Origin of the sequence: Myroides odoratimimus (genome assembly GCF_038039805.1) — a bacterium.
GTDB classification, from domain to species: domain Bacteria; phylum Bacteroidota; class Bacteroidia; order Flavobacteriales; family Flavobacteriaceae; genus Flavobacterium; species Flavobacterium odoratimimum_B.
Window position 1 is genome coordinate 1 of record NZ_JBBPHK010000014.1, and the last position, 57671, is coordinate 57671.

Below are 57671 nucleotides of genomic sequence, written 5' to 3' on the forward strand. Positions count from 1 at the left end.
TAGACTGTTCACTTTCACACCGGAATAGGCTGTTCACTTTCAGTGGAATATTCAGGAATCACACAACGATCACTTACACGAGCTAAAGGACAAATACATAAGAATCCATTATAGGACAAATGTCTACATCAAGCTTAAGAGTAGTAATGTAGTTTTGAATAAAAAAAATATGTTACATCAAATAGCCCCGGAAGTATTTCAGATTCCTTTAATGCCAAGAAATAGTATCAACTGTTATATTATTGAAGGAGTTTTGGTCGATTCAGGAATACGAAGCTCCTATAGAATTATAAAAAAAGCTCTGCAACAAATTCCAATCCACAAGCATGTACTTACCCATGCACATGCGGACCATCAAGGTTGTAGTGATCAGATATGTACGGATTTTTCTATCCCTTTGTTTTGTCACTCTAACGAAGTCTTTAGAACAGAAACAGGTATGGTGACTAAAGATTATCCAAATCCTCAAAATTTGGTAGCAAAACTTCAACAGAGGTACTGGGCAGGTCAAGGACATATAGTTACAACTACAATAGTTGAAAATGATATGATTGGAAATTTTAGAGTAATAGAGACACCAGGACATTCTGATGGTCATATATCTTTATTTAGAGAAAAAGATGGAATATTGATAATAGGCGATGCTGCTACTAATATGAATCTGCTTACTACAATTAGTGGTTTACATCTTCCACGAAACATGTTTACCTCAGATCAACAGAAAAACATTCAATCTCTTCAAAAGTTAGCGAATTTACATCCTCGTATCATTTGTTTCGGTCATGGACCAATTATGAAAAACATAAATCAGGAGTTTGAGAAATTTGTTGCTAAGAGTAGTATCAAGAAAAACTAACTCAGTTAATAGATATTATAACTAAGTTAGTTTAATAGTAATTACTCCCTCGTACAATCATAGGCTTTTATGCAATAATTCAACTGTACTACGTATGTCAGGGTGATACGAGGGAGTATATTTTATATAGCCCAATTCTTGGAGTTCTTTTAAGTATTTATGATAAGTAGGAAGTGTATTAATATGAGCATATTTCATCAGTTTACGCCTACTTACTATAATTAGTTTACCTTGTTTTTGTAAAAACGCAAACTGAATAATTCCAAGTAGTAGAGCAAAATGCCAGACATTTAGTCTAGCATCATTTTTAAGCTCTACAATATAACGAAGTAGTTTATTTGATATACTCATATACTACTCATTAAAAAGGTTTTCAATATCAGTTCTACTGTAATAATAGGAGCCAAGTATTTTTCTATATCGAAGCTTTCCACTAATGCGAAGTGTTTGTAGTGAAGCTGCTGAAATACTAAGAAGTTGCCTTGCGACTTTTGCTTTTACCCATTCAAGAGAACTCTCCTTTGGAGTTTGACTAAAAAACTCTTTTAATTCTGTAACGATTGTTTGACTAAACAGTCTTAGATCTTCTTTTGTGATTTGATTGTCCATAATAGTTGTTTTTAAGGTTAAACAACTAATTTATGTGGAGAATAGGAGTGCTTAGTATTACTGGAATAATAAAGAAGAGGTTGGCGTTAAAATGAGATGCAAACCAACATTAATTTTTAGTTGTGGCAGGATTCGAACCAACCCTTGTAAATATCTTTAAATCAACTAATTGTCTTGTTTGTAAAAAACCAACTCACCTAATAGCTCACCTTAGTAAATTAGGTTAAAATCAAATATAATGATTTTAAATGTATTAAAAAAGTACTAAAAATTTAAATAATCATCTGTTTTTTTGATTGATGGAAGCGAATATTTTAGTGAAAATATCAGTTTTAGTCTTTGTGTGTTTTTGTTTTGTTTTTCAGTGTTTTGTTGTGTTTATTTTATATTATTAGTTAACTAATTTAATTTGATGTATTTTGTTGTGAAATGATATACTTGTTATGCTATTATTGTGTTGTCGGGGTGTATATTTAGCTTTACTCTAAAGAATTTCTCGAGGCTTACCAAGGGGGCAGATGAAAAAGTTTGAAAAGGCGTAAATTAATTCTATGGATGATTAGCATATTTATAAGAGTCATTATAAGACGTTGCTATTGTATCATATAGTTTTTTCTATGAAATATAGGCGTTAAAGTTCTTAAAGGTGAAGCCGGTCTTAGTTTAGTGAAAGTTTGTGAGGAAATAATAAGATAGGATATGAATCGGATCATGTTCATTTTGTGATACAGCGTGTGCTAAGTTTGTCATTAAGTCAAGATGGTCTCATTAGAAATATTTATTTTAACACTTCTTATAATAACTTTTTTCTCTTTTGTTTCTGTACAACCCAATTATAAAGAAATAATAAACTGTTTTTTTCATTTTTTATCTCATATATTTTAATAAATCGCTTTATTTCTGTTTTACTAGAAGATTTATATTTACTAGATTCTTTAGATACTCCTGAATTGGTCGTTGGTGAAATTGATTATTTATTATAACACCTTTTTTCTTGCTTGATAAAGAGGTGTCTCCTGATACTTTAGGATACATTAGATATTTTAATTCTGAATGCTTTAGTGGTTATTATAAATTTCTTTAGGTTTTCATATTTCATTTTTATTGGTTAGTTAGTATCTCATTATAGGTTAGATACAGGAAGTCTATACAAGGAGGTTTTTACAATAAATACTAACGAATCTCGAGAAGTGTAGCTTTTTAGCACCTTTTTCAAAAATATTTTTCTGAATGGAAAAATATGTGTTCCAAAATGACACACTGGTCAGTAGAATTTGAAAACTGTAGGGTTTTCACTTGGAACACGGAGGTATCGATTGAAGGAGGTACATAATTTTACAGTATGGGAGGTAACTTGGTACTAAAAATCTAGGGATTTAGTCTTGAAATAGCCGTTACGGGGAAGGAGGATACTCTGAGTGCCATTTTTCAAATTCATTTAAATTCCCTAGCAAATACAGGATAACTTGGATTCTATTTTAACAGTTTGATACATTTTAAAACGCTATAAAAGCAAAAGCCACTCCGTTAGGAATGACTTTTTTAATTCTCTTTGTGGGCACAGATTGCAAATCTGCAATATCGAGTACATTACCCTTATTTTTCCTTTTTAAATTTTAAAATCTGTTTTTTTTCAAGTACAACTAATGAATCATTTGTCAGCTTTAAAATTTCCCACTGAAAATAAGACGCATCCTCATCATTAAAAAAATCAATTACTTGACCTTTTATTTCATACTCAAAAACCAATTGCTTATTATTAGGATAAAAGTTCATTCTCATTATCTCATCATTAATATCCAATTTAAGAATTAAATCATTTTCCTTTGCAATCCAGTTACCACAAACAGAATTTATATTAGTTTTACTAACTGGATCATCCGTTATTGAATTGTTTTTTTTTGAGTAAGCAAAAACTGCAATAAAAATAACATAAATCAGAAGAACAATTATCTTTTGAAAGAGGTTTCTATTTTTTAATAACCATGTAAGACCAAAAGTTAAAAGTACACTTATAATACTAGAAAAAAGACTTCCTAAAATTGAAGAAGATTGGAGAACATATTCTTTAAGAAAGAAAAATGTCAATACAAATATAGACACTGAAAATCCAATCGTTTTATAAAATTCTTTATTTAATTTTTGTTTCATTATTTATTAATTTCTGTTTGTTCTTTTATTTCATCTACAACCCCTGCCTGAACTGATGATAGTGTCACTTCTAGTGTTTTGCCTGTTGCTTTTACTCCAATTTGTGTAGCTTTAAACCCTTCTTCTACTGCTGTTTGATACTTATTGATTGCTTGATTAGCAGCTTTATTTGCTTGTCTTCTTCCTAGACCTTGAGCTCTTAAATCTTTTGTAATCTCTTTTTTCATTCCTTTTAAAGTACTTTCGGATGTTTCTTCTGCAAGTTTAGAACCAAAATAATTAGACAAGCCATTTTCCATCCCCTTACTCACTTTTCCTACAGCACCTCCAAGAATTGCATCTGGTATAGCGTAAACTCCATTAACTAAAACTTCATTTTTATCTATTTTACCACCATTTTTAATTGCTTGTTCTGTGGCATTTCCTAACATTCCGCCAACAATGGCAGAAGCCCCTGTTGCATAAATTGTGCCTGCTGTACCTAAAGTCGCTGCACCGCCCACAGCACCTACCGCAACTGTTCCTAAACCCATTGTTGCTCCAGCAACAAATCCTCCACCAGCCAATGCTAATGTTTCTTTCCAACTTTTATTTGTAGCAACACCATAAACTGCGCCTACGGCGGCTCCAATAGCTCCAGTAATTAGAGGTAGAGGGAATCTACCATCAGGGTCAATAAAATATACTGGATTATCCATTGCATAATTATAAGGTGACCATCTACGTCCCTGTTCCGCTAATGGATCCACATTCATCCATCTACCTATAGCAGCATCATAATTACGAGCTCCATAATCATAGAAGTTTAATCCTAATTCCTCTTGCTTTTCCTTACCATTGTACTGATACTTATAATCTTTTATCAGAGCATCATTCTTTTGGTTATACCCCTTATGAGCGAGACCAAAAGGATAATAGTTGGTCTCTTCTATAATCTCAGTAGAAGACTGTATTGTATTATCTCCGCTTTTATCGCTATAAGATAATCTTACATTGCCTAAGTGATCTTTGTACTGATACACATAAGCATTTGTCTCTGCATTAAAGAAACCTTCTGCTGTAGGTAAGAAACTAAGTTTACCTTTTACATACTGAAATCCCCCTAGATAATCTGTTAGCGTAACTACGCCTTTTTCGGTTACTTTCTTCTGTGTTTTCTCCCCTGAAGCTGTATAAAGATACTCTATTTTATCTGTTCCAAAATTAATCTCAACAGGTAAATTTAAGTGATTGTACTTAATCTTGGTTATTTTCTTGTGTTTATCACTTGTTAAATTACCAAAATCATCATAAGCGTAATCAGCACCAGTGGTATTAACTTGTTTAAAACCTTCTTGATTTCCTGAAGCGTCTCTGACTGTTGATAGTTTATTACTACCTGATTCATACCCATAGGTTAGTTTATCTATAACTGTTGTTACTCCTGCTAAAGAAGCTCCATTTCTGTCTAGTTTTAAAATATTTCCATTCTTGTCATATTCTAATTTTTCATCAAAAAGACTAGCAGTAGAGGCTGAATTTAAATCAGGAGCTTTAAAAGAGCCTAAGACTAATCTATTTGCTCCGTCATACACATAACCATAACCTCGCTTTTTATTGTCTATTGCACTTGTCCAGATTTGCTCTGAGATATTACCATTATAAAGCGGTTTTACCCCTGTTAGACCTTGTTCTGATTTATTATAATTAAGCTTTAGAGCAAACAAAGAGCTTTTGCCATTGTTTACTTGATTTATATTACTAACATTATTTATCTCTGTAAGCCATCCTCTTATGTTGTATTTATACTGTGCCTCTTGTAAAAATGTACTAGCTGTTGGAGTGGTACTAGAGCGTTTTCCTCCAATACGTTTTTTCTCTAAAACTCCTAATTCATCATATACATTTTCAAAAACAACTACTTCAGCTAAACTATTAACCTTATGAGTTTGATGTAAGAGTCTTTCAGCGTGATCATACACATATTCTTCTAATACAGTCATTAAAGGAGTTGAAGTATCTTTTTGATGCTTAGTAGTAACCTTTAAAGGTAATCCTGTAAAAGAGTATTTAGTATCTACCTGTGTATATCCACCTAAATAATTTTTTGTATAACTTCTAAGAACACGACTGTTATAGTCATATAACATAAAAGTTATATTAGCTTTCTTTTCACTATTTGTAGTAATCACTCTATTCCATGTTCCGGTTAATAACCCTTTTACATTTTGTATAACCTCTTGTCCTTCTATGGCTGTAAAGTTCGTGGCTGCTCCTGGATAAGCGTAATCATCATAATAATTTACAGATAAAAGCGTTAATCCATCTTTTGGAAATACTGTATTTGTGTAAGCTATTGAAACTCCATCAACAGAAATAGCTCCAGCTCTTTTCTCAAATGAAACAGTACTTGTATTTACATTGTCCTGAAATGTCTTTCGTCCTGCTTCAGTTGGTGCTGTAGCAGAGTAAAAACCGCTGTAAACTACTCTAGAAAACGCATCATATTTAGTTACCATCCAGCCTTGTCTCTCTGTTCCAAATGGATCATATACAGGTCCTATAGCTACAAGTCTATCTCCTTTATCATAGACCATATACTCCCAAGATTTTCCTGGTAGCTTTTTAGCTACTAAGCGATTTTTTGTATCATATTTATACTGATAACCTAGTTTGTCTAGATTAGCTAAAGTGACATCACCGTTTAATAGGGGAGAAGTGACTACTGATAAATTTCCATATTGATCATAGATGTAGTAAGTATCAAGTGTTTCTCCAATGCCTGTGGTAGACCCAGAAGCTCTTAAAGTGTTATTAGGTAAATCTTCAACCGTAGTGGTTGTCTTGTTAATTTCCTTGTCAGCATTCTTCTCTAGATTATCTACTATCTTATCAAAGTTATCTATTACATCTTGTACAGATTTTCCTTTAAGTTCATCACCAATTATATTACTTACACTAGGCATTGGACTTGACATAGGTGCATTAGAGGCTACACTAAAGAGTTTTGGAAGTTCTTGAGTATTGTTATATACTCTTTTTAACACTACTTTTCCTTCTTGATCTTTAAACTCTTCTGTTACATTACCATTTTCATCAGATACTGTTGTAACATAAAGAGAGTTTGCGGGATAAAAACCATTACCAACATTACTAGCTGTAGCATAATCATAAAATCCTTTACTTGCGTTTAATACAGCATTTACACGTCTGTATTTTACTTCATTTGCGGTATTAAATCGATAGGAAAAATCAACTGTATGATCTCCACTAATTTTCCAATCTTCTCCAGGAGCACCTGTTTTTAATACTCTTTTCAGAGGTGATTTCTCATATAGAGTTTCACTATAAGGATTTACAGTGTTTTCATACTTAGGAGTTTTATAATAGTTCAGTGTCCCTGTCTTAGCACTAGCTCCATACTCAGCACTACCATTAGCCGTAGGATAGGCTAAGAAATCTTTTGTCTGACCAATATTTAAATCATACTCTGTATACTTAACGATACTTTTCCTACTTGGACTAGCTCCTACTGCTACTTCCTGTATAGGACGGCCTAGACCATCATAGTAGATCACTTGTGTTTTCTGAGACGCAGTAGTACTACTTTGTTGAGTTCCTTGTGTATACTGAGTAGTCTTTATATAATTTTGAGTTTTTGTCTGAGCCAATAGAGTATTTAAACAACAAATACTTAATAGACCTATATATTTATATATCTTCATATCATTATAGCTTTAGTTGTTTTTATAATTGTACTCGTACTCTTGAAGGATATTACCTTTATCATCCTTAATTAATTTAAGACGATTGAATTTATCATAATCGTAATATTGTGATGTATTATTTGAATTAACTTTTTCAATTAAATTTATTTCATATTTATCATATATATATCCTTCAACATTAACACCATCCTTTTTATTCCAATTTGCTATTTTTTCTTTAAATTCCTTATACATTTGTGCTTCCAAGTCTAACCATGCGAAGATAGTTACAGGTTTATATTCACTACCATGCATTTTAAGGATAACATTTCCATATCTATATTGAAATGCTGTTGGAATATTATTTTTATCTATCACTTCCTTAACTGCTCCGAGACAATCAGATTTACCATCTTCTGCATTAAAGTATTTAATACTTTTGAACATTTCTTCAGGGGTACCGTCTTTTTTTTGAACAATTATGTTCTCTAACCTAAATATATTTCCGCCAATGTCCTTATATAAATTCTCAGTTGTAAATAATGTTTCTCCATTTCTTTTAGATATTTTTTTCATTACATTAGAAAGAACATTATCCTGAATCATTTGTTTGTAATCTGCTTTAGAAGAGTTTAAATCTTGTACGTACTGGTAATTTTCCTCAATCTTATCTAATCCAAAAAATTGAGTTGTTTTTTGAGTTAAGAAATTGTGATATCCGCTATTATAATTATAGTTCTCAATAGTTTTTCTACTTACTCCATTTTCATATTCAGTAATATTTTTTTGAATCACATTCATGGTTCCTCCAACAAAGAAAGATTTTCTATACACATCAGGATTAGTTCTACCATAACTAAGTTGATCTATTTCTGTATTACCATAATATCTCAAAAACTTATATAAAGGAACTACATTTTTAAAATTACTACTTTGGTAGGTGGGTACTGTGTTACTATAAGTAATACCACTACTAGCTAAATATGGAAAATCAAACTCTTTATCATAATTAGCATCTACCATATCTTTTATAGTATACCCATCTGTCCAAATAAAAGGATGGCTGTTTTGTTTATAAAAATTATAAACAAACTCTTCTTCTCTTTGTAATGTCCAACTGTTATTATTGTATTTATATGATTTATCTTTTATTAGTTTACCTCTTGTCCATCCTAAGTCAATTGGAACATGAAATGGGAATACATAAAAATGCCCTCTGTTACCGTAACTAGTATAATATCTTTCATTTTTTACTAGATTAGGAGTTTCTTCAGTGACCATATAATATCCTATTTCACCAGTATTATAATCCTCTATTAAACCACCTGTAATATATTTCCCATATAGATAGAATACTTTATTACCTACTTGACGCTGAATCATACTATAAGCCGGTATAGAATATATTCTACCCGTAGATATTCCATTTAATTCATAAGAGAAATTACTTGTGTTTACAAGTGAATTATCAGTATAATAGTTGATACTTTTTACTCTATTGGCCGGACCATATACTTCATTTCCTAAACTAGTAGTCCTTATAGGTTTTAACCAACGAAGATATAAATACTTAAAATAAGAAGGTGTTATTACCTTATTAGCTTCATAATCTATTTTTATAGTTCCTTTTGTAGCATTTATAACTTCAGTTAAAAGTCCTATTGAACTATAATAAGGATCTACCTCTCTGTTAAGGTTGTATGTATTTTCAATAAAACTATTGTTTTTCTTACCATTATAATATCCCCATAAATCTACTGATTTTGAAAAGATATTAGGCATTGGCATAGCATCATTATACTTAAATTGATACTCCGAAATAAACTCTTTTTTTTCAGTGTCATAAGACTTTATTTCTTTTAAGAACATCCTTTTTTGAGTATCTTTTTCATTTCTTAAATGACCTATCATATTACTTATGGATGTATTATTTGTATAGGAATAATCTAACTTCTTAACTAGATAAGGTGTATTAGAAACGTTACCATAAACAATTATTTCACTTAATGCTTTTGCTCCAGGTAAATCTTGCCTTCCATGATCGTATCTAAAAATATAGGCTCCCTTATCAGAAAAATTCACACTTGACAGCATCATTTCTTTTCCGTAAGTATCAGTGTAATAAATCATCTCTTGTATTGAATATTTAATATTACCAAAATCATCTTCAGTCTGTACATTATCATAAGCTATTGAAGATACTGATTTATATTGAGTATCATTAATTATATAATCAAAGGTAATTTCTTTCTTGTTTTCAGTGATGATTTTCACTAATTTCCAAGTAAGAATTGTATTTGCGTTACCTGAATTTCCCATATCATGAACTCTATCTTGATTGTCTATCATATAAGTATAAGACGTTCCTCTATATTCGATTGCAGAATTATTACCTTTTTCATCTTTTCCAAAATAATATTGATTACCTCTAGCATCTGTTATTACAAATCTATCAATCACTTTAGAATTAGATTTAAAAAATATTTTCACTTTTAGATCTTCATAAGTTTGTAAGACAGGTTCAAAAGTTGTATTATCAATAATAAAAGATCCAGAAACACCATTAAAATCAAAATAATACATATCTGGTTCCATATCTGGCTTTTCTGGAGCACCTGCTATAAACTTATCTGCGATTCTTGTTCTTAAGGTTTTATCTGCTTCAAAGTTTTTGCTAGACCCTTCCCCAAATGTTAAATAACCTAAATTACTTTCATCTTCGCTATCTCGAACTACTCTACTGATTTGACCTCCAACTACTAAGTTCCATCCTAAACCTACTGAAGAGGCTCTATTAGCTACTTTGTTAGCTTTACTATCATAACTCAATGTAATTGGCACTTCGAATCCGTAATAATTCATTGAATAAATAGGAATATTAAAGTCTAATTTACCTTGACTATTTTTAGAGTCTAGATTACTTTTACCTATTAAACTTGCACTCTCAGGAAGTGGAGGGGTTATATTACTTACCATATCTTTACTTGGAGTAATATTTTGAGCTTGACAGATAAAACTGTATAGAATTAAAAAGTATAGTATTGTTTGTTTCATTTGTTATTTCTTTAAAATATTTATACTTCCTTCCATAGTATCAGTTTTGATTGATATTATGTAAGCACCTTTTGGAAAACCACCAAGATTTATTGCTTCTGTTTGATGTTTAATCACTTGTTGATGTAATAAACGCCCACTTAAATCATATAGTTTTAATACCCCTATGTTATATTCAGTAGGAATTATAATATTAGTATAGGTAACAACTGGATTAGGTACAGCTTCGAGTTTTGGTTTTTCTAAATCGTTTACATCCTCAGATTTTTCATCTTTAGTGTTATCTTCTGATGATTTTGCTTTTAATTTTACAAACCAAAAGTCATTCATTCCCCTATGTGAACTTTTTTCTCTACTTTTCCCACTATCTGAGGTTCCAGCAAAAACATAAGCCCCGTCTCTGGTTTCTATAAATTTAGATAATACATTTTCTCCTCTTCCTGAAATGCTTTTTTCCCAGATAACATAACCTTCTTTGTCAAGTAAAGTACCTAGATAACTTACTTTGGTATCTTGGCTTGTTTTTTCTTGTGTTGTACCACCTAAAAACATATCTCCTTTTTCATTTATATAGGCATTGCTTAGATAATTTTTTACTCCATAGCCATAACTGATTTCTTGGACAACTTCTCCTTGAGTGTCAAGTTCCAAAATCCAATAATCTATTTCAGATTCTAGTGAGCTATTTTTAGCAATTCCAGCATTAGAATCAGATATTCCATAAACTCTATAGCTGTCTTTATTTACTTCTTGGATTTGTTTTAGCTGATCATTGCCCTCTGCTCCATAGGACTTTTGCCAAAGTTCTTTTCCATCAGAACTAATCTTAATTACCCAATAATCGTTATTACCAAATGCTTCACTTGTCTTATTACCACTAATACCAGAGTTGCTATATCCACCAATTAAGAACCCCTTATCACTAGTTGAAATAATATCAGAAGCGATATCATCGTATTCACCACCAAAACTTCTTTGCCACTTTATAGTTCCTTGTGAGTTAATTCTTACTACCCAAATATCTTGTCCTCCAAAATAAGGTTCGGTTTTATTGCCTCCTTCTATCGAATTACTATTAATAAGAGCTATATAATCACCACCTGCTAGAGGCAACAATTTTACTAGATCTTCACTTTCCGACCCTCCAAGCGTAGTTTGCCATAATACATTACGAGCAGCATCAAGTTTTATTATCCAAGCATCTGCTTTTCCAATTAAGTCTTTCTCTTTAAAGATATCCTTTGTACTACTAGAGGTAAGACCAAGAATATATCCACCGTCTTCTTTGGTAAAATCAATGCTCTTAAGATAGTTATCTCCATCACCTCCAATACGCATCTCCCATTCTTTTTTTCCACTAGCTTTCATTTTCCAAAGCCAAGCATCATAGTTACCAATCCTTTGTTTTGAGATGTCTCCGCTTTTATTTGATTGGGTTGTGCCTGCAAGTAAAAAACCATTGTCTAGAGTCGGCTTTAAATCAAACAAAAACTCTGAATTGTTACCTCCTATTGTTTTTTCCCAAAGTACTTTTTGCGAAAAACAATTAATGGAACTACAGAGTAATGTGATTATAAAAACCGACTTTTTTTTAAAAGTAATTTTAGAATTCATTAAATATTTTTTATGTTAATAAGATTGCGAATTTATAAAAAATACAATTGTTAGAAAATAATATTATTTCTGTTTAGCTCTTTTTGTATATTATAATGTGCATTATTGATAAAAAAAAGACAGATATGGGTTTAGTAGATTATTTATAATATTTAAAGTTTGTAGTTTGGTCATCATTTTAACGTTATTAATTGAAATTAAATTTATTTATACTTGATAAAAATAAAAACCATACTTTGGGTTAACCTTCTAGTATACTGAGATTAGACTTTTTTAAAGTAAAGTATATTTAGCTATCTTTTTTCATATACTCCTCTAAGACTTCTTTTAATTTATCCAAATAACACGTTTTGGATTTAGCTCTTGTTTTCATGCGGTGAAAGGCATGATGTATATCTAAGAGTTTTATACCAAATAACTCTTGAAATAACATTGCTATTTTGCGTATTTCTCCTTTACCATTATTAATAGACCCTGATAGATAAAGTGCGTAGATAAGTTCTATGAGCGCATTTTGAGATTCTGACCACACTAAATTAGATGATATTATCTGATTAGTACTAATATCATATTCTTGTATTTTCTCATGAAGATAATTCTGAAGTAAGTCATGAGCTATTATACGAGCAATCTTATAATCATAATAAGTGGAGAAAAGAGCATCTATTTCAAAGATGAAACTGTTTATACCGATGAGTAAATCCGTTTTACCAAGAGTAAAGTACTCGATGTCTTTATCGTTACGGTTAGCGTTGTAGTATTTATAAAATTCATTGTGAGCAAAATACTTCTTATACTCCAGGTTTAATTCTTCCAGATGCTTATGATAGTATTTATTCTTAACAATGATATCTATTGGACAGCTTGTTTCTATAGAATAGATCTTATTATAGAAGATTAGTTTGCCTAAGATTTGAGGTTTAATTACTTTAAAAAAATCAATCTCGTCTTTTTGATTTTTGAACCCTACCCGAAGTATTTCTTCTTTTAGCTTTATAAGTAGAAGTCTTAAGAATTGAATCATTTCGTAAGCTTTTGAAATAGAAGCTGAATCAATTAAGTTTAGTTCAATTTCCTTTGATTCGATTTGTTTTAATACGCTTTTGTGCTGTGTGTTTAGTGTCATAATTAATGAGTATTGGTTAATTATGCACCGAGTTAAAAACCTATAGTATTAGCCCTTTTAAAATAAAATAAATCAAAACTAGAAGTCAATACGTGAAAACACTGTAAAATATGCGGAAAACACGTATTGCAAATTGTTTGAAAATTATAAATATTTATGTTTTAATTTTTAAATTACTAATTTTATGGAAGTTACTAAAAATAGTGCAGATCAAATTAGCCTAGAAAAGGCTGTAGAACTTACACACTCTTATCAGGAAAACAACCCTGATTTACCTAAGAGTTACTTTATTGGAACAAATAAATTAAACGAACTACTGTCTCAAGACGGGGGTATAGGAGTTCGTATTTATCCAGGTTTAGATAAGGCAACTAACAAAGTAAATTTAGTCTTAGTAGGAGTGGACCAAACAGGAGAGGATTTAACAAATGGTGTTATTGTTGATCACCTTGTTATTTGTCCTCCTTTATGTCCTAAAGACAGTAAACTTATTAAGTAATGACTATATGTTGTACAGCATACTCTTATATGCAACACTTCTTATGGGCTGCATGCCTATTGTGTTGTTTATATCTGGTAGAAAATATAAAAGTATACCTAGTAGATCTGTTGTGCCTTTAATTAGTCTTATGGCATTTTCATCTTTATATGAATTTGTTGTTAGTTTACAATTAAAGGTAAGTGTTCTTTGGTGGTATCAGATATATTCTCTTTTAGAGTTTAGTGCTGTATATTATTTATTTAGTCATTGTATAAGACAAAGACCTAAAGCTTTTTTTAAAGTTTCTCTAGGTCTTTTTCTTTTGTTCTATGTTTTGTCAATCTTTTATTTTAATACTAAATCAGCGTTTTTATCCACAAGTATTAACAAGACCTATATTACTTTATTTGTTTTGGTAGGTAGCTTTTTGTGGATTAGACAGATATCTAATGAAAAACAGATTTTAAAGTTATACAAAGAAGGGCTTTTCTATGTTATTATGGGATTGTTTTTCTATTACAGCACTACTATTTCTTTGTTTATGCTTATTAGCTGTATTAACAAAGATGATTTATATATGGGTGATATTTGGCTAGTTAATGTACTAGCAAATTTGATATTAAGAATAACATTATCAGTGGGAGTATGGAAAATAAACTAGAATTGTTTTTTTGGCTTGGCACTTTTATTATGATCTCACTAGCTATCATGGTTATTATCATTGTTGTGATTTACCAAAAAAGAATCAATCAATATCAAAATGACATATTAAAAGAGCAATTAAGAACCAACTTAATTGTAGAACACAAAGAAAGAGAAAGGATCGCCAAGGAACTACACGATGGTATTTGTAGTGATCTTGGAAATTTAAAAAACCTTATGATTCTTTTAAATCTTAGTGAAGATCAAGAAGAAATAGCTAAAGTAAAGGCTGATTTATACGATGGAATAATTTTTTGTTATGAGGAAGCTGTTAGAATCAGTTATAATTTATCCCCACCTCTTATCAAAGACAATACAATAACAGAGCTTTTAAATAACTATGTAACTAGAGTATCTAAAGTAACTAGTATTCAATTTTATTTTAATTCTACAAAAGCCAGTTTTGTTTTAAGTGATATTCAAAAGTTAGAGCTATATAGAATTGTACAGGAACTCACCCAGAACATTCTTAAACACAGTGGGGCAAGCTTTGTTGAGATATACCTTGTATGGAGTAGATACGATCTAGTTTTATATCTGCTTGATGATGGGGTTGAGTATGATTTTAATGCAAAATCAAAAAGTGTGGGACTTGGACTTTATAATATAAAGACAAGAATAGATCAGATTAAGGCTAAGTTTAGCCATGAATCTACCAGTAAAGGTAATCAGATTAGTATAACCGTTAATAAACAAAGTAATGATTAGAATAGCTATAGTTGACGATCATAGATTGTTTAGACAGAATTTTTCAAATGTATTTTCAAAAATAGAAGATATTGAAGTTTTATTTGATTGTTCTAATGGTATTGAACTATTAGAAAAACTAAAAAGAATTAGTGTTGATATTGTCTTTTTAGATATTTCGATGCCAATTATGGACGGATATCAAGTGGCTAGTTTACTTGAGAAAAATCATCCAAATGTCAAGGTACTTATACTTACAAGTTTTTGTGACGATCGTAGTATAAAAAGAATGCTTAAATATAATATATCAGGATATTTAACTAAAAATATTTCCTTTTCTAAACTTAAAGAAGCTATTTACTGTGTGTATACAGACGGAGTATATTATGATATAGAAATACAAGATACAGTCAGTAAAGTCAAAGAGCAAAAAGATAATGAGGAAGTTGTTTTTACAAGTAAAGAAATTGAGTTAATCAAACTCTATGCAATGCAATATACCCTTAGCGAGATTGCAGATAAACTTAATTTAAGTCCGCGTACTATTGAAAAGATGAAAGAAAATTTGATGGATAGAACAGGCTCTAGTAATTTTATAGGAGTCATTATCTATGCACTTCGTTGGCACTATATTGAGGATATTGATGAGAAAGAGAATAAAGAGAGGAAAACACGGTAAAAATACCGTGAAATCACGTATTGATTTGAATTACTGATGATTGTAGATTTGGGGTATCCCAAAATGCAACCACCATGAAAGCCAAGTATGTCCTTATTGTACGTTATTTTGTTGTACTACTTTTTGTCTATGCAGCAATAAGTAAACTAATTACATTTGAAGAGTTTAAAGTACAACTTACTCAGTCCCCACTACTAAGCATGTATGCTGGTATTATCGCTTATCTAGTTGTAATATCAGAGCTTGTTATTGCTTTTTTACTTACTCTAAGATCTAAAAGGCTTTTAGGACTATACTTAAGTTATGGTCTAATGGTTGCATTTACCATTTATATCTACTTAATATTAAACTACAGTGATTTTATTCCTTGTTCTTGTGGAGGAGTCCTGGAAAAACTTGGCTGGAATGAACATCTATGGTTTAATATAATAACTAGTGTTTTAATTCTGCTTAGTATATTTTATACAGAAGATAAACCAAAACGATTCTGCCTCTTATCAGTTGCTACCACTCTTGTTAGTATTCTTACAGTTATACTTCTTTTTGTGTCATCTGAACACATTATAAAAAAAGAGAACCCTTTTATAAGAAGATACTTGCCTCATGGAGTAGCAGAAGAGGATACCTTGGATTTAAAGGTAAACACTTTTTACTTCTCTGGATACCATAAAGACAAAGTGTATCTAGGTAATAGTAAATCTCCACTTATATTTATTAGTGTAGATTCTCTAATGCAAAGAGAGGATTATACTATAAAAATAGATTCAACTCAGTTTAAATACACCTATCTAAAACTAAGGACAGTCTATCCTTATTTCTATTTAGCAGACGGATCTATCCCTATAGTTTATAAAGGACAATTAAACACAACTGAAAAAACAAAACAAACAGAAATATTTAGCTTTAAAGAAGCTTATTTTTCAGACTACACCCCAATAGATTCTACCTTAATTGTTATAAAGAGTCAAAGCAGTAAAGATTATAAACACATACTAGGGCTTATCAATATAAACAATAAGCCAAGAGTTTCTATTAACTCTAAACTATTAGAGAGTAACTCCGATGGAGTATTTGACACAGATGGTAGTTTTAGTTATAGCAAAGAAAACAAGACTTTAATCTATACCTATTATTATAAGAATCAGTACGTTTTAACTAGCTCTAGTCTAGAACTCTTAAACAGACAAAATACTATTGACACAACCCAAACCGCCCTTATTACAGCCGCTAAATTAGCATCAGGAGAGCATAAAATGACAACTCCAATGAGCGCTATAAATCAAAAGGTAGTAGTTAAAAACAATCTCTTGTTTATTGTATCAAACTCTCTTGGACAGAAGGAGTCCAAGGCAATCTGGAAGCAAGCTAGTATTGTGGATATCTACGACTTTAAAAAAGACAGTTATATCGCAAGCTTTTACATCAACCACCTAGGGGAAGATAAGCTTATAGATTTAATTGTCACAGACCATTACATCTATGGTCTATTTGACCAAAAACTTGTTCGTTATAGACTGGCCAAATCACTAACAGACAAGTTTGAGTAAAGTTTAGCTTAACTTTTAAAACAAGCTATTAACCAATAATACTTTATTAATTATGAAAAGATTTCTAAAATCAGCAGGATTGCCAATCGGTGTATTTGCTCTTGCTATCGGTAGTGCATTTGCAACAAATGCAATGAAAAACACATTATCAGTGGAACCTGGGTATCAAAGAATAGATTCTCAAGGGCTTGAGTGTGATGATCCTGAGGTAATGTGTGATTCACAAGGAACAGTAACTTGTACATGGAAAGACGCTTCAAATATAACTCATAATTTATATGGAAAGCGCTTTAATGAAGCATTAAATAAAACAGTGTGTACTTTACCACTGTATAAAATACAAACTCCTTAGCATTAAGTTAAACGCCCTCTTAAAAGAGGGCGTCTTTTGTTTAATTACTGATTAATCTCTCTTTTTCAATTTTAGTATTGTATTTAACCCAATAAGTTTCTGGAGAGTTAATATCTTTTAAATAATAATCAAACCAGTTCTTGATTCTATTTGTTATATCAATCTGATTTTCTTTTAGATTTAATCCATGTCCTTCATTTTTGTAGAATAATGCGACATGTGGAATATTATAACGAAGCATCGCCATAAAAAAACCTTGTTGCTGTTCCCAGTTAATATTTTGGTCTTGTTTTCCTGTAAAGGAGAGTAGTGGAGTTTTAATTTGATTTGCAAATAAGATAGGAGAGTTTAGAAGGTATAATTCTTTATCTTCATTGAAAGGTTTAGGCATCTTGTATTGCCCATTTTCAAATTGAAAAAAGAAGGGCGACATAAAGTTTTCATTATATGAAAAATAAGATCTTATAATATCTGAGTTACCTGCTCCACTTACAGCCGCTTTAAACAGATTAGTTTGAGTTACAATAAAATTAGTTTCATATCCACCATGAGAAAACCCAAATAAACCTAGTCTGTTTTTGTCGATGGCTTTCTCTTGTTTTAGTACAGTATTTATACTTTGTTCAACACAATCAAGTGCTGATAGGCCTGTACCTTTTTGAGTGTCTAGAATATCAGGTAAAAAGACAAAGTAGTTATTCTCTAAGTAGATTTCTTTATTAAAACCATCACTATTTAAGTAACTAGGATATGTAAATCTATTAAAGAGGTCGTGTTGTATCTCATAGATACTAGTAATCATTGGATAGCTTTGGTTTTTATCAAAATCTTTAGGATAAAATAGAATACCTTTTAAATCATTTTTATATTCATCTTTGTATAGAACAAGCTTTTGCTGCTTCCAAGTATAAAGCTCTTTTGTCATTGTATTTTCTAAAAGTAGTTTTGTTTGCCCATTTTGATAGATATATACTGTCTTTGGCTTATTATAGTTTTCAACACAGTAGGTAATTGTTTTAAAGTCTTCACTGTATTGTACTTCTGAAATATGATCTTTTGTATTTGAAACGACTTCAGTTTGTTTATTGTTTTCAATTACCCAAAGAGAAGAAGTATCATCTTTTATGTTGTATTTTTCTATTAGCAGTTTGCTATTATCTAAGATAGTGTTTGAATGAGTCTGACTATCTATATTGTATTTTTTAGGGGCTAAAGAGTTATGTAATTTATAATGTGAATTACTATTTCCACTATTAATAATTGTTTTAAAGGTTTTGCCCTCTGTATTATATTGCATAAGATTAGAGTCTGACACAAAGTAAAAGAACTTTTCATCTTTAGACCAATAGCGAAATCTGCCTATATAAGACCTTAATTTTAACTCATCTTCTTTTAAATTAAATGTACTTTCAACTGTTTTGTATTTTGTATTGTAAAAGTAAATCACTCCCATTTTAATATAGACAAAGTAGTTTGCAAGAGGTGAGAGGCTAGTTGTATTAAATGTATTTCGTTGAGCTTTGGTAATTAATGAAAGTTTATTCTCCTTTATATCATATAAACTTATATCTCTAGGCCTTGCAGAATATTGACTTGTATAATCTAGATATTGGTTTGAATCATAGACAAGTAATAAGTTTTCATTTAAAGCTATGGATTCCTGTTTGTTTAATATTTCAGGTTGATAGATTTGATTAGCCTTAAAATCAAAAATTATATGATCATTAGTTGTTGTATTTTGAAGTGTAGCAGATTCCTTATTAATTGGAAAAGCTCTATCATTTGTACTCCATAATTCGAGTTTATTAACATCATAAGGTTTGTTTCCAAGATTATAATATTGAATTATTTTAAAACTATGCTCACTAATTGCTTCAGGAGTACTATAAGATATGGTTGGATTGAGCTCTTGTTTTTTAAAAAAGTTAGTATTGTAGTTTAAAAAGATCAGATAGGGATATTTATTATCACTATATAAATTTGGACTTAAAAATACAATAGGAAGCCTTTTATCCCATATAACTTGTTTAATAGGATCTGTAATATGCTTATTTACAGTTTTTTTTAAGGTTTTTAAGTTAATTATTTCAATCCCTTTAGCTGCATCCTTATACTGAATCAGTAATAGCTGCCTATTCTGATTTATACTTGTAATGTTTACAAGATCTTGTGGACTATTCCATATTTCCTCAAACTTATTGAATTGCACTTTTACTAGTCTATATATATTAGAACTCGTATCTAAATAGAAAATAAGCTCGTAATCCTCTATTATAGTTGGTTTTGCTACATTGAAAATAGTTTGTTTTTTTAAACTATGAATGTCTATTATTTGTAGTGTTTGTTTGTTTAGATCATAGTAAGAGACTTTATTCTCTTTGAAATTTTTGTAAGGAATACTTGTCTGTGTATTCAGAGATAGTTTCGATTTATTAAAGATAAAAACACTATCTCTTTTGGAATCAAATTTATTATATTTATGTATTATAGCTATGTTATTATTCTTACTTACTGATCTATTGTTTAGTTCACTATACTGTAATGAGTCTCTAATAGTTTGAGCAGAACTAGTTACTATACTTAATATAAAAAGTAATAAACTAGAGATAATATTAATTGTTTTAGTATTCATTTTGAGGATGTAAATTAGGGTTAATGAGTATCTCTTTTTCAGGGTAAGGAAACAGAGCATATTTGTCTTGCCAGTTTGGTTTAGTACTTTTTAAAATATCGAGTTTATTATTCCTTTTTAGATCAAAGAATCGTCTTCCATGTTCAAGAAAAAACTCTTTTTGACTCTCTTTAAGCATGGCTTGAAGAATTTGTTCTTTATTTAAAGTGTTAGATAGAGGAAACAGACCAGCTTTTGATCTAATTTTATTTAAATAAGGAATTGCTTGTTTCTCTTGATTTTGATATATAAGAGCTTCAGATAATATAAAGTAAGCTTCTTCAATTCTAAAAAGGATGGAGCATTCATCTGAATTATTAAGTTTGTTTTTATACTTGTAAGGATAAATACGACCAGTATGTTGAAAATCATTAGTCCATAGTTCTTTTCTGAGATCGTTATCATCAAAGGAATTAAGTAACGTTTTGCTTATTTTATAACCTGTGCTATTAGAACGTGGAATGTAAGTATTTGCCTCATACGTACCAGCTGTAGGATCGCTATTTGGCATTTGCCAAAGTGTACCTCTTGAATCATTTTTGAAGGTTTTAGTTAAATCTATCTCTAGATTATATAAAGGATTATCAATAACTTGTTTAGCATATATTTCAGCATTTTCATATTTCTTTTGAAGTAAATAATTCTTAGCTAGCAATAATTCTACAACAGCTTTGTTTGGGTAATATTTATTAATAGTGCCATCGTTATAAGAAATAGTTTTTAAAGCTTTTAATAAATCTTGTTCGATTAGTTTAAAAACTTCAAGGACTGGTGTTTTTACAATTTTAGTATTAGCCTTGTAGTCTGTTGAGATTGTATAGGGAATATCTCCATATATTTGAGCTAAAGCCTGATAGTACATCGCCCTTAATAGAAGCGCTTGTCTTATAAAAATATCTCTATCCTCAGTAGTGATACCACTAGAGTTTGTAACTCCGCTTATAAAAGAATTAATAGCATAAATATGAGAATAGGATGTGTTCCACAAGTTAGAGATTACATATTTTGTGGGATCTAATGAGTTATTATATAGTAAGAAATTATCTGTAGATGTAGAAGTTGATAGTAATTCTAGTTCATCTGTATATAGGCCAAGGCTTGTTCCTATTGCTTGACTAGTTCCACTAAAAATAGAATTTTCTCTTAGATTAATATAAAGATTAGCTAAAGCTGATGTAGCTCCACGTTTATCTTTAAAAACACTTTCAGTGTTTGTTTGATCGGTAGGAAGATCTATTTCAATTGTATTTTCACATGATTGAAACACTTGTATAGTTACTATTAGTAAGCCTAAAAAAAGTACATTTTTCATAATAAATAGATTTAGAGAGTTAATTGAACACCAAAGGCATATGTTTTTAACGGAGGTAGATAACCTAATGCTGTAAATTCAGGATCTAGTCCAAAGTAGTTTGTAATTGTCCAGAGATTCTGTCCTTGAAAGTAAAAACGCATTGAATTAATTTTTGCTTTAGGTAAATTAAGCAAGTAGGATATAGATACATTTTTTAATCTAATATATGAGGCATCCCCAATACTCATATTACTACCTAGAAATAGACTAAGATCATTAATCATTGTAGGGTTGGTTCCACTAGTAAAGTATCCATACTGACTATTAGAATTTTCTGGAGACCAACTATTGAGCACTTCTATAGGTTGATTAAAAATTGAACCAGGAGTATTTAAATTAGAATTATGATTATAATTGGTTTGTTTGACAAATTGAAATAGAAAATCAAGACTAAGATTTTTATATGTAAAGGTATTTTGAAGCCCACCGTGATAAGTTGTTTTAATCTCCTGTATATTTTGCCTATCAAAAGCAGAACTTATTTTTCCATCATTATTATAATCTGTAAAGATGTATTGACCAGTTAAAGGATCGATACCTTCAAAATTGTATAAACGACTAACACCTGTACTTTTTCCTACTATAAATCGATTGGCATAAGTAGAACTCTCTAGATTAGGAAAAGCAAGTAGTGTGTTTTTAGGAAATGAGATATTAAAACTAGTATTCCAATTGAAATTTGTTGTTTTAATATTTTGAGAGTTAAGGTTAATTTCCCACCCTTTATTCTCAACAGTAGCTGAAAGGTTATCTTGTATAGATGAAAAACCTGTAGTACCAGGTAAAGGGATTCCGACAAGTTGATTAGAAGATCTATTTTGATAATAGGCAAGATCAATCTGTAATCTATCATTTAATAAAGCTACTTCTAAAGCTACTTCAAATTTTTTAGTTTTTTCCCAGCTAAAATTCGGATTGTAAAGCCTAGAGGGAGCAAGTCCTGTTATTCCATTATAGTTGTTTGGATTAAGTGTATAGGTGTCTAAATATAAGTAATCACCAATATTATCATTACCTGATGTTCCATAACTTGTTCTAAGTTTTCCAAAACTAAGCCATGAAGAGTCTTTAAGGAAGTTTTCTTTTGAAAATACCCAAGCAGCTCCAACGGCGGCGAAGTTTCCAAACTTATTATTATCCCCAAAACGTGAGGATCCATCACGTCTAGCAGTAAGATTAAGTAAATATTTACTGTTGTAATTTAAGTTTAATCTTCCAAAAAGGGCTATGTATTTGTATTGTAAATTACTAGAACTACTTATACTTTTTGTTTTAGCTGAAGCTATATTAGAGATAAAATCATTGGTTTGAAAACCATATCCTGCTAAGTTTAATGCATTTGTATTATTCTCTTGGTAAGTTACACCAACTAATGTATTAATAGTAAATTTATTAAAATCTAATAAGTAGTTCAGTTGGGGCTCTATAATATAAGATTTGTTGTCTCTTAAGTTTTTTTCAGAGGTTGACTGATCTGAGGTATAGTTTTTATCAGGGTTGTAAATAGTATGAGGTGTAAGTCTTCTTTCTTCTGTATTAGATTTATTATATCCTGTATTTAATTTTAGATAAAAGTTTTTTAAAAGCTCATATTTAAGATCAAGATTTAAAACAAGATTATTGTTATCATTGTGATATGTCTCATGCATTGATGAAACAGGATTAGTGTTTCCTACAAACTCCCAATTTAAACTTCCATCTGGTTTATAAAGACTTGGTGCATTTGGAGATAGAGTCAAAGCATTTGTTGTTAAGTCTGTAGCAATTAAGTTGTTTTTTTGAATAGAATAATTAGTCGATGAGTTTAACTGAAATCTTCCATCTTTACTGTTGTGATTTACGTTTATTAAAAACGTATTTCTTTTATATCCCTTATCTGTCGGAAATACTGTTGTTTGAGTACCTTGACTCGCTGAAGTTGTAAAGTGAGTTGTTTCACTTCCCCCACTAACTCCTAGTTGTATGTTATGACTCAAAGCAGTTCCTCCTATAAGCTCTTTTTGCCAATCTGTATATCTGTTTCTATCCCAAGTACCATTCATATCTAGTTCATAGTCAGGATAGGTAGTAATACCATCATTTAAAAAAGCCTCATCACGCATTTTATTAAATTGCTCTGTGTTTAACAGTTTCATTTTACTAGCTACCTTGCTAAATGAAGTAGAAGAGGAAAGAGTAAAAGAGAGTTTATCTGACTTGTTTTTCTTAGTTGTTATCAGTACTACACCGTTAGCGCCACGAGAACCATAGATAGCTGTTGCATCAGCATCTTTTAATATCTCTATGCTCTCTATATCCGAAGGATTAATAGAATTTAAAATATTGGTGTCACTCATAGGAAGTATAGAGGTAGATAATGTAGAGTTTACCAAATTGCTATTTGGAATAACAACACCATCAATTACATATAAAGGAGCATTTCCATTAATGGCATTATTCATATAACCACGCAGACTATTTCTACCACGTATTTGTATGTCAAAACCTCCACCTGGTACACCAGTGTTTTGAGTAATGTTCACACCAGCCATTCTTCCTTGAATAGCTTGAAGTGGATTAATAACAGGTTGTAGTTCTATATCTTTTGCAGTTACGCGAGCAATACTTCCTGTTTTTTCACGGTCTTTTACTGAATAATAACCTGCGTTAATTACTACTTCTGATAGCACGTCTTCATCTTGCAAAAGATTAATGTTATAAATTAAGTTAGCTGTAATAACAATCTCTTTAGTTTTATATCCTATATATGAGATAACTAAGATAGCTCCATTAGAAGCGTTTAAAGAGTATTTTCCACTGTGATCTGTAGTTGTAGCTACATCAGTTCCTTTTATTTGAACAATTGCTCCAATAAGCACACCTGAGTTATCACTCACAGTGCCTGAGATTGTTCTTTTTTGGTAATCTAAATGAAATAGACTATCTTTAGATACGGCATAAGTAGGGTATATAGTAAGGCTACTTAAAAGCAAAACTACCCCATAACCAGTATTGGTTAAAAATTGAGTTTTCATAATTGTTATAGTTAATATGATACAAGAAGACTTTAAATCTTTAAGATTCTTATTGCCGTAGTACTTAAATAGACCAATTGTATCAATGGTTAGTTAATTGATAATAGATAATATTCTTTTTAAATAATAATAAAAACTATCTCCAAGCTCTACAGCATGTCTCCCAAAATGCAAACTAGAGCAAGGAGATAGTCATGGACTTTTAGTACAGTTTAAAACTCCCTTTAAACTATACTGTTTTTTGTTTGTTTAAAATGCCTACTAAGGGCTAAGCCTATAATTAACCACCTAGGCTAAAGCCCTATAGCAAGCGGTTTTTCTCCATAATTAAATAGTTTTACAAGTGATTAATAAATAAACAGTAGGAGAGACTTGTTTCATAGCGTTTTTCCTTACTAACTAATCTTTATTGCCTTTTAGCCGAATGGATGAACGAGCTATATTTATGTGTGATAAAGGCAATAGTTATCCTGTACGCATCTAAAAACTGTTTTTAGACCTAGCGTAAAATGTGTTATAACTCTAACTAAATAGGTAATAGGGTAGCCATCTAACATTAAAGAGTTAATGTCAAATCAATCTACATCGATAAGATTTAGTTAAACTAAAGTTTAATCATAGGCTAAATGTGAGTTTAGTTACTACTTGTTTGTTGTTTAATAAAATGTAATAATTGAAAAAATCTCGAATAGAACATTCGATAAGTCCATTAAGGATAGATAAGGTATTGCAAGCATTCATAAAACACGAACACTAAACAAATCCACCTTTGTTTTAAACCTCTATATACCTAATTGGGAGACGGTATGAATAAGAGGTATGTAGTATGTTTAATATAAAGCGAAACTTAAATATTTCAATAAAGTGAGAAGTAAATGACAAACCTATATAAAACAAGTTGGCATGGGTACTCACATTATCCAAACAGAGGTACTGGCATACCAAAACCATAGATAAGTGAGCCCATGCCTAGGTCATGGGCTAAGTTACTTATTTTCTCATGGTTTTATTTGAAAAGTGCCAGTTTTCTGTTAGAGAAATAAATAAGCTTTAGCTTATATTTTGAGTGTCATTAAGACGAAAGATTCATTCATATAGTAAATGAATACTAATAACAAATATAGTAAAAAAAACAGAACATGGGATATATCCCAATAAGATTTTTTGAAACAATATTGATATTGCTTCAAAATATAAGTGACATGGATATTAATGAGGATTTACAAGTATTGATAGGAATAAGAATCTATGAAATTAGAGTTAAGAATAAGAAGACTCAAAATGATTTAGGTTTTTTAATGGGGATGGATCCTGCTGAAGTTAGTAAATATGAATCAGGAAAAATAAACCTAACTTTAGGAACACTGATTCGGTTTGCCCAAGCCTTGAAGGTTCATCCTAGAGAGTTTTTTGATTTTGAATTTAATATAGAGAACTATAAAGTGAATAACTAAAAAGTGCTGTTCAAAAACAGCACTTTTTAGTTATTATTGAGTTGAGATATTTTTTTGATTCTCAATATTCTCTTTACTCTTCTCAATTTTCTTCTTCTCGCTGGAGTATAAGAAGAATAGAATAATACTAAAGAAAATTAATATATAGGCTAGTAGTTTACCTATTCGTTCTAAGAAACGTATAAATACTGATGCTTCAAAACTAGAGAAACCTTCTAAACCAGCCACATTGCGACGATAGAATCTTCTTCTATTTATCCAATATATAAGTCCTACTCCAAAGGACAAAAAAAGTACTGCAACTGTTAGTGTAACAACCATACAACTTTGAGGATTATATCAACTAATACTCTTAGATATATAGCTATATTTAAGATAGTTGAGGTTAAGTGTAAATGCTAAGATATTGATTTTAGATAAATTAAGTTAATGTGTGTGTGTTAAAACTGACATTGTGCGATTTTTTTATTATGTAATAGAGTAGATTATAAAATCTTTTTAACACCCATTGGCAAAGCTTGGCAGATTTATCTTGCCAAGCTTTGTTGTTTTGTAATGTTAGCTAACAAATTTAATTAACCCATTAAATTCTAACATTATGAATATAGATCGCACAGAATTCCTTTTATGGATGGAGCGTATTATGACGCGCTTTGATCATTTATCAGAACATATAAAAAACCTTCCTATAAAAACTCAAACCATAGATGGAGAAGAGCTTTTAGACAGTCAAGATATAATGGCACTTTTTAAAATAAGTCCTCGTTCTTTACAGCGTTACCGCTCAGATGGTAAACTCCCTTATTATACAATTAGTGGTAAACTCTACTACAAACGTTCTGATGTCAATCAGTTTATCAGAGAATGTTTTAAACATCCTGTACGCAAGAAGTAAATAGCAGCTAGAAGCCAAGAGTAACCTTTAAAGCATACTATTTACTAACCAGGCTCTCTTGGCTTTAGTTTTAAGTTTTTAACCATTTAAAACTATGTATTATGAGTACAGAAACCACCCAAAGACAAGTAGAGCACGATGTGCTTCTTGTTAATGACAAAACAAAAAACAAGATTCAGGTAGTAAAGGGATTAGATAAAGATGGTAAGCTTGAAACAGTTCCTGCGACTAAAAAGAATCAAAATCAATTTTTAAAAGTAGATCGCAACGGAGATTTTTTTTCCAACTTCTTTTCTAATTTTTTCAGCCAACTTAAAAACCCAACTCAGTTTACTTTTTTTAGAGTTCCGGAGCTTTTGACCATAAAAATGGCTAATCAAATGCAAAAAGAACTCAATCAATCAGGACCTACTCATGAGCTGTTTTTAAAACATCAAATAACAGAGATAGGTAATGAGCCAAAGAAGGAAAACAAAGTAGCTGAACCAACAAAAGCAGAGGAACAGTACAGTTCTAACAAGTTTGATATTAAGGACGTTGATTGGAATTCACTCTCAAGGTTGGGACTTTCTAAAGAAAAACTACAAGAAATGGATTTATTAGAACCACTCTTACAAGGCTATAAAACCAAGGACTTGGTAGCTGTAAATTTAGACTTAGGTTCTGCTGTATTTTCTTTAGATGCTAGATTGTCTTTACAAAAAAACGAAGAGGGCAAGGTAGTTATGGCTCTTGAAGGAGTAAAGAAATACCCTAATCTTAATGTACCACTTTATGGACATGAGTTTTCAAAGCAAGACAAACACAATCTTTTAAAAACTGGTAACATGGGTAGAGTAGTGGAGCTTGTTCATCCAACTACAAAAGAGAAGATTCCATCTGTGGTAAGTGTAGATAGACTCACCAATAACCTTGTTGTTACTAGAGTTGAGAAAATGCAATTACCACAAGAGGTAAAAGGTATTGTACTTAGTGAAGAGCAGCTTCAAACTCTAAAAGATGGTAAACCGCTTCTTGTAGAAGGTATGACCTCGGCTAAAGGAAATCTATTTAATGCAGAGATTCAGTTTAATGCAGCTAAAGGTCATATTGAGTTTTTATTTGAAAACACTAATAAGCAGAGTCAGAATAACTCGCAAAAACAATCTCAACTATCAGATGATTTAAAAACCTTTAGAGGTAAAGAACTTACTGAAAAACAGCAAAGTGATTTATTGGAAGGTAAACCAATTTACATCAAAGATCTGTTGGATAAAAGAGGAAATACCTATCAAGGCTATGTGACTTATAACAAAGAAACTAAGCAAGCAGACTTCTCGTTTCAAAATCCAAATAAAGAACAGCAGTCAAAGGCGCAATCACAAGCAGAAAAACAAGCGGATGAGCCTAAAAAATCAAAAGGACGTAAAATGTAAATCTAAAGACTATGATTGTAATTCTTGCAGAAAAACCAAGTGTAGCTAGGGAGATAGCATCGCTTGTTGGAGCCAAAACAAAAAAAGAAGGCTTTATAGAAGGAAACGGCTACTGTGTTACTTGGGCAATTGGTCATTTAGTATCACTGGCTATGCCAGAGGATTATGGGTTTCAAGGCTTTAAAAGAGAAGCTTTACCTATCTTACCAAGATCTTATTTACTACTTCCAAGGAAGATTAAAAAAGCAAACAAATACACTTCTGATCCAGGAGCTTTAAAACAGCTTAAAATTATTGATAAACTGTTTAAAGCATGCTCTGAGATTATTGTAGCCACTGATGCAGGTAGGGAAGGAGAACTTATCGCAAGATATATTTTTCAATACCTAAATTGTAGTAAACCTTTTAAAAGACTTTGGATTAGTTCACTAACTGAAAAAGCTATTAAAGAAGGTTTACAAAACCTTAAAGAAGGAAGTGACTTCGATGGACTTTTTAGAGCAGGTCACAGTAGAAGTAGAGCAGATTGGCTTGTTGGTATAAACGCTTCACAAGCGCTTACTGTTTCAATGAATGATTCGGTGTATTCACTCGGAAGAGTACAAACACCAACCCTCAGTCTTATCTGTAAACGGTATTTAGAGAATACTTCTTTTAAGAAGCAACTGTACTATCAAATAGAACTTATTCATCAAAAAGAAGGTATATTATTTAAATCGCTCTCAACTGATAAATGGGAGGATAAACAAAAAGCAGAACAAGCTTTAAAACTCATTGATAAACAAAGTGAGGTTAAAATACAAAAAGTAGAAACCAAGACAATAAGAGAAGAGTCCCCACTACTTTTTGATCTAACCTCACTTCAAAAAAGAGCCAATGAACTCTTTGGATTCTCAGCAGATGAGACTCTCAGTATTGCGCAGAATTTATACGAAAAGAAGTTTATCACCTATCCAAGAACATCGAGTAAGTATATTCCAGAGGATTTATGGGCTGAGGTTCCTAACTTATTAAAGGTTCTTTCAGATGATAGTAGATATAGTAACCTGCTTCTAAAACTAAAGATGGCAAGGCTTAATAAGAAGATAGTAAATGATGTAAAGGTTACGGATCATCATGGACTATTAACTACAGATAGACTTCCTTCAGCGATTAACACTAAAGAAGAGAGCATTTATCATTTGATTGCTCAAAGAGTATGGGAAACAGTATTTGAACCTTGTGTAAAAAAGCAAACAGAGGTAACCTTAAATGTTTTGGATTATGAGTTTAGTTTTAAGTCTTCTTCAATATTAGGACTTGGATGGAAAGAGGTAAGAAAAGAACTTTCTACTACTGATGAGGTAGTAATAGCTTTACCTGATTTACAACAAGGTGAGAATCTAAAAATTAAAGAATCAGTTGCTCTTGAAAAATCAACAAGGCCTAGAGCATTATATACAGAGAGTTCACTTTTATCCGCTATGGAAAATGCTTCTAAAGAGGTGGAAGATAAGTCACTTCAAAGTGTTATTAAAGACATGGGAATAGGAACAGCTGCAACACGAGCTTCTATTATTGAAACGCTTTTAAAAAGGGATTACATCATAAGAAAAGCAAAGTCATTAGTTCCAACTGAGAAAGGACTCAAAGTGTATGAAATAGTCAAAGAAAAGCTTATTTCTGATGTACTGTTAACAGCTAAATGGGAATCTGCTTTTAAAGGCATTGAAGAGAATAAAACCGATATGGAAGACTTCCATAGACAGATAGAGGATTATACCACAAAGATAACAGCGGAGCTTTTAGCTATCAAGCCAGTTAATGAAATAGATCATCTATCTTGCCCAAAGTGTAAACAATACGCACTTCAATTAAGAGAAAAAGTAGTGAAATGTTTAGATACAGACTGTAATTGGATTTTGTTTAGAACCATTTGCGGAATTAAACTCTCGGTAGATGATGTAACAGATTTGATAGAAAATGGTAAAACCAAACTCTTAAAAGGATTAGTGAGTAAAGCAGGGAAGAAGTTTGATGCTTACCTTATCTTAAAAGAAGATTGTACTACTGGATTTGAATTTAAAAACAAGTAACTAAAATTAAATAAATCAAAAGGAGTTATCTAAAACTAGGTAACTCCTTTTGATTTATATCTATTAGTGTTTATGCTTTTTAGCATGTTTTTTCTGTTGTCCAGGAGCATAAGGCTTAGCTGACTTTGATCCTGTTACTTTTTTCATTTGTCCAGGAGGAACGTCATTGTTTCCATGTGATTTTACGTGTACAGAACAAGAAGCTAAAAGTAAAGTCGTTAAGACTAAAACACCTAATTGTTTAATTCTTTTCATATTTTTTGTATTACTGCTTAGTAAGATAAGAAGCACAGAATTAGCTATACTTACTTTACTTGACTAAGTAATGAAGAAACAAAAGTAAATAAATTTTAAATCCATCCGTTTAAAACTAATAAAGTAAAACAAGAAGTTATCTGATTCAGATAACTTCTTGTTATTTAAACTAATTGAAAAAACAATCAATTAGCTATTTCTAAATACATGACCATTTTCATAGGTATAATCACCTATAAAAAGGTCTTTAGCAAAACTTTCATAATCAAAATATGATTTTACAAAATCAGATAAATCGTAACACTCATCAATGATTTGATAAGCGAAGTCTTCTTCACTATTATAATATCCTTGATAATCATCTTCAAATGATTCAAATAACGAGTCTATATCATCAGATTCAATATTGTAATTACCTATGCTTACCCAAGCTGAAAAAGCTTCTAAGGTTTTATAATCTAAATCTGATACTTTTTCAATGATTGAAAAGATATTTTCTGAAAGACTACTTTCTGAGATTAACTCAGATGGAATATTTTCCCAATCTTGAAACATAAATTCAGGATCTGTTTCATCAGCGTGTAGTTCTAAACAGAACTCATAAAACTCTTCAATAGAGCTAAAGTTACTAAGCTCGATCCAATCTCCTTTAATTGAACCATTGTTATACTTAGCATAAGTACCAACATAAACTTTTGAGTGCATTAAATTTTCCATGATAAATAGTATTATGACCTTAGGGTCTGGTTAATTTCATGGCACTTGAGTTTTGGTTTTTAGCTACGAGCATGTTTTACAAGATAAATACGCTCATAGAATGAGGAAGATTTATTGCGGTAATCCATAGGACTTGAACTTGTAAGAGCTAAAGAGCTAAAAAACTTTGCCAATTGAAATACCAGATCCTAAGTCTATATAATTGTTAGGGAAAGGGGGGATACTTTAGTATTTGTGTATATATTAGTTCCAGGTAGATAGTATAGGAAAATGATATTAAGATGTTTTAGTCAACTAAGATGTCATTTTGAGTTGATTTAGTGGTTTTTCAAGAATTGTGAAAATCTAATTTAGAAAGATATTTATATTTTTGTTTTCATAACTAATTTAGAAATGAACTATAAAAAATTTGATGTAGAGTCTTGGAATAGAAAAGAGCATTTTTATCACTTTAAAGACCAATTGCGATGTGGGTTTAGTTTAACAACTAAAATAGATATAAGTAAGGTAATTCCCTTTATAAAAGAACATGAGTACAAGTTTTATCCTACGATTATTTACTTAATAACTAAAGCGGTTAATAAGCATTCTGAGTTTAAATTTGCCATGAAGGATGGAGAGTTAATACAGTGGGATACTGTTAACCCAGCTTATACTATCATGCATCCTGAAACAGAGACATTCTCAGAGCTGTGTACTGTTTATACTGATGATTTTAAATCTTTTTTAAAAGAGTATGATACAGTTCAAGAAAAGTACAAGGGAAACTATGCGATTTCTCCTCAAAGTGGTATAGACAACATTTTTAATATCTCTATGTTACCTTGGATTAGCTTTGATGGATTTAATTTAAATGTACCTGGTTTTGGTGATTATTTTGCTCCAATTTTTACATTGGGTAAGTATATTAAAAACAATGAAGAAATATTGATGCCTATATCAATACAAGTACATCATGCAACATGCGATGGACTTCATGTCGCTAAATTACTACATAGCTTACAAGAGCTATGTGATAATATAGAAGAGTTGAAATAAGATTTATTGACTATATAATAAAAAATAAGGCGTCATAAGACGCCTTCATCTGCAAAAGAGTAATAACTCTCAGAAGTTATTATTAAATGATCTAAAAGAGCAATATCAAGTATTTGACTTGCTTGTTTAATCTTTTGTGTGATTTGTCTATCAGCATCACTTGGTTGTAATTTCCCTGATGGGTGATTATGTACTAAGATAAAAGCTGTGCTTTTAGACTTTAGTAAAGCTGCAAATATCAATCTAAGATCAACGATTGTTCCAGTAATACCACCTGATGATACTTCAAGTACACCAAGTACTCTATTGTTGTTTGAAAGCATAAGTACTTTGAACTGTTCTAAAAGTTCAATCTTATTGTCATCCCATGCTTTTAAAGCTACTTCAAAAGCGGAGTAAGAAGAGTCAATTCTTGGTCTTTCAGATGCTTTAACTTTTGACTTATAGATTAGTTCTATCTCTGATGCAACTAACCAATTGCTGTTTAAAACTGTAGATTCCATAATATTATATTTTTAAATTAATTATGGAGCAGCTACAGGTAATGCTTAAGCAAGCTCAAAAAGCAACGCAATAAAGCGTAGACAAGGTCAAGCATTTATGGGGGAATTTTTTGAAGGCGAACCGCGGAGCATTACCTTGCTTAGTGAGATAATTGATAAAAAATAAAAACCATTACTAACCCAAAGAACTAAAAGATATGATTACTTCTTCTTATTAATCAAATGAGCCAATTCAGGATCGTTTTCAATGCGTTTTAGCTCTGATTCGATAATTGATTCAACATCAAGTTTAACTTGTCTGTAATTCGCTTGAATCGTCTGGTCTAATGTATTATTACCCTTAGCATCTATGAAGGAAGTTATCTGAGGTATCTTTTGATAAGATTTCATTTCTTTAGAAACCTTTTCATTATCAACTACTATTTCTGAGTGAAATATCTTTTGCTCTATACGCTCATCAAAATTATCTGATACAGCCCCTACAAACATTCCTTGAGTAAGGGTTGATATTTTTGAAGCAGGGATAAGTGTATCAAGCTGGGTAGAGAAGGAGGTAGAACGGTCGTTTCTATTAATGGATATACTTTGACGTTTTTGAAGTATTTTACCAAAGCGTTCTGATAAAGCTTTAGCTGTATCTCCAACAACTTGACCTGAGAAAATATTTCCAACTGTGTTTTGAATTACTTTACTTTCTTTATCTCCATAGTCTCTATTAAGCTGTGAGAAATCCTGAAGTCCTAAACACACAGCTACTTTATTACTACGGGCAGTCGCAATAAGATTGTCAAGTCCTCTAAAGTAGATCGTTGGTAATTCATCAATGATAACTGAGCTTTTAAGTTGGCCTTTCTTATTGATGAGTTTTACAATACGTGAGTTATAAAGTCCAAGAGCAGCGGAGTAAATGTTTTGACGATCTGGATTGTTACCTACACATAGTATTTTAGGCTCTTTTGGATTATTAATATCCAACGTAAAATCATCTCCTGTCATTACCCAGTATAGCGATGGTGATATCATACGAGACAGTGGTATTTTAGCAGAAGCTATTTGCCCTTGTAATTGGTCTTGTGCTCCTCCTTCCCAAGCATCCATAAAAGGAGAGAGGTAGTTCTCTAAATCAGAGTAGGAGGTAAGCATGGTAAATACGTCAGCATATTTTTTATTTAAAAGCTCAATAGCGTGAGGGAATGTACAATACTTACCATTTTGATAAATCTTTAAAAACCAAATAATAGCAGCTAAGAGTATGATTGGAGATTCTACAAAGAAGTCTCCTTGTTTTTGTATCCATGAGCGGTTAAGGTTAAGCATTATAGTATAGGCTGATTCATAAGCATCAGATATATCTGTCATAAACGATGGGTTAATCGGATTACAACGATGACTGAGACTTGGATCATCAAAGTTTATAACATAGAACTTGGGAACAATAGCGTATTTATCTTTGTGTAATAACAAGTGATTATAAGCTATAGTTGATAAGTCATGGAACTTAAAATCGTAAATATACATCGAGAATCCTTTTTCAATTTGTTGTTTGATAAAGTTATTCACCACAGCATAAGATTTACCAGAACCTGGAGTACCAAGAACGATAGTCGCCCGAAATGGATTAACAATATTTATCCAACCACTATTCCATTTTCCTTTGTAATAGAACCTTGAAGGAAGGTTAACAGAGTATTGATTTTCAATAAGACGAGTCTCTTGCATAAAACTCTCATTTTCAAAATTAAATACATCTTGCATAAGGTTATCGTTTAGTAGCCTACTAATCCAAGCTCCTGAGACAAGAAGTAAAATATACCCTAAGAAGGTACTTGCTATATACAGTATCGCGCTCCAAGCGTATCCAAAATCAAGTAAGAAGAAGTTGAAAAAAAACAAACTAAAACCAACTGTAAAAACACTTATGATTTTAGAGATTGTTATCTTTTCATGTTTTACGCCTTTGCCTCCCCACAGGCTTAAAGAGAGTAAAACCAAACAAAAGAGTTTTGTATAAAGTAAATGAGAAAAGAGTCCTGCTGTTTGGTTGAAGTTTACTAGTATTCGATCTACAACAGTGTGCGTTATTCCAAGGTTTAAAAAGAAAGAATAACAATACCAGTATAGATGCATAAGAATAATAAGAATGCTTACTGCTCGCATAAACGCTAGGATTTTAGCAAGGGCTTTTAAATCGTCTTCTGATTGCATAATAAATGTAATTAAGATTAACGATTTAAGGTAAAAGTAGATTTAAGAACACTAATTGAAATGGCACTAGGTAGTATTATTTGACCTCCATTGATAACAAACCTACATTATTAAAACTTGTCAATTGTATTATAATTCCTATTTTTAAAAACCAATATTAATTATTATGAACCATTTAAAAGTGAAAGACTATCTAAAAAGCAAGGGCTTTGAAGATCGTTTTATTGAATTTAAGGAGAGTACAGCTACTGTAGGAGAAGCTGCAATTGCGATTGGTTGTGATAGCGACCAAATAGCAAAGAGTATAACGCTTTATGCCCCAGAAGAGGGAGCCGCTATTTTGGTCGTCGCTTCAGGAAATAGTAAAATAGATAATAAAACTTTTAAAGACACTTTTGGTATTAAAGCTAAGATGCTTAAATATGGAGATGTAGAAGAGTTAGTAGGTCACCAAGTAGGGGGAGTCTGTCCTTTTAAGGTAAAAGAATCAACCAAAGTCTATTTTGATGAATCTTTAAAAAAACATCAAGTACTCTATCCTGCTGGGGGTAGTGCTAATACTGTAGTTCAACTAAAACAAGAAGAATTGATTGACTTGTGTGATTTTGTTGATTGGGTATCTGTGACAAAGTAAAAATTATAGGTTACGAGTAATTGCTTGTAAACTATAACTTTAAGTGTTATTTCTTCGTATTATCAAAAAACAAGCATCTTAGTAATATTTCAAGAATCAGTTAAAAACTATTTAAAAGTGTGATTAATTCAAGTGGTGTGTTGATTTCATAATCAGGTTTGTCATTCCAGTTTTTTGTGTCTGAATTGCTATACTTTACAGCTATAGAAATGACTGTACCATTATTGTTTAATTCTTTTTTTATGTTTTTAGCAAATGTTACATCTCCTTCATGATCTCCAATGTATATAATGTTCTTATTATAGAAGTTAGTAAAGATTTGCTCTAAACATTTTAGTCCTCCAAAAGGATTAGGTTTCTGCATATTATTTGGTATATCATCATATCCAATAACAGATTTGAACTTATGTTGAAGGTTATTTGATTTTAAAACTTTAAGTATATTATTTGATGAATTTTGAGAGCAAATACCTTGAGGTAAATCAATTTGTGTAATAGTTTGTTTAATATCAGAAAACAATTCGACAGGGGTTGTGTTTTTTAATTGATATTCAGTCCAAAGAGTACCCGCTTCAAGCATTTCACTCTCTGTCATTCTGTAATAATTTACATACAAATCTTGCCAGTTTTTGGATTGGTGATTAGCAATATGATATTGACTTTCAGATTTTAAATATATAGGAAGATTCTCATTTGTTAATCTAGGGGCGACCTTAGCTAATATTTCTTTAGTAATATCAATATTTTTAGGAACAGAGTTTACTAATGTTCCATCATAATCCCAAAGAATAGCATCAATTTTCATAGTTATGTGTTTATTATAAATTTATTTCGTCCAAAGACTAAAGTACAAAGTTATAAGTAAAAAATTAAAAGAGTGTTTGATTATTTCCAAATACGACCTCTAAGAGCCATTAGAAGTTTAGCGATATAAGTATTTCCTATTTTGACAAAAATCAAGATAAGAAACCATGCAAACTACCACTAAAAACAAAGGAGGAAGAAAACTAAAATCCAATCCTAAAAAATACAGACATGTTTTTAGACTCACTGAATCTGAAAACCAACGATTGCTTGCTTTGTTTGCATCATCAGGAATGACAAACAAAGCAAGCTTTCTTGTTTCTATGCTTTTAGATAGACAAGTTAAAACAGTAAAAGTAGATGTTGCTGCTTTGCAATATCACGGATTACTAACTAAACTGTTTAATCAATTTAGAGCAGTAGGAGTGAACTACAACCAAATTGTAAAACTTTGTAACCAGTACTTCTCAGAAAATAGAGCCAAACGTTCTATTTCAAAACTTGAAGAGTATACCAAAGATTTATCAAAACTTTGCTATTACATTATCAAGCTAACCAAAGAGTTTGAAGACAAGCACTTAAATACTAATCTATAAGTTATGATAGCTAAGATTGGTAAAGGAAGTAATCTTATAGGAGCTTTGTCCTACAATCAATTAAAAGTTGATAAAGGACAAGGTTCTGTTTTGTTTACAAATAATCTACCAGAACCAAATAACACTTCAAACTACATCACTCAACTTTATAAACACCTTGAGCCTTATCTACTTTTAAATAACAAGACAGAGAAAGTTGTAAGACATATTTCTTTGAATCCGAATCCCAATGATAAATTAACAGACGAGACCTTAAACAAAATAGCCCAACAGTATATGAATAGTATGGGCTATACAAATCAACCTTACATTGTCTATAAACACAGTGATATAGAAAGAGAACACATTCATATCGTAACAGTCTGTACAGATTTAGAAGGAAAGAAAATTGATGATAAATATGATCATTTAAAATCAATGAAAGCCTGTAGAGATATTGAAAAGAAGTTTAATCTAAGCTCTTCTATAAATCAAACAAAAGAGGAATCTAAACAGATTCAATTTATACCAGTTGATTATACCAAACATAATTTAAAAGCTCAAATAGCCTCAGTAATACGATATCTACCCAAGTATTATAAGTATGATAGTCTAACAAGTTATAATGCCTTATTATCTCTATTTAATATCAGAGTTGAAAAGGTAGAAGCATCTTACAATGGACAAACCAAACAAGGTTTAGTGTACTTTGCTTTAAATGAAATAGGAGAGAAGGTAAGTAATCCTTTTAAGGCATCTTTATTTGGAAAAAATGCAAGTTATCAAAATCTTGAAAATCACTTTAAAGCATCAAAAGAAAAACTAAAATCTTTACCCAATAAAGCTAATCTAAAATATACCATTGAAATAGCTTTGAATACAACAAATTCACAACAAGAGTTTAAAGGAGAACTTTTAAATCACGGAATAAACGTTGTTTTATTCCAAAACAAAGACAATCGTATCTATGGCGTAACTTTTATCGATCACAACTCTAAAAGTGTCTATAAAGGTTCTGATTTAAGTAAAGAGCTATCTGCTAATACACTAAATAAAAAGTGGAGTAACGCAGAAGATCATACCAATTCAATTTTAATACCTTCTCAACAAGCTAATACTAATGAATCAGACGAGTTACATCCAATGTTTGAGTACTTATATTCTGAAACTACTGATTTTAATAATGATGAGTTTTTATCATTGTTTAATCTTTTAAACAATAACCAAGAGATAGATTATGAAGAGTTGAGTTTTGAGAAAAGGATCAAAAGAAGAAAAAAAAGATCTTTCTGAGACAGCGCACCTAATTAGATATTCATATTATGAGCACTTTTAAAACAAATAACTATCTAGATTAAATATAAAAGCCTGTAAACTCATTCAATTTACAGGCTTTTGTTTTGTTTTGAAACTTTTAATAGGTAATAATCCTATTTATGTTGTGGAGAAAGAGGGTTAGCCTCTTTTACTTCGTATACTTTATAAATAGGGATGTTCACTTTTTTAAATTACTGTGAGCACCTAATTACGAAAGTTTTAAACTATGATCGGAATCGTTTGATTCAATAGCAAATATAAAATTATTCTCTTACTTCTATATTATCTTTTAAGCTATCTCCTAACTTTGTTAAATTCAACGTAGGAAGATTCATTGTCGGCACACCTGATAAAGCTGTTAATGAAGCTATATACGCTCTTATGTAAGGAAATACAATGGCAGGAGCATTCTTAGTAAATAACCCCCCTTTTAAATCTTCTAATGGTATTGCGTCATCATAATTAAAAATAGCCTCTGATAATAATGAAATCCTAACTTTTCCTCTTTCTTCTTCTATAATTGTTTCAATAAATAGACGATACATTGTATTTTCTTGCTCTACAATTGCGTGTGCTTTAAAGTCTAAAGAAATATCATACTCTCCTATTTCATTAAAAGATATATGACTCTCTCTAACCATAAAATTCACAAACTGAATTGAAGCCTTTTTATTTTCCATACTTTTATGCTGCTAAACCAAGATCTTCACACTGATTTTCTCGTAACGGTTCATTATACGCCTCTAATACTGAAGCATAATTAAATACTCCATTTACTTTATCCATTGAAAAATATTCAATAGCATCGTCAAACGAAGGACCTTCCATATTCATATCAACAATAGATCCCCATACCTGATCGAATTGATCTTGTGGCATTTGATCTAATATTGCCTTTAGTTGTTGTGCTAATTGTGTTTTCATAATCTAAATATAATCAATTTTCTGGAAACACCACTTTCAGAGGTTGCAAAATTACATCTTTTCTTTTTATAACGCAAATCTGAACCCGTTGACCAATTATTGAGTACTCCTCCCTATCACCCCTAAACTTTAAACGCATTATTCCTCTATACATATCAGCAGCTCTAATAGATGAATAATTGAAGATACCATTATTCTTCATAAACTCAATTAAATTAGGTATTACTGCTTGTTTAGCATTTTTAATCTTTCCACTCTGTTTCATCACTTCAATACATTCCATTAAAGTTTCTTGACAATTTACAGACCCAAAAAGATCAAAACACTCATGTTCTAAATTCAATTGAGTCTGAGCGATTACATAATCCTTCCCTCTATTTTGATACCCAATATACCCCCATTCATGAGCCCATTTTATTTTGCTATCCCAAAAATAAGCACCAGTACCTAGCCAAGAGCCTTTATGACTACAATCATAAGGTCCTTCCAACTCTATAGCATCAATGTTATCTCTATTTTCTAATGTCTGATACCCTATTACTTCCATCAATCTATGATTTATATACTGAAATCAAATAGCCTAAACTTTTATCTCTGCTTACTACATCGTGTGGAACTAATAAATAATGCCAAGGTTTACCACCGTTTTCTAAATTGTATTTGGTAGCATATTTACAGTATGTTTTTGCTGCATCTGCTTTTTGTAGTACATCTAAATCTTGCATTTTATCTTTAGATTTTGGTTCTATCATATAAATTGCCTCTTCGGTTTCTACTACAAAATCTGGTTCATAACGTTTAGAGTTGTTATCCCAATAAATACGGAATTGATTGCTTGCAGGTCTTAACCACTTTACTACTGTGTTGTCATTTTCAAGTACAAATGCTAATTCTTTTTCTGTATTCGAATCAAACTTGTATTCAAAATGGCATGCTTTTTCAAAACCTGTAAATACATACTTTGGTACTAAGCTAACAGGAGAAATAGTATCTCTATAATCTTTAAAACCATTATTGGCTAACGCCGAAAAATTATGTGATTCTATTTTTGTAAATGGTAATACGTTTGGTTTTTCGTAATTGCTATATTCAATTTTAAAATGGTTTTTCATTTGAAGGTAGATACGATCTGAAATCGTTTTCTTAAACTGAAATACTGCTTTCTTTATATCTTTTTCATCCGAATTACTTGCTTCTATCGCACTATAGGCTTGTTTTGCTAGCTTATGTAATAATTCAGCGTTATCATCATAATCTACATCTGAATTATTTAATAATTCAGCAATGATATTATTGATAGGATTACCGTAATTACCACTAGAAGTAGCACGCAATGTTTCTACCTCTGCTTGATTGGCTAAGCTAACACGAATAATTTCTTCTTCTAAAGCTTTGAACTGAAATACAGAAGTGTCTAAATTAAAATCTTCAAAATAAGCATGAGCATCCCCTTGGACTAAGTCCATACGAGGTATTTCGATAATTTGTTTTTTGTAATTAGAAACAACAGGTTCATAAATTGATTCAGCTTCTTTAACAATATCAGCAGCGAATAAATTCCCTTGTCCTTGGCTAAAATTCTCTATAATTTTTTCTATTACAATAGCTTTTACTTCAGGTTTTGCAAAATCTTCAACTTTCTTTATCTCTGGTATTTTATTTAATGTAGGTAATACAGAAATAATTGCTTTTTTAGCATCAACTTGATTTTGTGCTGTTTGTTTTTGTTGAATATCTACAATAGCATCAACCTTTGCTTGTTCTACTGCAATTTCTTTCTCTGCTTTAGATACAGATGTCGTTGCAATAGTTTTTTCTTTCACCTGTTCTTCATCGTATTCTACAAAAGACATTTTGTTTAATAAAGAATCAGGATTTTGAGCTTCTGCAATTACTGAATCGAAATTATCGTGTGCTATTACCGTTAATTTATCAATATTAGCTTCGCCCGTACGCTTACCACCAAAAGGCAAACGCAACCCACGACCAATCGTTTGTTCGATTAATACGGTTGCATTAGCTGCACGTAAAGGCACAATAGTATATAGATTCGAAACATCCCAACCTTCTTTTAGCATATTAACGTGAATAACAATTTCTATCTCGTTATCTGGATTTTCTAACGAAACAAATAATTGCTCTATTTCTTCATCTTTCTTAGTTGAAGAATCGATTTGTAAAACTTTATCGATGTATTGTCCCTCGTAAAAAGTAGTTGAATTGATATAATCATAAACCGCTTTAGCATGTGTAATATCTTTACAAACTACTAAAACAAAAGGTTTTACTACTTTTTGATCATTGTTGAGTGCGTATAATTCTAAGTCCGTTTTGGTTTGTTGGTGAATAGAAATGGCATCTTCTAACTTCACTTGTTCAATTTCTTCTGAACTTTTCCCTTTAGGATCAAAATTTTTACGTTTAGCAATGGTAGGATTTTTCACATACAAACCATCTGCTAATGCCTTAGCTAAGGTATATTCGTACACGATGTTTTTAAACGATTTTCCTTTTTCATCTGTTGGCGTAGCGGTTAATTCAATACCGAATACAGGATTTAATTCATCAATCGCTTTTTTAGAAGCATCTGCATGGTAACGGTGTGCTTCGTCCATTAATACGACTAAATCATCTAAAGCCGATAAATGTTGCCAATACGATTCACCAAGATATTCTGATAAACGTTTCATCTTAGGTGTTAATGCTACACCACCAGATTTAGATCCTTTGTTATCTGAATTGAATTTAGAAATATTGAAAATATTGATGCGTATTTCTGATTCGCTAAACAAAGCCCCTTGCTGTGCATAGTTATCTCCTGTAATAATTACAGGTCGATTGTGTACAAATTCTGAAATACCATTGAATACATATTTACTGTACGCTGGGTCTCCAAAATCTTTGATAAGTTTTTCGTAAATGGTTAAGTTAGGTGCTAGAATAAAGAAATTCTTAACGCCTTTGGCTAAATACAAATAAGTAATGATAGCCCCCATTAAACGTGTTTTACCCACACCCGTAGCTATATTGTGGGTGATGGAAGGAAAGGCACGTTGAAAATCTGTACAAGAAGGATACAAGCCTTTTATGACTTGTAAATCTTCCTGAACCGTAGTATTTCTTTTCGTTTTATGTAGAGGAATATGATCTGCTATGGTTGCTGTAACTTCTAACGCTTCTGCTAAAGGTAAACGCAACGATAAACGTTGTTTTATTTGGTTAATAGTGTTTTGATTCATAGTTAATCAAATAATGATTTTTGGTTATTTTCTTTTGTATCAACTACTTCCTCATCATTTTCAATTTCTTCTTCTACATCGTAGTCTTCTTGGTTATCTTCTTGTGGTATGTTGACGATATTTAAACTGTAATCGTCTTTACCAAATTCGCAACGGTCTAATAACAACTGCGGTATTTTTTTGATAGTAATGTTCGGAAACTTGTTTTTACATTCTGTTTGGAATGCTTTGCAACAAATTAATAAACTTTCACCCGCTTGCATATCTTCTGCAATCGCTTCTAACTGCTGAACGGTAAGAAACTGCGTGGTAGTGAAAATAAAATCTTGTTCTGATGAATTCCCTTGTTTCCAAAATTGCGTTTCGCTTGGACTGTATTTAAAACCTTCTTGCTTAGCCATTGCAGCGGCTAACATATCGGCATTGTACTCATCGGACATAATCCACTGCCCAAACTTATCTTTCTTTAATAGGCTTGGTGCTAAAGTATAAAACTTAAAACCACCACCACCTTGCCAATTGACATCTGACGTAATACCTGTTTTATCCTTGCCTTGTTGAATTAATTTCAATCGTTGATAACAGTGAGTATAAGCTTGCTCACCTAATTCAATACCAATCCATCTACGTTTCATCTTAAAAGCAGCAGCACAAGTTGATCCCGATCCTAAAAAAGAATCCAGAACTAAATCACCTTCATTACTGAAATGATGTAATATTAATTGTAGTAATTTTTCTGGTTTTTTTCCACTTCTAAAATCAACTCCACCTTCTAAACGACAATTACCAAAACTACCTGCTAAATCATAAAAATTATTGATAGGAGTCTTTTTAGTTAAGTCTTTATTATTTAGTTGAGCCTGTGGTACGCCTTGAAAATATTTACCTTTTGTTGCACCTTCTTTTTGTGGACCTGTAAAATATCTATAATCAAATTTATCATCACCTATACCATAAATCTTATATAGAACACCATAGCCATCTGTTTCATATCTACCTGTCAGATAGTCCCTAAAGAATCTTCCTGAAGAATTTCCGTCTAATATACTACCTGTAGCCCAAATTTCTTTTCTACCATCCTCTGTTCCATCGCCTTTCTTTATTTTATACTGATGTTTCTGGAAAATTACTGCTCTTTTACCTCCTAATTCAATTTCTTCACCTTCTTCTAATTCTTCAAAATAGAAAATGAATTTATCAAAATTTGCTTCACTTTCGTTCAATCTTGGTTTTGCTCCATAAGCTTTCCTATAAATATGTATTTGCTCAATTTCCTTATGAAATGCCATATCTTGTTTCAAGGTTTTGTCAGGATACCTTACTCTAACATAAAATGTAGTTAAATAATTACTTCTGCCAAAAACTTCATCTAGTAATACTTTAAGATAATGACCTTCACTATCATCAATATGGACACAAATAAAACCATCTTCAGAAAGTAAATTTTTTAAAATTATTAATCTTTTACGCATTAAGTCTAACCAGATTGAATGTTCTATATTGTCATCATAATGTTCAAAAGCTGCCCCTGTATTGTACGGAGGGTCTATATAGATGCATTTTACTTTACCTGCATAGTCTTGCTCTAGCGCTTTAAGTGCTAAAAGGTTATCACCATGTATGAGCCTATTTTCGGTGTTTGGGTCACCGTATGAGTATTCTGGGTTTTCTATTAAAATACGTGGTTCTAGCTTGGGTTCTTCGCCTTTGCCAATCCACGTTAATTCTAATTTTTGTAAGTTTTTATTTTGAGCCATTGCTTGTGTTCTTTTATATTAGTTTCCATCGAATTGTAAAAAGAGTAGTCTCTTTTATCTTCTGATGCAAACGCTTTTCTATTTCATCTATTAGATTCTCTTTATTCTCTTCTATTTCATCTTGGGTACTATAGAGTGTCCTTCTGCATTCATTTCTTTTCTTTTCTAAGTCTTTTACCTCTCTTTGTAGCTGTACTTTTTGCTCTAAAGAAAAGGCCTTTTTTGCTTCGCTCTTTTTCAATTTAATAAAAGCATCCAAGTCTTTAATTTCCTTTTCTAAACTAATTTTCATATCATCCGCCCACTGATCCAGTTTGTCCATTTCTTTATCAAAGAACTCATTATTTCGCAATGCATTTTCATTTATAATTTCTTGCTTGTTGTGAAACAGGCATTCTTTTAATTGATGTACTGCTAATGATGATACTTCTTTTTTTTCTCCTTCGCTTGCAAATAATGAAAAAAAGCGAGGTGCATCTTCTTGACTAATCCTCTCTCCACTATCTGTAATTGCATTAACCAATAAATACTCTTCTTTCTCAAAAGAGTCTATTTCTAACAACTGTACACTCATCCATCCCATTTGTCCTACTATCTCCTCCAACGTGCTAATCTTACCAGTAGTATTAGTATAATCAAAAACAACCTCGCAAGTAGGAGTTTCCTCTTCTTTACAGGCTTTTAATATACGCTGTGCTAAACTATGTCCTACTCTGTATATATTAGTATCATCAGGTATATTAACTATATTTTTTCTTCCTCTATCATCGGTTTTCAAAATCATATAATGACCAGCATATATATGTTCTTCCTTAAAAGGGTTTTCTTTTAAAGTAAAGGAATAATCTGTTTCAAATATGGCACTATCTCCTAAATAATATTGAGTAATAGTCCACAAGTCTGCTTCGAACTTATTTAGTGTTTTTGTTGTCTCTATCAGATTACTACGCAATTTTTCTACTACCTCTTGATCAAAGTGATTGATTAAAGTTTGTTTAACTTCTAAAACTCTTTCTGATATCTGTGGTTTCAAGTCTTCTTGAAGTTGGTCAAAAGCTCCTTTTATTTCTTCTGGTGTTCTACATTCTTGATAAATTGAAGCAATGCGCTTTTCAAAATCTACTCCACTACCAATTACCCCTAATACCTCATCAGAAGCTCCAAATACACCATTAAACAATTGAAATTTTTCATTCAGTAATTCATAAACACGAACATCTGCTTGATTATTAACATTTAAAAAGTTAACAACAACTACATCGAATTGCTGTCCATAACGGTGACAACGACCAATGCGTTGTTCTATTCGCTGTGGATTCCAAGGCATATCGTAATTAACAATCAAAGAACAGAATTGTAGGTTGATTCCCTCTGCTGCTGCTTCTGTAGCAACCATAATAGTAGCTTCTTCTCTAAAGTAATCTACTAAAGCTGCACGCATATCAGCCGTAGCCGACCCCGTCACTTTATCAGTTCCTGTATGTCTATCGAGCCATGCCTTATAGATAGTCTTAGATTTAGCATCACTATTCGTCCCATTAAACAAGACTACTTTTCCTTCATATCCGTTCTCTTCTAACTGTTGGTATAGATAATCTTGTGTTCTTCTACTTTCTGTGAAAATTAAAGCTTTTTGATTTGCACCTAATTCTTCTAATGCTTCAAAGCCTTTATTTAAAGCTGTAGATAATTGTACAGCTTTAGAATTTGATTTAATCGCATAAGCTAAGTCACGATAATTTTTTAGATCCTCTAATTCAGTAGCTATATTTACCAGATCCTCAGATGTAAACTGATATCCTATTTCCAATTCTTCATCCGACCATTCATCTGCTGTTTCATCTGCTGATTCATAATCAATATCCATTTCTGCTAGGAGGTTATCTTCTACTTGTAAATGGTCTTTTAAAATACTCTCTAATTTTATAACCAATGAGTCTAATGTACCACAAATTGCTAAAGACGAAGAAGCTAACAACTTACGTAAAATTAATGTCATTAATTGTCTCTGGCTATTAGGCAAAGCATATAAACGTTGTCTTTGCAAATATTGGGTTAATTGATCGTACAAATATTGTTCATCATCATTAGGTGTAAACTCTTGAACAATTGCAATTCTATTAGTGTAATTAATATATTCTAATACTTCACTCCTCAATGTACGATGACAAACAGGTTGTAGTCTATTTCTCAATTCTTGGTAATTACCATCTTCTGTTAATCTTGAGAATTGTGTTTTAAAACTCTTCAAGCTTCCAAAAACATAATCATCTATAACAGACACTAGACCATACAGTTCTAATATCGAGTTCTGTAAAGGTGTAGCTGTCAATAATATTTTTTTATAAGGACTTAAAGCATTTTTAAGAACATTTGCAATTTTATTACTTGGTTTGTAAACATTTCTCAAACGGTGAGCTTCATCAATTACCACCAAATCCCAACGAGTCTGTGCTAAATAAGCCTCTTTAGCTTTTGCAAATTGAAATGAACAAATTACAATAGCTTCTTCTGTATTGAAAGGATTTAAATTACCTTTCTTAACCTCTTCATTAAAAGATTTCGTTTCTAAAATAACAGATGGCAGATAAAATTTTTCTATTAATTCTTGATTCCACTGCTTACGCAAATTGGCGGGAGCAATAATTAATAATCTTCTTTTTTTCTCTGCCCATTGTTGAGATAGAATAATACCAGCTTCTATAGTTTTACCCAATCCAACTTCATCTGCTAAAATTGCTCCATGAGACAACGGAGATTGAAAAGCAAACATAGCAGCATCTACCTGATGTGGATTCAAATCTACCTGTGCATCTTGCAAAGATGCAGCAAACTTTCCAATCGAATTGGATGGTTTTAATCTCGTTAAATCGTGTGCTAAATATTTAGCTTGGTATTTTGTAATCATTAAATCTCAATTTTAAACAAATATAAGGCTCCTTTTCTTTTATCTGTTATCCAGCAACAAAATCAAACATACATATTTTATTTATTCTATAAATAATAAAATCCATAAACCCCTCAATATTTTGAGTCTATCTACTATTTCAAGCAAAAACTGACGACTTCGGAGTAGTTTTCTAGCCCTCTGCAAGAGCAAGTCGTTTTGAAGGCTCGAATCTCAATTTCGAGTGCCTCAAAACATAACTTGCTCTTATCTTTCGATGTGTAAATACACCAATTTTACAAAGTAAAATCTAAAGTGATTTCATATTAGTAAATCACCCACTATTTGACACTAAAGTGCCAAGTACAACCATAAAATTCCATTTAAAGTTTTCAATCTGTATATATACTTTCTTTGTCGTAAGATAGTAAAGTAAGTTTTGTAATTGTCTTTTAAATAGCGCTTTAAAGCTTTTTTAAAATGATTTTTCAGTAAAAAATTAAAAACGTAAAGTTTGAAAACGATAAAACAGTTTTTACAGCTTATACTTTTTATAAGAACCTGTTTACAAGGTTGTAAAAAAACGAAGAAGCTAAAGCTTAAAGTAAAAATTGTTTTTGTAAAGTAAGAGGTATCATTTTGAATAAGCTCAGTTAATTGATAAATATTGCTTATTTAAAACAAGGTTTAAAATACTACTGTAACAAAACAGTGAATCAAGTATTACTTAGTTAAAACAAAACGCTATGTTTTAAACGATCTAAAACTTACAACTATCCATAATGTAAAACGTAAACCATTAAAAATGTACAATATGGAAACAGTAAAACAACCTTTAAAAATTAGCTTTTATACACAAAAAGGCGGAGTAGGTAAATCTACTTTAACAACACTCTTAGCTAGTCAGCTTCATTATCGATTAGGCTATAATGTTCTTGTTATGGATTGTGATTTTCCTCAGAACAGTTTGGTTAATATGAGAGAGCGTGACAAGGATAGTATCATGCAAAATGAATATTACAAACAAGCTGCTATTAAGCAGTTTCAAAGATTAAAAAGAAAAGCATACTCGATTATCAAATGCAAGGTTGAAGAAGCCTTAGAAGTTGCTGATGCTACTATGAAAGAATTAGATCAAACTTTTGATGTGGTATTCTTTGATTTACCTGGGACAGCTAACACTAAAGGAGTATTATCCACCTTAAATCAAATGAATTACATCTTTAGTCCAATTATCGCAGATCGATTAGTTGTAGAGAGCACGTTAGGTTTTACTAAAGCTTTTGCGGAATTACCAAAAAGTAAAGAAAACTCCATTAAACAACAGTTGTGGCTTTTTTGGAACCAAGTGGATGGAAGAGAGAAGACTGAATTATATAATAGTTATGAGACTGTGATTAAACAATTAGACCTTCCTATTATGAAGGCGAGAATAAAAGACAGTAAACGCTTTAGAAAAGAAACAGAAGCTACAGGCAGATATGTATTTAGATCAAGTTTACTTCCTGCGGATACCAGCCTTATGAAGGCTACTAATTTATCGGAGTTTGCTGATGAGTTTTTACGTATTACTAATCTTTAATCCTAATATATAATGAAAGAGCAAAACACATCAAAAAAGGGGAATCAAAATGAGTTAGTCGATGAAGACTACCTAATGAATATCATGAGTGGTGATATAGAAGTTAAGTCTGCAAAACAAGTTAAACCTATTGTAGAGGAAAAAGAAGAACCAGTAACCCAAAAACAAATAGCACAGACAAAAGAGAAGAAACCAAAGAAAGAGATGTCAATTACTAAATACCAAGAACTCTTTTTGATTAATGACTTCCCATCAACAAGGGCTGGGAAGGTGGTTTACATCCGACCAGAGTACCACGAAGTATTACTTCGTATAACGCAATTAGCTAAAGAAGAGAAAACTACGCTGTATTCTTATTTAGACAATATTTTAAAGCAACATCTACAAGATTACAGCCAAGAGATTACCCAATATTTTAATGACAAATTTAAACCTATTTTATAATGAGAAAATTTAAACACTTTAGGAAAGCAGCTCAAGTACAAACAACTAAGAGCAAAGAGAATTATGTTGATACTTTTTTAAAAGAAACATCAACCAGAGCCAGAGATGGAAAAACGGTTTACATCCGACCAGAGTTTCATGAAAAACTCACTCGTATTGTTCAAGTCATAGGAGAGGACAAAGTTTCTATTTATGCATACTTAGATAATCTGCTTGATAATCACTTTGAGGAGTTTTCACAGACGATTGTAGAAAAGTTTAACCAAAAGTATAAACCTATTTTTTAACCCATGAAAATAGTTATAATAATCAGTCTGGTTCTTGTAATTGCTCTTCTGTTATTAGATAAAAATAAAACCAACAAACAAGAGAACCAATCTAAAACAGAAGAGCCACCTTTTAAACAAGATGTACCCATCAGTATTATAGGAGAAAGTAAACCAGTCATCCTAAAACAATCGTTAATGAGTCAAACAGAAGAGGAGCTTGACTTAGAAGAGGAAGAAAAAGAACTAAGTGAGAGTTTACAACCTGTAGATCATGAGTTTACTGAGCGGGTTAGTACAGATGAACTTAATAGTTTTGTTCGGTCTATTGAACAAGAGTTAATCAATGAGACTACAGTAAAAACAGCTAAAAAAATAGAAGGCTCAGATTTACTTGAATTACTTCAACAGGCGATTCCAAATTCAGCTAAGACAATAGCTAAATTATTAGATCAATCATTAAACGAAAAATCACCAAAAGAAGAAGAAGAAGTAATAGGTAGTGAGGATTTTAATATCAATGATTTTATATAACAAAGACAGTGTTTAGTTTTAAAAATTAAACACTGTCTTTGTTTATTACAAATTCTTAAGTAGGCTTAAAAGACATTTATTCCTCTACCATTTCACACTATCATAATCAAATGTATCATCATCTAATTCCAGGTTCGGAGCTATGGTATTTAATTTTTTCGCGTCTTTTTCTAATTCAGTTTTGTATGCTAAATATTCAGATGTTCCAAAACAAGCTTTCTTTAATAGTTCAGGTAATTGTCTAAAGGCTTTTTTACCTCCATTTAATAAGAAATAATCAAGGTTAATCCTTCTCATGTAGATATACAAGCAATCATTAGAAGCATCAATACCACCTGTTATGTAATGAGACAAGTTAACTGCTCCATTGGGATCATAACTATACATCGCTTTTTCTAACCAATATTCTAATTGCAATAGATTTGATAATTGAAGTTTATTGATGTTAAAATAACGTGCGTTGTATCGAACAGCATGCAGAAAGAACAGTCCATCTACCCAAGATATTCGACATCCAAAATAAGGTGTATCATTAAAATGGAAATGAGTGCCTGTACGCTCTAATCTATTGCCTTGAAAAGTTTTTCGTATATCATATAACATACTGGCTATTATTGTTTCCCGTGATTTAAAACCAGGCTGATCTAAGAAATCTTCATTATTCCACAATCCATCAAAGGAATTATATAAAGAAGATAAATCTTCATAAGATCCCCATAATTCAAAACCAATACCGTTTTTAGTTGCTAATAGATAAAACATATTACACAGTTAGTTTAAAAATAAATACTCCACTTGTTGCTTGTTCTCTTACAATGACTACATCAATCCTTATACCTGTTGCTAAAAAAACGGAATGATTCTTTTTGTAATTAAAATAAAGTAAGTGAAAAACAAACCTACAAAAAAAGATTGACCTATAATTATAGGGCTACCTAAAAGCCAAACATAACCCCAAAGTTCCACAATCAATCCCCCAAACCGTTTTCCAAAGACATTTACCAAAGTATCATGCAAAGGGCATGATTATAACTTACTAAATGTCATTCTTATGAAAACAAAAACAATCAAACAAAGGCTATTCACACTACCTATTGTATTAAATAGTTTGCCATTATTAGCTCAAGGAAACGGAACAGCTGGAATCACAGAAGCAACCCAAATGGTCACTTCTTATTTTGATCCAGCCACTAAACTTATCTACGCTATTGGAGCAGTAGTTGGTCTTATTGGAGGAGTAAAGGTTTATAACAAATTCTCAAGCGGTGATCCCGATACAAGCAAAACAGCTGCAAGCTGGTTTGGAGCTTGTATCTTCTTAATTGTAGCAGCTACAATCTTACGTTCATTTTTCCTTTAAAAGCTACTACTATGAAAAAGTATAGTATCAATAAAGGCATTGGAGCAAGCGTTGAGTTTAAAGGACTCAAGGCTCAGTACCTGTTTTATTTTGCAGGAGGACTTTTGGCTGATTTAATTCTTGTTATGGTGATGTACATGGCAGGGGTAAACAATCTTATTTGTTTAGTCCTTGGTCTTGGTACATCAGGCTATCTTATTTACAAAGTGTTTTCACTAAACAAGAAATATGGTCAGTATGGACTTATGAAACTTCAGGCTAGAAAGTACTTTCCAAAGTATATCATTTCAAGAAAAGAGGTCAAAGGGTATTTAAGTAGAAACTTAAAATTAAGACACTATGAGAAATACAGCTAAGACAAACACTCTTGAAAGAATGTTTCCGATCCTATCAGTGGAGAACAACTGTATTGTTTCCAAGCAAGCAGATATAACGGTTTGTTATAAGGTCATCTTACCTGAGATTTTTACTATCTCAGATAAAGAATATGAGACCATTCACAGTGTATGGCATAAGGCAATTAAAACCCTTCCTGAGTTTACGGTTATTCACAAACAGGATTGGTTTGTAAAAGAGAGTTATGAGGCTGATTTTAAAGACGCAGAACAAAGCTATTTAAGTAGAAGCTTTGAAAGGCATTTTAATGAGCGTCCCTTTTTAAATCACAGTTGTTATCTCTTTATCACAAAGACAACCAAGGAACGAATTAAAAGTCAGAGTAATTTTTCATCACTTACAAGAGGGGAACTCATCCCTAAAGAAATCAGAGATAAAGATATGGTTCAAAGCTTTTTAGAAGCAACTACTCAATTAGAGAAAATAGTCAATGATAGTGGACTGATTCACCTAACTAAATTATCTGAAGAGGATATCATAGGCTCAGAAGAGAAAAGTGGATTATTAGAGCAGTATCTGACTCTAAGCTCTGATAAAAGAGGAAGTCTTCAGGATATTGCCATCAGTGCAGAAGAGGTTAGAGTAGGAGACAATAGGATTTCGATGCACACTCTTTCAAGTACAGATGACTTGCCTACTGAGGTATCGTATTTATCTCGTTATGAAAAACTATCAACCGATAAAAGTAGTATGGCTTTATCGTTTGCCTCGCCTGCTGGACTCTTGCTTAACTGTAATCACATCTATAATCAGTATTTGTTTATAGAGGATAGTGATTGTAATTTAAAACAATTTGAGAAGTCAGCCAAGAATATGCATTCCCTTGCCAGATACAGTAGAGCTAATCAAATTAACAAACAGTGGATAGAAGAATACTTAAATGAGGCCCATAGTAAAGGCCTTACTTCTATAAAAGCTCACTTTAATGTAATGGCATGGTCAGATAATCCAAATGAGCTTAAACAGTTTAAAAATGACGTAGGAAGTGCTATTGCTTCTATGGAATGTGTACCAAGACATAATACAGTGGATGCTCCCACACTTTACTGGGCAGGTATGCCAGGGAATAGCGGTGATTTTCCAAGTGAAGAGAGCTTTTATACCTTCATAGAACCTGCCTTATGTTTTTTTACTGGTGAGACCAACTACCAGAACTCGTTATCTCCCTTTGGAATTAAAATGGCGGATCGCTTAACTGGTAAACCGATTCATTTGGATATTTCAGATCTTCCCATGAAAAAGGGAATTATTACCAATCGAAACAAGTTTATCTTGGGACCATCAGGAAGTGGTAAGAGTTTTTTTACCAATCATATGGTAAGACAGTATTATGAACAAAATGCTCATGTACTTTTGGTAGATACAGGGAATTCTTATCAAGGATTATGTGAACTGATTAAAGGCAAAACAAAAGGAACAGATGGGCTGTACTTTACATACACCGAAGAAAACCCAATTGCATTTAATCCATTTTATACCGATGATGGGGTGTTTGATATTGAAAAAAGAGAGAGTATTAAAACCCTGATCTTAACGCTTTGGAAGCGGGATGACCAGCCGCCCTCACGAGCTGAGGAAGTAGCGCTTTCAAATGCTGTTAGTGGGTACATTCAAAAACTACAAAATAGCGATATAAAACCAAGCTTCAACACTTTCTATCAGTATATCAAAACAGATTACAAAGCTGAGTTAGAGGACAAGCAGGTTAGAGAAAAAGACTTTGATTTAGCAAACTTTTTAAATGTTCTTGAGCCTTATTATAAAGGAGGAGAATATGATTATCTCTTAAACTCAGAAAGTGAGCTTGATTTACTAAATAAACGCTTTATTGTCTTTGAGATAGATTCAATCAAAGATCACAAAATTCTCTTTCCTATAGTGACTATTATCATTATGGAAGTGTTTATAAATAAGATGCGACGTCTTAAAGGTCAGCGTAAACTAATCTTAATCGAAGAAGCTTGGAAGGCCATAGCCAAAGAGGGGATGGCATCGTACATTAAATATCTTTTTAAAACCGTTAGGAAGTTTTTTGGAGAGGCAATAATTGTAACCCAAGAAGTAGATGATATTATTCAATCTCCGATTGTAAAGGAAAGTATCATCAATAATTCAGATTGTAAGATCCTGCTTGATCAGCGTAAATATATGAACAAGTTTGATGATATACAGGCGATGCTTGGACTCACTGACAAAGAAAAAGCGCAGATACTTTCTATTAATCTAAACAACAATCCAAATCGCCTTTACAAAGAAGTGTGGATTGGTCTTGGGGGAACTCACTCTGGCGTATATGCTACAGAAGTAAGCTACTCGGAATATCTCGCTTATACTACAGAGGAGACCGAAAAGCTACAGGTTATGAACCTGGCTAAAGCACTTGATGGTAATGTAGAAATGGCAATAAAACGCCTGGTGCAAGAAAGGCAAGAAGAAGAATACAAGACAGTGCTCTAATCCAACTTCGCAAGGAAAATCGAGTGAAAAAACAATCAACTAAAACACAATCAAAATGAAAAAACTAACTCAGGTAGTTATAGTAGTGATGCTACTGGTTCTACCCATACAAATTCGCGCCCAATGGGTGGTGAGTGATCCTGGAAATTTAGCCTCAGGAATACTAAACAGTGCCAATGAAATTATTCAAACTTCTGCCACGGTGGATAATGTAATTAAAAATTTTAAAGAAGTAGAAAAAGTCTATAAACAAGGCAAAGAGTATTATGACAAACTGCAAGCGGTCAATAATCTAATTAAAGATGCAAGGAAAGTGCAACAAACAGTGCTGCTAGTTGGAGACGTCTCAGAGCTCTATGTCAAAAACTTTGGCAAAATGCTCAATGATCCAAATTTCTCTGCCCAGGAGCTTTTCGCTATCGCCAATGGTTACGCCATTCTTTTAAATGAGAGTACAGAGCTTTTAAAAGAACTCAAGCAGATTATAAGCGCTTCGAGTCTATCGTTAAATGACAAAGAGCGTATGGATGTAATAGACAGAGTTTACAATGAAGTAAAGGACTATCACAATCTGGTTAGTTACTACACTAGAAAAAATATAGGTATCAGTATACTCAGGGCTAAAAAGAAAAACAATACTCAAAGAGTATTGGATCTATATGGGACATCCAATCAAAAATACTGGTAGCTATGGAAGAGAGTAATTTACATGAGGTACTTCAGAATCTCTATTACGATATGATGCCACTCTCGGCTGAAATGGCAGGAGTGGCTAAAAGTGCAGCCGGTCTTGGGGCTCTTTTTTACATTGGGTTAAAAGTATGGCAAGCCCTAGCAAGCGCAGAACCTATTGATGTATATCCAATGCTAAGACCGTTTGCTTTGGGCATCTGTATTATGTTTTTTCCAACCCTTGTACTTGGAACACTAAACACGGTGCTTAGCCCAGTGGTTAAAGGAACACATCAGATACTGGAGAATCAAGTGATTGATTTAACGGGTTTGCAACAGCAAAAAGATGTTTTAGAAAAAGAAGCGATGCTCCGAAATCCAGAGACTGCTTATTTAGTTTCTAAGGAAGAGTTTGACAAAAAACTCGATGAACTAGGATGGTCTCCATCAGATTTAGCCACCATGAGTGGGATGTATATAGAAAAGGGAATTTATGAAACGCAGAAAGTAATTAGAGATGCCTTTAGAGATTTTTTAGAAATGGTCTTTCAAGCCGCAGCCCTTGTTATTGATACGATTCGCACGTTCTTTTTAGTTGTGCTTTCTATACTGGGGCCCATTGCTTTTGCCATCTCAATATGGAGTGGTTTTGAATCTACACTTACCCAGTGGCTCACAAGGTACATAAGCGTATATCTCTGGCTTCCAGTAGCGGATTTATTTAGCGCTATGCTTGCTAAGATTCAATCGCTAATTATCGAAAGAGATATGCAGATGCTTTCAGATCCCAGTTTTATTCCCGATACCTCCAATACTGTTTATGTAATATGTGCGCCCGTAAAGGTTATGTAATAAATATGTCTTTAGCAAGACATCAGGCTAGTATTCTAAAGCCTGTCATCATCCGACTTATTTGTAAGGGAAACCAAACAAGGAGTGTAGCATGTCGGAAAAAGCATAAGTCAGATAGTTATCATTCTGCGACTGAATGACAAGATGAAAAGATAGATATAAGGATAAAATCCGAATTGATTAAATGATAATCCAAGCGGTAGTTGTAGGGACTTTGACGTAAGATAACTATACTCGTCATATTATGATACTTCACTATTGAAGATGAGTAGATGAAGCAAGAATAAATCATAACGCAACCATAGTAAATGGTAAAGGGTGGAAGTCATATCCGAGAATCTATTAAGCTAAGTTATTACATAGCAAACGGGGATTACCTAAGTTGAAATGCCGAAAGGCTATGAGGTTTTAGTCTCTGAATATTCAATAAGGTAACGGAGCTTCCGTAGTAGTCCGAGCAAGGGAAAGCCTTGTACATGGCAAAGGGAAGCAGTTAAAGGTTTGATATAATTAATGAAAAATGTGAGAGACATTATGAGAAATTCAATAAAAATATTAAACGGTCTATCAAAGCATAGCCCACAAGTAAACTATAAATATGAAAGACTCTATAGAATCCTGTTTAACCAAGAAATGTTTTTTAATGCCTATCAGCGAATCTACGCTAAACCGGGTAATATGACAGCAGGTTCTGATGGTAAGACAATCGATGGAATGAGTCTAGAACGTATCAATAAGTTAATAGAAGTGTTACGTAACGAAACATATCAACCACAGCCAGTTAGACGGGTTTATATACCAAAGAAAAATGGAAAAATGCGTCCTCTAGGAATACCAACATTTGATGATAAATTAGTGCAAGAAGTAATACGTATAATTTTAGAAGCTATTTACGAAGGGCAATTTTTAGATTGTTCTCATGGCTTTAGACCAAAACGTAGTTGCCATACAGCATTAACAAAGATTCAGAAAACATTTACTGGAGCAAAATGGTTCATTGAAGGAGATATAAAAGGTTTCTTTGATGGAATTAACCATGATATACTTATTAGTATTCTTCAAGAACGAATTTCTGATGAACGATTCATTAGACTAATCAGAAAATTCTTAAGAGCAGGCTATGTTGAAGAATGGACTTTTTACAAAACTTATAGTGGAACACCACAAGGAGGAATTGTAAGTCCTATTCTTGCTAATATTTACCTAGATAAATTAGATAGGTATGTAAAGGATTATATAAAATGTTTTGATAAGGGAATTAAGAAAAAACCCAACGAAGCGCGATTGAAACTTGATACAAAGAAGAAAATGGCAATGCAAAAACTTAAAGTTGTTAAAAATGAAAATGAACGCCTTTGTGTAGTAAAACAACTCAAAGCTATTGATAAAGAAAGGTTATCCATTACAAGTAATGATGAAATGGATGATAGCTTTAAAAGAATGAAATATGTAAGATATGCAGATGATTTTATAATTGGTGTAATAGGTAGTAAAGAAGATAGTAAGAGGATTAAAGAAGATATTAAGAACTTTCTTGAGTCGAAACTAAAACTTGAACTGTCAGAAGAAAAAACGCTGATAACCCACACACAAAGAGCTGCAAAATTTCTTGGTTATGAAATTCTAGTGAATAAAAGTAATCTTGCTAAAAGAGACAAGATGGGAAGAATGATAAGATCTTTTAATAAAAAGGTATATCTGAAACTATCTATGGATACAATAAAAAAGAAACTACTTGATTTTGGAGTTCTGGAAATTAAAATGAAAAAAGGGAAAGAAGTGTGGAAAGCAAGAGAACATCGCAAAAGTATCAATAATGATGATTTGGAAA

General features: G+C 31.7%; 45 protein-coding genes and 1 pseudogene (1 of these 46 running past the window's edge). 24 read left to right on the top strand and 22 right to left on the bottom strand.

From position 1 onward, the window contains the following. The first annotated feature begins 169 nt into the window (after window positions 1-169). Window positions 170-856, top strand: coding sequence for an MBL fold metallo-hydrolase (locus tag AABL85_RS11165; protein ID WP_341310129.1), 687 nt, complete (start codon window positions 170-172; stop codon window positions 854-856). A 354-nt stretch (window positions 857-1210) separates the two neighbouring features. Here AABL85_RS11165 and AABL85_RS11170 read toward each other — a convergent pair whose 3' ends face one another. The 6 genes from AABL85_RS11170 to AABL85_RS11195 all read right to left on the bottom strand — a co-directional run bounded on the left by AABL85_RS11170 (window position 1211) and on the right by AABL85_RS11195 (window position 13096). Continuing rightward, window positions 1211-1465, bottom strand: coding sequence for a DNA-binding protein (locus tag AABL85_RS11170; protein ID WP_006260091.1), 255 nt, complete (start codon window positions 1463-1465; stop codon window positions 1211-1213). Window positions 1466-3061: 1596 nt separating this feature from the next. Further along, window positions 3062-3616 (bottom strand): hypothetical protein, encoded by a 555-nt coding sequence (locus tag AABL85_RS11175; RefSeq protein ID WP_341310130.1) that lies wholly within the window; start codon window positions 3614-3616, stop codon window positions 3062-3064. Next, entirely contained in the window at window positions 3616-7320 is a 3705-nt protein-coding gene (locus AABL85_RS11180; protein WP_341310131.1) for a DUF6443 domain-containing protein, read from the bottom strand. Before AABL85_RS11180 ends, AABL85_RS11175 begins: the two co-directional genes overlap by 1 nt. Before the next feature lie 12 nt (window positions 7321-7332). Then, a complete protein-coding gene (locus tag AABL85_RS11185; protein WP_341310132.1) occupies window positions 7333-10356 on the bottom strand; it encodes a hypothetical protein in 3024 nt (1007 codons plus the stop codon). A 3-nt stretch (window positions 10357-10359) separates the two neighbouring features. After that, window positions 10360-11970: a T9SS type A sorting domain-containing protein gene (locus tag AABL85_RS11190; RefSeq protein ID WP_341310133.1), complete on the bottom strand. Its 1611-nt coding sequence runs from the start codon at window positions 11968-11970 to the stop codon at window positions 10360-10362. A 289-nt stretch (window positions 11971-12259) separates the two neighbouring features. Further along, entirely contained in the window at window positions 12260-13096 is an 837-nt protein-coding gene (locus tag AABL85_RS11195) for an RteC domain-containing protein (RefSeq protein ID WP_341310134.1), read from the bottom strand. 184 nt (window positions 13097-13280) lie between these two features. Here AABL85_RS11195 and AABL85_RS11200 point away from each other — a divergent pair, with 184 nt between their 5' ends. The 5 genes from AABL85_RS11200 (at window position 13281) to AABL85_RS11220 (ending at window position 17544) form a co-directional block, all read left to right on the top strand. Next, on the top strand, window positions 13281-13595 hold the full coding sequence (locus AABL85_RS11200; RefSeq protein WP_006260930.1) for a hypothetical protein: 315 nt from the start codon (window positions 13281-13283) through the stop codon (window positions 13593-13595). Between the two features lie 627 nt (window positions 13596-14222). Beyond that, on the top strand, window positions 14223-14987 hold the full coding sequence (locus AABL85_RS11205; protein ID WP_006260932.1) for a sensor histidine kinase: 765 nt from the start codon (window positions 14223-14225) through the stop codon (window positions 14985-14987). After that, on the top strand, window positions 14980-15645 hold the full coding sequence (locus AABL85_RS11210; RefSeq protein ID WP_006260933.1) for a response regulator transcription factor: 666 nt from the start codon (window positions 14980-14982) through the stop codon (window positions 15643-15645). The genes AABL85_RS11205 and AABL85_RS11210 overlap by 8 nt, the downstream gene beginning before the upstream one ends. 74 nt (window positions 15646-15719) lie before the next feature. Continuing rightward, a complete protein-coding gene (locus AABL85_RS11215; protein ID WP_341310135.1) occupies window positions 15720-17192 on the top strand; it encodes a MauE/DoxX family redox-associated membrane protein in 1473 nt (490 codons plus the stop codon). 52 nt (window positions 17193-17244) lie between these two features. Further along, window positions 17245-17544: a DUF6520 family protein gene (locus tag AABL85_RS11220; protein WP_160339612.1), complete on the top strand. Its 300-nt coding sequence runs from the start codon at window positions 17245-17247 to the stop codon at window positions 17542-17544. A 40-nt stretch (window positions 17545-17584) separates the two neighbouring features. On the opposite strand, the gene AABL85_RS11225 is transcribed toward AABL85_RS11220, so the two are convergent. From AABL85_RS11225 to AABL85_RS11235, 3 genes are read right to left on the bottom strand one after another with little or no spacing between them, the layout of a single operon-like run. Next, complete coding sequence (locus tag AABL85_RS11225) at window positions 17585-20176, bottom strand: alpha/beta hydrolase family protein (protein WP_341310136.1); 2592 nt, start codon at window positions 20174-20176, stop codon at window positions 17585-17587. After that, the gene (locus AABL85_RS11230) at window positions 20166-21527 is read right to left on the bottom strand and encodes a RagB/SusD family nutrient uptake outer membrane protein (RefSeq protein WP_160339614.1); all 1362 of its coding nucleotides are present in this window, start codon (window positions 21525-21527) and stop codon (window positions 20166-20168) included. The genes AABL85_RS11225 and AABL85_RS11230 overlap by 11 nt, the downstream gene beginning before the upstream one ends. Before the next feature lie 11 nt (window positions 21528-21538). Then, a complete protein-coding gene (locus tag AABL85_RS11235) occupies window positions 21539-24583 on the bottom strand; it encodes a SusC/RagA family TonB-linked outer membrane protein (protein WP_341310137.1) in 3045 nt (1014 codons plus the stop codon). Between the two features lie 1202 nt (window positions 24584-25785). Between AABL85_RS11235 and AABL85_RS11240 the strand changes: the two genes are divergently transcribed. Then, window positions 25786-26037: a helix-turn-helix transcriptional regulator gene (locus AABL85_RS11240; RefSeq protein ID WP_341310138.1), complete on the top strand. Its 252-nt coding sequence runs from the start codon at window positions 25786-25788 to the stop codon at window positions 26035-26037. A 33-nt stretch (window positions 26038-26070) separates the two neighbouring features. Here AABL85_RS11240 and AABL85_RS11245 read toward each other — a convergent pair whose 3' ends face one another. Further along, complete coding sequence (locus AABL85_RS11245; RefSeq protein WP_341310139.1) at window positions 26071-26358, bottom strand: hypothetical protein; 288 nt, start codon at window positions 26356-26358, stop codon at window positions 26071-26073. 277 nt (window positions 26359-26635) lie between these two features. Between AABL85_RS11245 and AABL85_RS11250 the strand changes: the two genes are divergently transcribed. From AABL85_RS11250 to AABL85_RS11260, 3 genes are all read left to right on the top strand, one after another. After that, entirely contained in the window at window positions 26636-26932 is a 297-nt protein-coding gene (locus AABL85_RS11250; RefSeq protein WP_341310140.1) for a helix-turn-helix domain-containing protein, read from the top strand. A gap of 101 nt (window positions 26933-27033) precedes the next feature. After that, a complete protein-coding gene (locus AABL85_RS11255; RefSeq protein WP_341310141.1) occupies window positions 27034-28347 on the top strand; it encodes a DUF3945 domain-containing protein in 1314 nt (437 codons plus the stop codon). An 11-nt stretch (window positions 28348-28358) separates the two neighbouring features. Further along, window positions 28359-30422 (top strand): type IA DNA topoisomerase, encoded by a 2064-nt coding sequence (locus AABL85_RS11260; protein WP_341310142.1) that lies wholly within the window; start codon window positions 28359-28361, stop codon window positions 30420-30422. Between the two features lie 63 nt (window positions 30423-30485). Here the strand turns inward: AABL85_RS11260 and AABL85_RS11265 are convergent, their stop codons facing one another. Together AABL85_RS11265 and AABL85_RS11270 are read right to left on the bottom strand one after the other, a co-directional pair. Beyond that, window positions 30486-30677: a hypothetical protein gene (locus AABL85_RS11265; RefSeq protein ID WP_341310143.1), complete on the bottom strand. Its 192-nt coding sequence runs from the start codon at window positions 30675-30677 to the stop codon at window positions 30486-30488. Between the two features lie 189 nt (window positions 30678-30866). Beyond that, complete coding sequence (locus tag AABL85_RS11270; protein WP_341310144.1) at window positions 30867-31394, bottom strand: antirestriction protein ArdA; 528 nt, start codon at window positions 31392-31394, stop codon at window positions 30867-30869. Window positions 31395-31787: 393 nt separating this feature from the next. On the opposite strand from AABL85_RS11270, the gene catA reads away from it, so the two are divergent. Continuing rightward, entirely contained in the window at window positions 31788-32432 is a 645-nt protein-coding gene (gene catA, locus AABL85_RS11275; RefSeq protein ID WP_341310145.1) for a type A chloramphenicol O-acetyltransferase, read from the top strand. A 32-nt stretch (window positions 32433-32464) separates the two neighbouring features. Here the strand turns inward: catA and AABL85_RS11280 are convergent, their stop codons facing one another. Continuing rightward, window positions 32465-32935: a JAB domain-containing protein gene (locus AABL85_RS11280; RefSeq protein ID WP_341310146.1), complete on the bottom strand. Its 471-nt coding sequence runs from the start codon at window positions 32933-32935 to the stop codon at window positions 32465-32467. Between the two features lie 201 nt (window positions 32936-33136). Next, window positions 33137-35140, bottom strand: a complete 2004-nt coding sequence (gene mobC / locus AABL85_RS11285) for a conjugal transfer protein MobC (RefSeq protein ID WP_341310147.1) — start codon at window positions 35138-35140, stop codon at window positions 33137-33139. 166 nt (window positions 35141-35306) lie between these two features. Between mobC and AABL85_RS11290 the strand changes: the two genes are divergently transcribed. After that, window positions 35307-35774 carry a YbaK/EbsC family protein gene (locus tag AABL85_RS11290; protein WP_341310148.1) on the top strand — a complete coding sequence of 156 codons (468 nt, stop codon included), beginning with the start codon at window positions 35307-35309 and terminating at the stop codon, window positions 35772-35774. A 100-nt stretch (window positions 35775-35874) separates the two neighbouring features. Here AABL85_RS11290 and AABL85_RS11295 read toward each other — a convergent pair whose 3' ends face one another. Further along, a complete protein-coding gene (locus AABL85_RS11295) occupies window positions 35875-36579 on the bottom strand; it encodes an HAD family hydrolase (RefSeq protein ID WP_002992188.1) in 705 nt (234 codons plus the stop codon). Between the two features lie 166 nt (window positions 36580-36745). Here AABL85_RS11295 and AABL85_RS11300 point away from each other — a divergent pair, with 166 nt between their 5' ends. Continuing rightward, window positions 36746-37174 (top strand): hypothetical protein, encoded by a 429-nt coding sequence (locus tag AABL85_RS11300; RefSeq protein ID WP_002992190.1) that lies wholly within the window; start codon window positions 36746-36748, stop codon window positions 37172-37174. A 3-nt stretch (window positions 37175-37177) separates the two neighbouring features. Further along, on the top strand, window positions 37178-38446 hold the full coding sequence (gene mobB, locus AABL85_RS11305) for a conjugal transfer protein MobB (protein WP_341310149.1): 1269 nt from the start codon (window positions 37178-37180) through the stop codon (window positions 38444-38446). Window positions 38447-38733: 287 nt separating this feature from the next. On the opposite strand, the gene AABL85_RS11310 is transcribed toward mobB, so the two are convergent. From AABL85_RS11310 to AABL85_RS11335, 6 genes are read right to left on the bottom strand one after another with little or no spacing between them, the layout of a single operon-like run. Further along, window positions 38734-39150, bottom strand: a complete 417-nt coding sequence (locus AABL85_RS11310; RefSeq protein WP_341310150.1) for a hypothetical protein — start codon at window positions 39148-39150, stop codon at window positions 38734-38736. Window positions 39151-39154: 4 nt separating this feature from the next. After that, window positions 39155-39394, bottom strand: coding sequence for a hypothetical protein (locus AABL85_RS11315; RefSeq protein WP_341310151.1), 240 nt, complete (start codon window positions 39392-39394; stop codon window positions 39155-39157). Window positions 39395-39407: 13 nt separating this feature from the next. Beyond that, window positions 39408-39941, bottom strand: a complete 534-nt coding sequence (locus AABL85_RS11320; protein WP_341310152.1) for a hypothetical protein — start codon at window positions 39939-39941, stop codon at window positions 39408-39410. A 4-nt stretch (window positions 39942-39945) separates the two neighbouring features. Next, on the bottom strand, window positions 39946-42633 hold the full coding sequence (locus AABL85_RS11325; RefSeq protein WP_341310153.1) for a DEAD/DEAH box helicase: 2688 nt from the start codon (window positions 42631-42633) through the stop codon (window positions 39946-39948). Between the two features lie 2 nt (window positions 42634-42635). Further along, entirely contained in the window at window positions 42636-44390 is a 1755-nt protein-coding gene (locus AABL85_RS11330) for a site-specific DNA-methyltransferase (protein ID WP_341310154.1), read from the bottom strand. A 13-nt stretch (window positions 44391-44403) separates the two neighbouring features. Further along, window positions 44404-47298 (bottom strand): SNF2-related protein, encoded by a 2895-nt coding sequence (locus tag AABL85_RS11335; RefSeq protein WP_341310155.1) that lies wholly within the window; start codon window positions 47296-47298, stop codon window positions 44404-44406. Window positions 47299-48091: 793 nt separating this feature from the next. Here AABL85_RS11335 and AABL85_RS11340 point away from each other — a divergent pair. Genes AABL85_RS11340 through AABL85_RS11355 form a run of 4 tightly spaced genes read left to right on the top strand, consistent with a single transcriptional unit; the run spans window position 48092 to window position 50103 of the window. Continuing rightward, window positions 48092-48859 (top strand): ParA family protein, encoded by a 768-nt coding sequence (locus AABL85_RS11340; protein ID WP_341310156.1) that lies wholly within the window; start codon window positions 48092-48094, stop codon window positions 48857-48859. Between the two features lie 12 nt (window positions 48860-48871). Next, window positions 48872-49303, top strand: coding sequence for a DUF3408 domain-containing protein (locus AABL85_RS11345; RefSeq protein ID WP_341310157.1), 432 nt, complete (start codon window positions 48872-48874; stop codon window positions 49301-49303). After that, window positions 49303-49590 (top strand): DUF3408 domain-containing protein, encoded by a 288-nt coding sequence (locus tag AABL85_RS11350; protein ID WP_058699395.1) that lies wholly within the window; start codon window positions 49303-49305, stop codon window positions 49588-49590. Before AABL85_RS11345 ends, AABL85_RS11350 begins: the two co-directional genes overlap by 1 nt. Before the next feature lie 3 nt (window positions 49591-49593). Further along, window positions 49594-50103, top strand: a complete 510-nt coding sequence (locus AABL85_RS11355; RefSeq protein ID WP_341310158.1) for a hypothetical protein — start codon at window positions 49594-49596, stop codon at window positions 50101-50103. 84 nt (window positions 50104-50187) lie between these two features. Here AABL85_RS11355 and AABL85_RS11360 read toward each other — a convergent pair whose 3' ends face one another. After that, on the bottom strand, window positions 50188-50865 hold the full coding sequence (locus AABL85_RS11360) for a DUF6904 family protein (RefSeq protein ID WP_341310159.1): 678 nt from the start codon (window positions 50863-50865) through the stop codon (window positions 50188-50190). Between the two features lie 289 nt (window positions 50866-51154). Here AABL85_RS11360 and AABL85_RS11365 point away from each other — a divergent pair, with 289 nt between their 5' ends. The 6 genes and pseudogenes from AABL85_RS11365 to ltrA form a co-directional block, all read left to right on the top strand. Then, complete coding sequence (locus tag AABL85_RS11365) at window positions 51155-51463, top strand: DUF4134 domain-containing protein (protein ID WP_341310160.1); 309 nt, start codon at window positions 51155-51157, stop codon at window positions 51461-51463. Window positions 51464-51474: 11 nt separating this feature from the next. Beyond that, the gene (locus tag AABL85_RS11370; RefSeq protein WP_341310161.1) at window positions 51475-51819 is read left to right on the top strand and encodes a DUF4133 domain-containing protein; all 345 of its coding nucleotides are present in this window, start codon (window positions 51475-51477) and stop codon (window positions 51817-51819) included. Next, entirely contained in the window at window positions 51803-54316 is a 2514-nt protein-coding gene (locus AABL85_RS11375; protein ID WP_341310162.1) for a TraG family conjugative transposon ATPase, read from the top strand. Before AABL85_RS11370 ends, AABL85_RS11375 begins: the two co-directional genes overlap by 17 nt. A gap of 88 nt (window positions 54317-54404) precedes the next feature. Then, window positions 54405-55004 (top strand): DUF4141 domain-containing protein, encoded by a 600-nt coding sequence (locus AABL85_RS11380; RefSeq protein ID WP_425355294.1) that lies wholly within the window; start codon window positions 54405-54407, stop codon window positions 55002-55004. A gap of 2 nt (window positions 55005-55006) precedes the next feature. Then, a pseudogene (gene traJ / locus AABL85_RS11385) lies at window positions 55007-55816 on the top strand (conjugative transposon protein TraJ); the annotation flags it as partial. A 558-nt stretch (window positions 55817-56374) separates the two neighbouring features. Then, window positions 56375-57671, top strand: partial view of a group II intron reverse transcriptase/maturase gene (ltrA, locus tag AABL85_RS11390; RefSeq protein WP_341310164.1) — the 5' portion only. Its footprint extends 512 nt past the window's final position; the window shows 1297 of its 1809 coding nt (coding positions 1-1297); its start codon is at window positions 56375-56377; its stop codon lies beyond the right edge, outside the window.

Excerpts from the sequence above, each read along its gene's own strand:
- AABL85_RS11165 (WP_341310129.1), top strand. The coding sequence starts at position 170 with ATGTTACATCAAATAGCCCCGGAAGTATTTCAGATTCCTTTAATGCCA.
- AABL85_RS11170 (WP_006260091.1), bottom strand. The coding sequence starts at position 1,465 with ATGGACAATCAAATCACAAAAGAAGATCTAAGACTGTTTAGTCAAACA.
- AABL85_RS11175 (WP_341310130.1), bottom strand. The coding sequence starts at position 3,616 with ATGAAACAAAAATTAAATAAAGAATTTTATAAAACGATTGGATTTTCA.
- AABL85_RS11180 (WP_341310131.1), bottom strand. The coding sequence starts at position 7,320 with ATGAAGATATATAAATATATAGGTCTATTAAGTATTTGTTGTTTAAAT.
- AABL85_RS11185 (WP_341310132.1), bottom strand. The coding sequence starts at position 10,356 with ATGAAACAAACAATACTATACTTTTTAATTCTATACAGTTTTATCTGT.
- AABL85_RS11190 (WP_341310133.1), bottom strand. The coding sequence starts at position 11,970 with ATGAATTCTAAAATTACTTTTAAAAAAAAGTCGGTTTTTATAATCACA.
- AABL85_RS11195 (WP_341310134.1), bottom strand. The coding sequence starts at position 13,096 with ATGACACTAAACACACAGCACAAAAGCGTATTAAAACAAATCGAATCA.
- AABL85_RS11200 (WP_006260930.1), top strand. The coding sequence starts at position 13,281 with ATGGAAGTTACTAAAAATAGTGCAGATCAAATTAGCCTAGAAAAGGCT.
- AABL85_RS11205 (WP_006260932.1), top strand. The coding sequence starts at position 14,223 with ATGGAAAATAAACTAGAATTGTTTTTTTGGCTTGGCACTTTTATTATG.
- AABL85_RS11210 (WP_006260933.1), top strand. The coding sequence starts at position 14,980 with ATGATTAGAATAGCTATAGTTGACGATCATAGATTGTTTAGACAGAAT.
- AABL85_RS11215 (WP_341310135.1), top strand. The coding sequence starts at position 15,720 with ATGAAAGCCAAGTATGTCCTTATTGTACGTTATTTTGTTGTACTACTT.
- AABL85_RS11220 (WP_160339612.1), top strand. The coding sequence starts at position 17,245 with ATGAAAAGATTTCTAAAATCAGCAGGATTGCCAATCGGTGTATTTGCT.
- AABL85_RS11225 (WP_341310136.1), bottom strand. The coding sequence starts at position 20,176 with ATGAATACTAAAACAATTAATATTATCTCTAGTTTATTACTTTTTATA.
- AABL85_RS11230 (WP_160339614.1), bottom strand. The coding sequence starts at position 21,527 with ATGAAAAATGTACTTTTTTTAGGCTTACTAATAGTAACTATACAAGTG.
- AABL85_RS11235 (WP_341310137.1), bottom strand. The coding sequence starts at position 24,583 with ATGAAAACTCAATTTTTAACCAATACTGGTTATGGGGTAGTTTTGCTT.
- AABL85_RS11240 (WP_341310138.1), top strand. The coding sequence starts at position 25,786 with ATGGATATTAATGAGGATTTACAAGTATTGATAGGAATAAGAATCTAT.
- AABL85_RS11245 (WP_341310139.1), bottom strand. The coding sequence starts at position 26,358 with ATGGTTGTTACACTAACAGTTGCAGTACTTTTTTTGTCCTTTGGAGTA.
- AABL85_RS11250 (WP_341310140.1), top strand. The coding sequence starts at position 26,636 with ATGAATATAGATCGCACAGAATTCCTTTTATGGATGGAGCGTATTATG.
- AABL85_RS11255 (WP_341310141.1), top strand. The coding sequence starts at position 27,034 with ATGAGTACAGAAACCACCCAAAGACAAGTAGAGCACGATGTGCTTCTT.
- AABL85_RS11260 (WP_341310142.1), top strand. The coding sequence starts at position 28,359 with ATGATTGTAATTCTTGCAGAAAAACCAAGTGTAGCTAGGGAGATAGCA.
- AABL85_RS11265 (WP_341310143.1), bottom strand. The coding sequence starts at position 30,677 with ATGAAAAGAATTAAACAATTAGGTGTTTTAGTCTTAACGACTTTACTT.
- AABL85_RS11270 (WP_341310144.1), bottom strand. The coding sequence starts at position 31,394 with ATGGAAAATTTAATGCACTCAAAAGTTTATGTTGGTACTTATGCTAAG.
- catA (WP_341310145.1), top strand. The coding sequence starts at position 31,788 with ATGAACTATAAAAAATTTGATGTAGAGTCTTGGAATAGAAAAGAGCAT.
- AABL85_RS11280 (WP_341310146.1), bottom strand. The coding sequence starts at position 32,935 with ATGGAATCTACAGTTTTAAACAGCAATTGGTTAGTTGCATCAGAGATA.
- mobC (WP_341310147.1), bottom strand. The coding sequence starts at position 35,140 with ATGCAATCAGAAGACGATTTAAAAGCCCTTGCTAAAATCCTAGCGTTT.
- AABL85_RS11290 (WP_341310148.1), top strand. The coding sequence starts at position 35,307 with ATGAACCATTTAAAAGTGAAAGACTATCTAAAAAGCAAGGGCTTTGAA.
- AABL85_RS11295 (WP_002992188.1), bottom strand. The coding sequence starts at position 36,579 with ATGAAAATTGATGCTATTCTTTGGGATTATGATGGAACATTAGTAAAC.
- AABL85_RS11300 (WP_002992190.1), top strand. The coding sequence starts at position 36,746 with ATGCAAACTACCACTAAAAACAAAGGAGGAAGAAAACTAAAATCCAAT.
- mobB (WP_341310149.1), top strand. The coding sequence starts at position 37,178 with ATGATAGCTAAGATTGGTAAAGGAAGTAATCTTATAGGAGCTTTGTCC.
- AABL85_RS11310 (WP_341310150.1), bottom strand. The coding sequence starts at position 39,150 with ATGGAAAATAAAAAGGCTTCAATTCAGTTTGTGAATTTTATGGTTAGA.
- AABL85_RS11315 (WP_341310151.1), bottom strand. The coding sequence starts at position 39,394 with ATGAAAACACAATTAGCACAACAACTAAAGGCAATATTAGATCAAATG.
- AABL85_RS11320 (WP_341310152.1), bottom strand. The coding sequence starts at position 39,941 with ATGGAAGTAATAGGGTATCAGACATTAGAAAATAGAGATAACATTGAT.
- AABL85_RS11325 (WP_341310153.1), bottom strand. The coding sequence starts at position 42,633 with ATGAATCAAAACACTATTAACCAAATAAAACAACGTTTATCGTTGCGT.
- AABL85_RS11330 (WP_341310154.1), bottom strand. The coding sequence starts at position 44,390 with ATGGCTCAAAATAAAAACTTACAAAAATTAGAATTAACGTGGATTGGC.
- AABL85_RS11335 (WP_341310155.1), bottom strand. The coding sequence starts at position 47,298 with ATGATTACAAAATACCAAGCTAAATATTTAGCACACGATTTAACGAGA.
- AABL85_RS11340 (WP_341310156.1), top strand. The coding sequence starts at position 48,092 with ATGGAAACAGTAAAACAACCTTTAAAAATTAGCTTTTATACACAAAAA.
- AABL85_RS11345 (WP_341310157.1), top strand. The coding sequence starts at position 48,872 with ATGAAAGAGCAAAACACATCAAAAAAGGGGAATCAAAATGAGTTAGTC.
- AABL85_RS11350 (WP_058699395.1), top strand. The coding sequence starts at position 49,303 with ATGAGAAAATTTAAACACTTTAGGAAAGCAGCTCAAGTACAAACAACT.
- AABL85_RS11355 (WP_341310158.1), top strand. The coding sequence starts at position 49,594 with ATGAAAATAGTTATAATAATCAGTCTGGTTCTTGTAATTGCTCTTCTG.
- AABL85_RS11360 (WP_341310159.1), bottom strand. The coding sequence starts at position 50,865 with ATGTTTTATCTATTAGCAACTAAAAACGGTATTGGTTTTGAATTATGG.
- AABL85_RS11365 (WP_341310160.1), top strand. The coding sequence starts at position 51,155 with ATGAAAACAAAAACAATCAAACAAAGGCTATTCACACTACCTATTGTA.
- AABL85_RS11370 (WP_341310161.1), top strand. The coding sequence starts at position 51,475 with ATGAAAAAGTATAGTATCAATAAAGGCATTGGAGCAAGCGTTGAGTTT.
- AABL85_RS11375 (WP_341310162.1), top strand. The coding sequence starts at position 51,803 with ATGAGAAATACAGCTAAGACAAACACTCTTGAAAGAATGTTTCCGATC.
- AABL85_RS11380 (WP_425355294.1), top strand. The coding sequence starts at position 54,405 with ATGCTACTGGTTCTACCCATACAAATTCGCGCCCAATGGGTGGTGAGT.